This is a genomic window from Novosphingobium sp. ST904, from assembly GCF_001298105.1.
GTDB lineage: Bacteria > Pseudomonadota > Alphaproteobacteria > Sphingomonadales > Sphingomonadaceae > Novosphingobium.
In genome coordinates this window covers 1-55,283 of the sequence record NZ_LGJH01000139.1, presented here as the reverse complement: position 1 = coordinate 55,283, position 55,283 = coordinate 1, and the positions used below count along the sequence as shown (strand labels likewise).

Annotated in this window: 54 protein-coding genes and 3 pseudogenes (1 of these 57 running past the window's edge); 27 read left to right on the top strand and 30 right to left on the bottom strand. The window is 65.7% G+C overall.

Going from position 1 to position 55,283, the window contains the following annotated elements; translation table 11 throughout:
- A protein-coding gene (locus ADT71_RS11175; RefSeq protein ID WP_054436853.1) for a glycine zipper 2TM domain-containing protein crosses the window boundary here: on the bottom strand, window positions 1–87 show its 5' end (the start). 246 nt of this gene lie to the left of the window's left edge; the window shows 87 of its 333 coding nt (coding positions 1–87); the start codon lies at window positions 85–87; the stop codon falls past the left edge of the window.
- A gap of 245 nt (window positions 88–332) precedes the next feature.
- Here ADT71_RS11175 and ADT71_RS11170 point away from each other — a divergent pair, with 245 nt between their 5' ends.
- Both ADT71_RS11170 and map read left to right on the top strand, forming a co-directional pair.
- Window positions 333–569: a ParD-like family protein gene (locus ADT71_RS11170; protein WP_054436852.1), complete on the top strand. Its 237-nt coding sequence runs from the start codon at window positions 333–335 to the stop codon at window positions 567–569.
- Window positions 566–1,339, top strand: coding sequence for a type I methionyl aminopeptidase (gene map / locus ADT71_RS11165; RefSeq protein ID WP_054436850.1), 774 nt, complete (start codon window positions 566–568; stop codon window positions 1,337–1,339). The genes ADT71_RS11170 and map overlap by 4 nt, the downstream gene beginning before the upstream one ends.
- A 4-nt stretch (window positions 1,340–1,343) precedes the next feature.
- On the opposite strand, the gene ADT71_RS11160 is transcribed toward map, so the two are convergent.
- The 3 genes and pseudogenes from ADT71_RS11160 to ADT71_RS33530 all read right to left on the bottom strand — a co-directional run.
- The gene (locus tag ADT71_RS11160; RefSeq protein WP_231635807.1) at window positions 1,344–2,033 is read right to left on the bottom strand and encodes a hypothetical protein; all 690 of its coding nucleotides are present in this window, start codon (window positions 2,031–2,033) and stop codon (window positions 1,344–1,346) included.
- 72 nt (window positions 2,034–2,105) lie between these two features.
- Window positions 2,106–2,696: a methyl-accepting chemotaxis protein gene (locus ADT71_RS35635; RefSeq protein WP_369818232.1), complete on the bottom strand. Its 591-nt coding sequence runs from the start codon at window positions 2,694–2,696 to the stop codon at window positions 2,106–2,108.
- A 465-nt stretch (window positions 2,697–3,161) separates the two neighbouring features.
- Window positions 3,162–3,604, bottom strand: a pseudogene (locus tag ADT71_RS33530) (protoglobin domain-containing protein); the annotation flags it as partial.
- Window positions 3,605–3,836: 232 nt separating this feature from the next.
- Here ADT71_RS33530 and ADT71_RS11150 point away from each other — a divergent pair.
- Window positions 3,837–4,625 (top strand): GGDEF domain-containing protein, encoded by a 789-nt coding sequence (locus ADT71_RS11150; RefSeq protein WP_054436848.1) that lies wholly within the window; start codon window positions 3,837–3,839, stop codon window positions 4,623–4,625.
- A 94-nt stretch (window positions 4,626–4,719) separates the two neighbouring features.
- On the opposite strand, the gene ADT71_RS11145 is transcribed toward ADT71_RS11150, so the two are convergent.
- Window positions 4,720–5,091, bottom strand: a complete 372-nt coding sequence (locus tag ADT71_RS11145; protein WP_054436846.1) for a glycine zipper 2TM domain-containing protein — start codon at window positions 5,089–5,091, stop codon at window positions 4,720–4,722.
- A gap of 175 nt (window positions 5,092–5,266) precedes the next feature.
- On the opposite strand from ADT71_RS11145, the gene ADT71_RS11140 reads away from it, so the two are divergent.
- Window positions 5,267–6,136 carry a PhzF family phenazine biosynthesis protein gene (locus ADT71_RS11140; protein WP_054436885.1) on the top strand — a complete coding sequence of 290 codons (870 nt, stop codon included), beginning with the start codon at window positions 5,267–5,269 and terminating at the stop codon, window positions 6,134–6,136.
- Window positions 6,137–6,183: 47 nt separating this feature from the next.
- On the opposite strand, the gene ADT71_RS11135 is transcribed toward ADT71_RS11140, so the two are convergent.
- The 9 genes from ADT71_RS11135 to ADT71_RS11100 form a co-directional block, all read right to left on the bottom strand.
- Window positions 6,184–7,350, bottom strand: a complete 1,167-nt coding sequence (locus ADT71_RS11135; RefSeq protein WP_054436844.1) for a MaoC family dehydratase N-terminal domain-containing protein — start codon at window positions 7,348–7,350, stop codon at window positions 6,184–6,186.
- Window positions 7,351–7,387: 37 nt separating this feature from the next.
- Window positions 7,388–7,903, bottom strand: a complete 516-nt coding sequence (locus tag ADT71_RS11130; protein ID WP_054436842.1) for a nitroreductase/quinone reductase family protein — start codon at window positions 7,901–7,903, stop codon at window positions 7,388–7,390.
- Between the two features lie 136 nt (window positions 7,904–8,039).
- Window positions 8,040–9,806 (bottom strand): bifunctional diguanylate cyclase/phosphodiesterase, encoded by a 1,767-nt coding sequence (locus ADT71_RS11125; protein WP_054436840.1) that lies wholly within the window; start codon window positions 9,804–9,806, stop codon window positions 8,040–8,042.
- Between the two features lie 68 nt (window positions 9,807–9,874).
- On the bottom strand, window positions 9,875–10,324 hold the full coding sequence (locus tag ADT71_RS11120) for a response regulator (protein ID WP_054436838.1): 450 nt from the start codon (window positions 10,322–10,324) through the stop codon (window positions 9,875–9,877).
- Complete coding sequence (locus ADT71_RS33525) at window positions 10,317–11,168, bottom strand: ATP-binding protein (RefSeq protein WP_255351633.1); 852 nt, start codon at window positions 11,166–11,168, stop codon at window positions 10,317–10,319. The genes ADT71_RS11120 and ADT71_RS33525 overlap by 8 nt, the downstream gene beginning before the upstream one ends.
- Window positions 11,165–11,773, bottom strand: a complete 609-nt coding sequence (locus ADT71_RS33520; protein WP_255351632.1) for a PAS domain-containing protein — start codon at window positions 11,771–11,773, stop codon at window positions 11,165–11,167. Before ADT71_RS33520 ends, ADT71_RS33525 begins: the two co-directional genes overlap by 4 nt.
- A 201-nt stretch (window positions 11,774–11,974) precedes the next feature.
- On the bottom strand, window positions 11,975–12,466 hold the full coding sequence (locus ADT71_RS11110) for an asparaginase domain-containing protein (protein WP_054436837.1): 492 nt from the start codon (window positions 12,464–12,466) through the stop codon (window positions 11,975–11,977).
- 68 nt (window positions 12,467–12,534) lie between these two features.
- The gene (locus ADT71_RS11105) at window positions 12,535–15,930 is read right to left on the bottom strand and encodes an acyl-[ACP]--phospholipid O-acyltransferase (RefSeq protein WP_231635806.1); all 3,396 of its coding nucleotides are present in this window, start codon (window positions 15,928–15,930) and stop codon (window positions 12,535–12,537) included.
- Between the two features lie 156 nt (window positions 15,931–16,086).
- Window positions 16,087–16,707, bottom strand: coding sequence for a TetR/AcrR family transcriptional regulator (locus ADT71_RS11100; RefSeq protein WP_054436833.1), 621 nt, complete (start codon window positions 16,705–16,707; stop codon window positions 16,087–16,089).
- A gap of 66 nt (window positions 16,708–16,773) precedes the next feature.
- Here ADT71_RS11100 and ADT71_RS11095 point away from each other — a divergent pair, with 66 nt between their 5' ends.
- The 4 genes from ADT71_RS11095 to ADT71_RS11085 all read left to right on the top strand — a co-directional run bounded on the left by ADT71_RS11095 (window position 16,774) and on the right by ADT71_RS11085 (window position 20,927).
- Complete coding sequence (locus tag ADT71_RS11095) at window positions 16,774–17,940, top strand: efflux transporter outer membrane subunit (protein WP_231635805.1); 1,167 nt, start codon at window positions 16,774–16,776, stop codon at window positions 17,938–17,940.
- Window positions 17,841–18,098 carry a TolC family protein gene (locus ADT71_RS33515; protein WP_369818231.1) on the top strand — a complete coding sequence of 86 codons (258 nt, stop codon included), beginning with the start codon at window positions 17,841–17,843 and terminating at the stop codon, window positions 18,096–18,098. Before ADT71_RS11095 ends, ADT71_RS33515 begins: the two co-directional genes overlap by 100 nt.
- 136 nt (window positions 18,099–18,234) lie before the next feature.
- A complete protein-coding gene (locus tag ADT71_RS11090) occupies window positions 18,235–19,374 on the top strand; it encodes an HlyD family efflux transporter periplasmic adaptor subunit (protein ID WP_054436831.1) in 1,140 nt (379 codons plus the stop codon).
- The gene (locus ADT71_RS11085; RefSeq protein ID WP_054436828.1) at window positions 19,374–20,927 is read left to right on the top strand and encodes a DHA2 family efflux MFS transporter permease subunit; all 1,554 of its coding nucleotides are present in this window, start codon (window positions 19,374–19,376) and stop codon (window positions 20,925–20,927) included. The genes ADT71_RS11090 and ADT71_RS11085 overlap by 1 nt, the downstream gene beginning before the upstream one ends.
- A 69-nt stretch (window positions 20,928–20,996) precedes the next feature.
- Here ADT71_RS11085 and ADT71_RS11080 read toward each other — a convergent pair whose 3' ends face one another.
- Window positions 20,997–22,031 (bottom strand): chemotaxis protein CheB, encoded by a 1,035-nt coding sequence (locus ADT71_RS11080; protein WP_054436827.1) that lies wholly within the window; start codon window positions 22,029–22,031, stop codon window positions 20,997–20,999.
- Window positions 22,032–22,276: 245 nt separating this feature from the next.
- Here ADT71_RS11080 and ADT71_RS31320 point away from each other — a divergent pair, with 245 nt between their 5' ends.
- Genes ADT71_RS31320 through ADT71_RS11040 form a run of 11 tightly spaced genes read left to right on the top strand, consistent with a single transcriptional unit; the run spans window position 22,277 to window position 28,868 of the window.
- Entirely contained in the window at window positions 22,277–22,462 is a 186-nt protein-coding gene (locus tag ADT71_RS31320) for an STAS domain-containing protein (RefSeq protein ID WP_156336563.1), read from the top strand.
- Entirely contained in the window at window positions 22,459–23,802 is a 1,344-nt protein-coding gene (locus tag ADT71_RS35630) for an Hpt domain-containing protein (protein ID WP_369818227.1), read from the top strand. The genes ADT71_RS31320 and ADT71_RS35630 overlap by 4 nt, the downstream gene beginning before the upstream one ends.
- Window positions 23,799–24,590 carry a chemotaxis protein CheA gene (locus tag ADT71_RS35625; RefSeq protein ID WP_369818230.1) on the top strand — a complete coding sequence of 264 codons (792 nt, stop codon included), beginning with the start codon at window positions 23,799–23,801 and terminating at the stop codon, window positions 24,588–24,590. Before ADT71_RS35630 ends, ADT71_RS35625 begins: the two co-directional genes overlap by 4 nt.
- Window positions 24,590–25,456, top strand: coding sequence for a protein-glutamate O-methyltransferase CheR (locus ADT71_RS11070; RefSeq protein WP_231635811.1), 867 nt, complete (start codon window positions 24,590–24,592; stop codon window positions 25,454–25,456). Before ADT71_RS35625 ends, ADT71_RS11070 begins: the two co-directional genes overlap by 1 nt.
- Window positions 25,453–25,917, top strand: a complete 465-nt coding sequence (locus ADT71_RS33510) for a response regulator (protein WP_231635804.1) — start codon at window positions 25,453–25,455, stop codon at window positions 25,915–25,917. Before ADT71_RS11070 ends, ADT71_RS33510 begins: the two co-directional genes overlap by 4 nt.
- Window positions 25,872–26,489 (top strand): CheB methylesterase domain-containing protein, encoded by a 618-nt coding sequence (locus ADT71_RS33505; protein WP_231635803.1) that lies wholly within the window; start codon window positions 25,872–25,874, stop codon window positions 26,487–26,489. The genes ADT71_RS33510 and ADT71_RS33505 overlap by 46 nt, the downstream gene beginning before the upstream one ends.
- Window positions 26,490–26,493: 4 nt before the next feature.
- Entirely contained in the window at window positions 26,494–27,042 is a 549-nt protein-coding gene (locus tag ADT71_RS11060; protein ID WP_054436822.1) for a chemotaxis protein CheD, read from the top strand.
- 16 nt (window positions 27,043–27,058) lie between these two features.
- Window positions 27,059–27,430 carry a response regulator gene (locus tag ADT71_RS11055; RefSeq protein WP_082370293.1) on the top strand — a complete coding sequence of 124 codons (372 nt, stop codon included), beginning with the start codon at window positions 27,059–27,061 and terminating at the stop codon, window positions 27,428–27,430.
- Window positions 27,431–27,443: 13 nt separating this feature from the next.
- Complete coding sequence (locus ADT71_RS11050) at window positions 27,444–27,896, top strand: chemotaxis protein CheW (protein WP_054436821.1); 453 nt, start codon at window positions 27,444–27,446, stop codon at window positions 27,894–27,896.
- A gap of 4 nt (window positions 27,897–27,900) precedes the next feature.
- Window positions 27,901–28,242, top strand: coding sequence for a hypothetical protein (locus ADT71_RS11045; RefSeq protein WP_054436819.1), 342 nt, complete (start codon window positions 27,901–27,903; stop codon window positions 28,240–28,242).
- Between the two features lie 23 nt (window positions 28,243–28,265).
- Entirely contained in the window at window positions 28,266–28,868 is a 603-nt protein-coding gene (locus ADT71_RS11040) for a DUF938 domain-containing protein (protein ID WP_054436818.1), read from the top strand.
- Here ADT71_RS11040 and ADT71_RS11035 read toward each other — a convergent pair.
- The 3 genes from ADT71_RS11035 to ADT71_RS11020 all read right to left on the bottom strand — a co-directional run bounded on the left by ADT71_RS11035 (window position 28,855) and on the right by ADT71_RS11020 (window position 33,504).
- Window positions 28,855–30,207: an MATE family efflux transporter gene (locus tag ADT71_RS11035; RefSeq protein WP_231635802.1), complete on the bottom strand. Its 1,353-nt coding sequence runs from the start codon at window positions 30,205–30,207 to the stop codon at window positions 28,855–28,857. The two genes, ADT71_RS11040 and ADT71_RS11035, sit on opposite strands and share 14 nt — an antisense overlap.
- 1,688 nt (window positions 30,208–31,895) lie before the next feature.
- Entirely contained in the window at window positions 31,896–33,155 is a 1,260-nt protein-coding gene (locus tag ADT71_RS11025) for a cytochrome P450 (protein ID WP_054436811.1), read from the bottom strand.
- A 22-nt stretch (window positions 33,156–33,177) separates the two neighbouring features.
- Window positions 33,178–33,504 carry a 2Fe-2S iron-sulfur cluster-binding protein gene (locus ADT71_RS11020; RefSeq protein WP_054436809.1) on the bottom strand — a complete coding sequence of 109 codons (327 nt, stop codon included), beginning with the start codon at window positions 33,502–33,504 and terminating at the stop codon, window positions 33,178–33,180.
- Between the two features lie 152 nt (window positions 33,505–33,656).
- On the opposite strand from ADT71_RS11020, the gene ADT71_RS11015 reads away from it, so the two are divergent.
- Window positions 33,657–34,310 (top strand): TetR/AcrR family transcriptional regulator, encoded by a 654-nt coding sequence (locus tag ADT71_RS11015; protein ID WP_054436807.1) that lies wholly within the window; start codon window positions 33,657–33,659, stop codon window positions 34,308–34,310.
- Here the strand turns inward: ADT71_RS11015 and ADT71_RS11010 are convergent.
- The 4 genes from ADT71_RS11010 to ADT71_RS11000 form a co-directional block, all read right to left on the bottom strand.
- A complete protein-coding gene (locus ADT71_RS11010; protein WP_054436805.1) occupies window positions 34,307–35,236 on the bottom strand; it encodes a 1-phosphofructokinase family hexose kinase in 930 nt (309 codons plus the stop codon). The genes ADT71_RS11015 and ADT71_RS11010 overlap by 4 nt on opposite strands.
- Before the next feature lie 103 nt (window positions 35,237–35,339).
- Window positions 35,340–37,412: a bifunctional diguanylate cyclase/phosphodiesterase gene (locus tag ADT71_RS11005; protein ID WP_054436803.1), complete on the bottom strand. Its 2,073-nt coding sequence runs from the start codon at window positions 37,410–37,412 to the stop codon at window positions 35,340–35,342.
- Window positions 37,413–37,707: 295 nt separating this feature from the next.
- On the bottom strand, window positions 37,708–37,878 hold the full coding sequence (locus tag ADT71_RS32070) for a hypothetical protein (RefSeq protein WP_165913302.1): 171 nt from the start codon (window positions 37,876–37,878) through the stop codon (window positions 37,708–37,710).
- A 44-nt stretch (window positions 37,879–37,922) separates the two neighbouring features.
- Window positions 37,923–39,515, bottom strand: coding sequence for an isocitrate lyase (locus ADT71_RS11000; RefSeq protein ID WP_054436801.1), 1,593 nt, complete (start codon window positions 39,513–39,515; stop codon window positions 37,923–37,925).
- Between the two features lie 144 nt (window positions 39,516–39,659).
- Here ADT71_RS11000 and ADT71_RS10995 point away from each other — a divergent pair.
- The 4 genes and pseudogenes from ADT71_RS10995 (at window position 39,660) to ADT71_RS10980 (ending at window position 44,832) form a co-directional block, all read left to right on the top strand.
- Window positions 39,660–41,056: pseudogene (locus ADT71_RS10995) on the top strand (short-chain fatty acyl-CoA regulator family protein).
- Between the two features lie 141 nt (window positions 41,057–41,197).
- Window positions 41,198–42,751: a class I adenylate-forming enzyme family protein gene (locus ADT71_RS10990; protein WP_054436799.1), complete on the top strand. Its 1,554-nt coding sequence runs from the start codon at window positions 41,198–41,200 to the stop codon at window positions 42,749–42,751.
- A 62-nt stretch (window positions 42,752–42,813) separates the two neighbouring features.
- A complete protein-coding gene (locus ADT71_RS10985) occupies window positions 42,814–43,650 on the top strand; it encodes an IclR family transcriptional regulator (protein ID WP_054436797.1) in 837 nt (278 codons plus the stop codon).
- A gap of 132 nt (window positions 43,651–43,782) precedes the next feature.
- Window positions 43,783–44,832, top strand: a complete 1,050-nt coding sequence (locus tag ADT71_RS10980) for a phosphotransferase family protein (protein WP_054436795.1) — start codon at window positions 43,783–43,785, stop codon at window positions 44,830–44,832.
- Between the two features lie 51 nt (window positions 44,833–44,883).
- Here ADT71_RS10980 and ADT71_RS10975 read toward each other — a convergent pair whose 3' ends face one another.
- The 4 genes from ADT71_RS10975 to ADT71_RS10960 all read right to left on the bottom strand — a co-directional run bounded on the left by ADT71_RS10975 (window position 44,884) and on the right by ADT71_RS10960 (window position 48,979).
- Window positions 44,884–46,095 carry an amidohydrolase family protein gene (locus ADT71_RS10975; protein WP_054436793.1) on the bottom strand — a complete coding sequence of 404 codons (1,212 nt, stop codon included), beginning with the start codon at window positions 46,093–46,095 and terminating at the stop codon, window positions 44,884–44,886.
- 90 nt (window positions 46,096–46,185) lie between these two features.
- Window positions 46,186–47,370 (bottom strand): thiolase family protein, encoded by a 1,185-nt coding sequence (locus tag ADT71_RS10970; protein WP_054436792.1) that lies wholly within the window; start codon window positions 47,368–47,370, stop codon window positions 46,186–46,188.
- Window positions 47,367–47,768 carry a Zn-ribbon domain-containing OB-fold protein gene (locus tag ADT71_RS10965; RefSeq protein ID WP_054436790.1) on the bottom strand — a complete coding sequence of 134 codons (402 nt, stop codon included), beginning with the start codon at window positions 47,766–47,768 and terminating at the stop codon, window positions 47,367–47,369. Before ADT71_RS10965 ends, ADT71_RS10970 begins: the two co-directional genes overlap by 4 nt.
- Window positions 47,768–48,979: a CaiB/BaiF CoA-transferase family protein gene (locus ADT71_RS10960; protein ID WP_054436788.1), complete on the bottom strand. Its 1,212-nt coding sequence runs from the start codon at window positions 48,977–48,979 to the stop codon at window positions 47,768–47,770. Before ADT71_RS10960 ends, ADT71_RS10965 begins: the two co-directional genes overlap by 1 nt.
- 231 nt (window positions 48,980–49,210) lie before the next feature.
- On the opposite strand from ADT71_RS10960, the gene ADT71_RS10955 reads away from it, so the two are divergent.
- Window positions 49,211–50,194 (top strand): phosphotransferase, encoded by a 984-nt coding sequence (locus tag ADT71_RS10955; protein WP_231635801.1) that lies wholly within the window; start codon window positions 49,211–49,213, stop codon window positions 50,192–50,194.
- 52 nt (window positions 50,195–50,246) lie between these two features.
- Here ADT71_RS10955 and ADT71_RS34975 read toward each other — a convergent pair whose 3' ends face one another.
- From ADT71_RS34975 to ADT71_RS10940, 4 genes and pseudogenes are all read right to left on the bottom strand, one after another.
- On the bottom strand, window positions 50,247–51,023 hold the full coding sequence (locus ADT71_RS34975; RefSeq protein ID WP_255351631.1) for a TonB-dependent receptor domain-containing protein: 777 nt from the start codon (window positions 51,021–51,023) through the stop codon (window positions 50,247–50,249).
- Between the two features lie 86 nt (window positions 51,024–51,109).
- Window positions 51,110–52,264, bottom strand: a pseudogene (locus ADT71_RS34970) (TonB-dependent receptor domain-containing protein); the annotation flags it as partial.
- Between the two features lie 47 nt (window positions 52,265–52,311).
- Window positions 52,312–52,896, bottom strand: coding sequence for a TonB-dependent receptor plug domain-containing protein (locus ADT71_RS33500; protein WP_231635800.1), 585 nt, complete (start codon window positions 52,894–52,896; stop codon window positions 52,312–52,314).
- A gap of 361 nt (window positions 52,897–53,257) precedes the next feature.
- A complete protein-coding gene (locus tag ADT71_RS10940; RefSeq protein ID WP_054436781.1) occupies window positions 53,258–54,025 on the bottom strand; it encodes a dienelactone hydrolase family protein in 768 nt (255 codons plus the stop codon).
- 705 nt (window positions 54,026–54,730) lie between these two features.
- Between ADT71_RS10940 and ADT71_RS33495 the strand changes: the two genes are divergently transcribed.
- Together ADT71_RS33495 and ADT71_RS34965 are read left to right on the top strand one after the other, a co-directional pair.
- On the top strand, window positions 54,731–54,931 hold the full coding sequence (locus tag ADT71_RS33495; protein ID WP_231635799.1) for an energy transducer TonB: 201 nt from the start codon (window positions 54,731–54,733) through the stop codon (window positions 54,929–54,931).
- A gap of 266 nt (window positions 54,932–55,197) precedes the next feature.
- On the top strand, window positions 55,198–55,283 hold an 86-nt coding region (locus ADT71_RS34965), incomplete at its 3' end, for a sugar phosphate nucleotidyltransferase (protein WP_156336551.1).

Below are 55,283 nucleotides of genomic sequence, written 5' to 3'. Positions count from 1 at the left end.
GTTGCGCGCTTCGGCAACTTCGGTGACGGCGAAAGTCGCGGGGATGGTAAGGGCGGCCATGGTCGCCGCCACGATGGCTTTGCGCATCGGAAAATTCCTTCTCGGTTTAATGTCTTGTTACGACCGACCCCGGCCTTTCCATTGCGCGGCAAAACGAGGGATGAACATTGGCGTCAATTTGACGATACACGGCGAAGTGGCCGAGGGCGGCGACGAACGGCGCCGTCGCAACCCTCCATCCAGCTTCTGCCGCCATGGGTGCGATGACGCCTTGCCGAAAGTGCACAGCCTGCATATGGATCATATATGATTCGTATATTCGGAACGGTTTGATGGGTATCGTCAACATCGAGGATGAGCTGCACGAGCAGCTCCGCAAGGCGAGCAAGGCGTCCTATCGCTCGATCAATGCGCAGGCTGCCTTCTGGATCAGGATCGGAATGCTTTGCGAACTCAATCCGCAGCTCACGTTCCAGCAGATCGTCATCCGCGAACTGCGGGAAGCGGGCGTCGATCCGGGGGATCTCGCGCCGGGCGATGCGGCGCGCAGCGGCGAGCGCGTTCCATGATAAAGTCTTCCGACGAAGTCGAGATCATGGCCGAATCCGGCCGCCTGCTCGCCAGCGTCTTCACGTATCTCGACGGGCTGGCGCTGGCCGGACAGACGACGATGCAGATCAACGACCTTGTCGAGCGCTTCATCGTCGATGAACTGCACGCACGCCCCGCCAGCAAGGGGCAGTACGGCTACGGCTTCGTGCTGAACTGCTCGCGAAACGAGGTCGTCTGCCACGGCGTTCCCTCGACGCAGGATGTGCTTTCAAACGGCGATATCGTGAACTTCGACATCACGCTGGAGAAGAACGGCTACATCGCCGATTCCAGCAAGACCTACTTCGTCGGCGAGGTTTCGCCCGTCGCCCGGCGGCTGGTGGAGACGACCTACGAGGCCATGTGGAAGGGCATCCGTGCGGTCCGCCCCGGCGCCCGGCTCGGCGATATCGGCCATGCCATCGAGAAACATGCCAAGCGCGCCGGCTACTCGATCGTGCGCGACTATTGCGGGCACGGTATCGGGCGGGAAATGCATGAAAAACCGGAGGTCCTCCATTTCGGCAAACCCGGCACCGGCCTGACCTTGCGGGAGGGCATGGTCTTCACCATCGAACCGATGCTCAACCAGGGGCGCCGGATGGTGCGGACGGAAGACGATGGATGGACCGTCGTCACCGTCGACGGGAAACTCTCCGCCCAGTTCGAACATACCGTTGCGGTAACGCGCGACGGTGTCCGGGTGCTGACGCTGCGCCCGGAAGAGCGATCTGCCCCGAAGTTCTAATCCGTCAGCTTCCCGAACGGCAGCAGCTTGCGCGCGGTTGCGGCGGCCGACTTGCCATGCCCTTGCGCAAGGCCGGCAGGATGGCGAGGGCGGCGCGTTTCATCAGCGTGTCGAGCGGGGTGGGGGTCGGCGCGGTGGCAGCGTCCTCGGCCCAGCGGCGGGCCTGCGCAACCTGGCCGTGGTCCTTGCGGATCTGCATCAGCGCCGCCAGCCCGGGATAGAAGGCGCGGTCTCCGCCAAGGGCGACGGCGCGGGAGAGAGCCGTCTCGCCGGCCTGCGTCTTCGCGCCGAGCGCGGTGCGGGCCACCAGGCCGCCCAACTGGTCGATCGCGTCGAGGTGCCAGCCGGCGATGACCATCTGGGCTTCGGCGTCGCGCGGGTTCTGTGCGGCGAGACGCTCGAAGATGCCGAGCGAGGTTCGCGCGTCCGACCGGCTCCGGGTCAGCTTCGCGCGGTAACCGATGGCGACGCCGCGCTGGAGAGTGGCCTCATGATCGCCGGGCCGCGCGGCCAGTATCTTGTCGGACGCGGTGATGGCCTGCCCGATCAGGGCGAGCGCCCTGGCCTTGTCCGGTGCCTGGAAGGCGGCGGCGGTCAGCAGTTCGCGCGGCGTATCGGCCATCACGGCAGCCGGGGCCGCAAGCGCGGACAGACCGGTCATGGCACTCACGGCGATCAACGTCGGACGGTACACGCGCACTCCTGACAGGACGGATGCGCGGCACGATGACCGAGGAATCACCCGGTGGGAAGCACTTATTCGGACCTAGAACCCCACGGCCTTGCGCACCGCCATCGGCTTGCCGCCGCGGCGCGGGCGCTCGGCTTCGACCGGGCGCTGGTCCGTGCCCCGCTCGAAGCGGAACTTGCCCACCGTCGTCGCCATGGCATGGGCCTGTTCGGTAAGCGCGCGGGCGGCGGCGTTGGATTCCTCCACCATGGCGGCGTTCTGCTGGGTATTGGTGTCGAGCTGCTGGATCTCGGTGGAAAGCTCGCGCATGGTCTGGGCCTGGGTGGTGGAATAGCGCGAGATTTCGTCCGCCATATGCGTGGTTTCGGCAAGACGGGCGATGATCTCGTCCAGCGCCGAACGGGTTTGCGCCACGAGATCCACGCCCTGGTGAACGTCCTGGGTCGACTTGGTGATCAGGTTCTTGATGTTGTTCGCCGATTCGGTGGTGCGATGGGCCAGCGCGCGCACTTCGGTGGCGACGACCGCGAAGCCCTTGCCCGCTTCCCCGGCCCGCGCCGCCTCTACCCCGGCGTTAAGCGCCAGCAGGTTGGTCTGGAAGGCAATGGCTTCGATCACGTCGATGATCTGGGCGATCTCCGTGGAGGAATTCTTGATCTTGTCCATGGCGACGACTGCCGATTCCATCACCTCGCCGCCGCGCCGGGCATGGCCGGCCACTTCGGAAACGCTGGAATCGACGCTCTTGGCGCTGCTGGCGGTCGTGCCGATGGCGCCGGTGACTTCGCGCACGCCTTCTGAAATGCGGGCGATCGTCGCGGCCTGGCTCTCGGTGCGGAAGGCGAGGTCATTGGCGGCGGCGCTGATTTCCTGCGCGCTGACTTTCACGCTGTCGGCGGAATCGGTGATCTCCACCACCAGCGAACCCACGTGGTGGCGCATGTTGTGGAAGTCCTCTCCCAGCTTCTCGTAAGCTTCGGGAAGGTCTCCAAGCTGGGCCTGGAGGTTGCCGGTGGCCATTTCTGACAAGGCGTCGCTCATGGAATCCAGCACGCGGTTGCGGGCTTCGGCTTCGGCGTCGAAATAGGCGCCGAGTGCGATCTGCATGTCGTGGAGCGCGGCCTTGACCAGCGTGCCGATCATCTTGCCCGTGGCGCGGCTGTTCAATGGCGAGATGAAGCGCCTCGCCATCATCGCCTCGATCATGTCCTCCAGCACCAGCGCATAGCTGGTGATGTAATAGTCCGGCGTCAGCCCTACGCGGGCATGGATGTTGCCGATCTTCTCGCTGCGCTTGGCGGCGTCGCTGTCAAACGGCCGGAGAACATCTTGATCCAGTGCTCGTATTGCGCATCGGAGGCGCGGCGGCGGATTTCGGCATCGGGCAGGAGCTGGCTGAGCGCGGGGGACGATTCGATCCGCCGGTACAGGCTTTTGAGCGCCACCGGAGCATGCTTGCGGATCGCTGCGAGAATGCGCGGGAAGGTCCGGTAGTTGGCTTCGTCGAGCGGCGCGATATTGGCTCTGGCGGCCTGGCCGCTGCCGTGACCCGTGCTGTGCGAGGTAGCGCTCATGTGCTGTCTTCTTCCCCTGCGTTGCATGACGGTGCCTTCCCGGCACCGAGGAGCCGGGAGCATGGGAAGGGCTTTTAGAGCCGATAGACTAAGATGGTTTTCCGCACCGTTTAGGGGGTGACCCTAGGCTGCTGCATGGCGCGGTTAGTTCGCGACGGCCTGAAATGACAAATAATTAACTATCATGCATTACATGCACGCGAGGGTATCAACGGGGTAGGGTTCCATCCGCATGAAGAGTCACGGCTTGCGCAATGTCGCTGCCGGCACCGGATTATCGGTGCTGACCACCGTGCTGCTGTTGCAACTGGCGCACGTCGTGCCGGGGCTGGCCATGGCTGACCGTGCGGCGAGCGGGAACGCAGGCGGGCTGCTGGTGCTGGGCGTGGTGATCGCACTTGCCGTGTCGGCACCGGTCTGCCTCGTGCTGATGCGACAGCAGGTGCGGATCGCGGCGCTGCACGGGGAACTGGCGCAGGCCTTCAAGCGGCTGGAGCGTATGGCCCGGGTGGATGGGATGACCGGGCTCACCAATCGCGACGTCTTCATCGAGATGACCCGCGAGGCGATGGAGGAGCGTGCGGGTTGGTTGATCGTGGCCGATGTCGATCATTTCAAGCAGATCAACGACGGTTTCGGCCATAGCGTGGGTGACCGGGTGCTGGTGGCCATCGGCGATGCGATCCAGGCCAATCTGCGCGCGGGGGACTTGTGCGGAAGGCTGGGCGGCGAGGAGTTCGGCCTGTTCCTCCATGCCCGCAGCGGCCGTGAAGCCCATGCCGCCGCCGAGCGCCTGCGCGGCACGGTTGCCGATCTCGCGGTTTCGACGTTCTCTGGCGGCAAGGTCGTGCCCACGCTCAGCCTCGGCGTCTCGGCAACGCACGGACTATCGCTGGCGGAAGCCATGCGCCGCGCGGACGAGGCGCTGTACGAAGCCAAGCGACAAGGCCGCAACCGCACGGTTTCCGCAGCGGAACCTTCTCCGGAGCATTATCTCCGGCTCGTCTCGGGTCACCTCTGACGGCAACCCTGACGTTTACGACCTGACAAAAAACGCGCCGTCCACGGGGACGACGCGCTTTTTCGTTTCGGTCCAGAGGCCCGGAATCAACCGATCAACGGCACTTCACGTCGCCCTTGTCGATCTCGCGGCCGAGCAGGCCACCGGCGACACCGCCGAGGATCGTGCCAAGGGTCTGGTCGCCGCTGCCGGCGATCTCGTGGCCGGCCAGTGCGCCCGCGCCCGCGCCGATGATGAGGCCGGTCGTACCGTTGTCGCGCTTGCAGTAGTAGCGGCCGTCACGGCCGCGCCATGCGTGATCGTTGCGGGACATGCGGCGCGGCTCCTTGTAACGGCCGCGCGAATCGTAATCGCGGCGATCGTAACGGTCATGGCCGCGGCGATCGTGGTGCGGCGCGGCGGCCACGGGGGCGGCCATCGGCAGCACGAGCGCGGCCATGGTGAGCGCCAGCAGGGTCTTTTTCATCGAAGTTTCCTTCCTGGAATGGATCTTGTTGCTGTAACGGTCCGCCTGCGATCTTGCTCCTCAACCTTGAATGAACCGCAGAAAAAATCGCGAAGGGCCAAAGACAGGGCGAGGCTGTCCTGCGATGAAACGAGGCTATGCCCGAATGTCGGGATACGAAAGGCTACTCGAAAAAATGCAACTCGATCTGGTGGATGTGTTCGGCTCGGCGCCGCTCAGCGGGAATCCGCTGGCAGTCGTGCGCGGCGGGGAGGATCTCGACAGCGAAACGATGCAGCGGATCACCCGCTGGCTCGGCTATTCGGAAACGACCTTCCTGCTGCCGCCCACCGATCCGGCCGCGGATTACCGGGTGAGGATCTTCTATCCGGCGGGCGAACTGCCTTTCGCGGGGCACCCGACGCTTGGAAGCGCCCATGCCTGGCTGGCGGCAGGCGGCGTGCCCCGGACAGCGGGAACGATCGTGCAGGAGTGCGGCATCGGCCTCGTCGAAGTGCGGCAGGAAAGGGAAATGCTAGCCTTCCGCGCGCCGGCCCTGGTGCGGTCGGGGGCGTTGGACGCGGAGGATCTCGCCGAGACGATCAGGCTTTGCGGTGTTGACGAAGGCGATGTCCTTGCCGGGGTCCATGCCGCCAACGGGCCGGGGTGGAAGGTTCTCCACCTTACGTCGGCCGAAGCGGTGCTGGCGGCCGAGCCGGCGGCACGCGCGCCGCTGCATACCGATGTCGCGCTGCTTGGCCCCATAACGACGACCAGTGCGGCTGGCAGCGCGGCTGGCAGCGCGGCCCAGTGGGAGCTGCGGGCCTTCTTCGCCGATGCGAGCGGGCGCCTTTGCGAGGACCCGGTGACCGGCAGCCTCAATGCGGCGGTCGCGCAGTACCTCTTCGCCAGCGGGCAGGCGCAAGGGCCCTATGTCGCGGCGCAAGGGCGGAAGGTCGGCGCGGACGGGCTGGTCCATTGCCGCCGGGATGCGGATGGCGCGGTCTGGATTGCAGGCAAGGCTACCACGGTTTCGGAAGGCGGGGCACTGCCGGGGCCGTTCTGAGGAAATCTCGTCCCGGAGTGCGCCGGGAGAGTTTCACGATACCGTCGTCAGCCCGCCTTCTTCGGCAGTGCGATCTCCGCCGTGCCGGTGCACATGGTCTTGCCGTTCTGGTTGGTCATGAGGTGCTTGACGTGGACGAGATGGCGGCCTTCCGCGTCGACTGACTTCTCGGTCACTTCGGCGGTCTGGATCGTCACGTCGCCGGTGAGCGCCGGGCCGCGATAATTGGCGATGGAATGGACGACCATGCCATGCTCGCCCGCCCATCCAGCGAGGAAATCCGTGACCCACGAACCCATTGAGGCACCATAGCCGTAGCCGCGCGGCATGCCGATGCGGCGGGCGTATTTCGGGAACAGGTGTCCGCGCGAGGGGCCGTAATAGGCGCCGTCGGTGAGAGAGGGGTTGACCAGCATCATGTCCGGGTCATTCTCGTACCCGGCCATCTCGCGCGTGAAGCCCAGCGCTTCGAGATCGTTCTTGCGCAGGTTCATCGTTCCCCAGGTGTTGACGATATAGGCGCGCCACTCGGTCGCGAAGCTGGCGATCGAGTGCGGGCCGAAGACGCGTTCGGGAAGCTGGTCTCCCACCGCCACGTCATCCCACCAGCGCTCCTTGTGGCAAAGGTCGTGAAGCATCTTCACCCAGGCGAACTTGCGGTCTTCGAGTGCGGCGATCGCCTCGTCGGTCCATTCCGGCTCTTCGAATTCGTCGGCCTTCACGGAATCGCCGCCGGCATGGGCGAGGTAGCGGATCGCGGTGGAGCGCTGCGTGGCGATCTGCTCGCCTTTCTGGTTCGAATAGTTGTTGTCCCCGCGCTGGAAGCAGGTGGGGCCGAACCCGGTTTCCTTGACCTTGTAGTCGAAGGGGATGCGGGTGTTCGTCACCACGTCTCCGGCCTCGATGCGGGGGCCGTGGAACCACCATTCGTCACCGCCGAACAGCAGGTGCGAGTTCGGGATGCAGCCCACGCAGGCCGGTGCGGCGCCGTGGCCGTCGTCCGTGGCGATGGCGAAGCTCTGCGGCGCGACCAGGCGGCCCCAGCGGCTGGCCTCGAAAGTGGCCGGATCGAAGTGCAGCAGGTTGGCGTAATGCATGGCATGGACCCAGCGCCGGATGTCGTTGTTGGCGACAGGTTCGCGCATGGGCGAAAAGTCCATGGTCTTGCCGAGGTACTGGTCGATATCCGAAAAGTCGATCGTGGTGGTGCTCATGGCGAATGGATGTCCTGAAAATGCGGTGCGAAAACGGTCAGGCGGTGCGGATGCCGGTGGCCTCTTCGGGCCGGAACACGGGGATTTCGGTTTCCGCCTTCATCAGCACCAGCGGCAGGACCCGTTCGGTCGAGGTCTGGTAGGCGGCGTAGAAGGGGTGGCAGTCCACGAAGAAGTCCCAGACCTTCTCGCGCTCGGCGCCTTCGGGTTCGCGCCATGTGCCCCGGAAGGCCTGCGTGGCGATCTGGAATTCGACTTCGGGGCGGGCAACGAGGTTGAGATACCATTGCGGATGCGTGTCCGCTCCACCCTTGGAGCCGCAGATCACCACTTCGCCGCCGATATCCGCATAACACAGGGGGGTGATGAAGACCTTCCCGCTCTTGCGGCCGGCGTACTTGACCAGACAATGCGTGGCGAAGGCCCGGCCGCCGACGGGGGTGATGTCCATGATGTGCCCCTGCGCGCCGCCGGAGCCCAGATACATGTCGCGGTGTTCGGTAACCCAGTCGCGCCGCACGGCGCTGATCGCCGCTGCCGATTCGTCGCTCATGACGCGTTCCTCTCCTGATTTCGGCGGGAGGATCGCGAATGGCGCAGGCAGGGTCCAGCAGCGATGGACCGATGCCGCGCAGGTATCACCGGGGCGTAGTCCGCGCCCCGGTGATCAGGTCATGACCCATGACCTTTCAGGCGTTGACCTGCCGGATCATTGGGGTCTGGTTGCGCCAGGAGTCCATCCAGTCGAGCACGTCATCATAAGGCATCGGCTTGCAGATGCCGTAGCCTTGCCCGGCGTTGCAGCCGAGCGAGACGAGCAGTTCCTGCGTCTCGGGATTCTCCACGCCCTCGGCCACCAGCGGGATACCGAGGCTTTCGCAGAGCACCACGAGGCTGTTGACCAGGGACTGGTCGAAGCGGTTCTCGGTGAAGCGCGAGATGAACGAGCGGTCGATCTTGATCTCGCTGATCGCGAATTCGCGCAAATAACCGAACGAGGTGAAGCCCGCCCCGAAATCGTCGATGGAGAGCGGGATCTTGTGCTCGTGCAGGCTTTCGATCACCCGCTTGGCTTGCGAGGGGTTGGTGATGAGCGCGGTTTCGGTCAGCTCCAGCGTCACCCGCTCGGGGGCGATGCGGTGGCATTCGATCAGTTCGACCACGCTGTCCACGAAAGTCGGCCGTTCGAGCATCCGGGCCGAGACGTTGATGGCGATGGACGCGCCGTCCACCTTGTCCTGGATGCGGGCGAACTGGGCCAGCACGGTATCGAGGCACTGGTTGGTGAAGGTTTCCAGCAGGGGCGACTGTTCGACCGTGCGGATGAGCTGGTCGGCGGGGATGTTGCCGCTGCGCGGATGGCGCCAGCGGACCAGTGCCTCGAAGCCGAGCACGCGCCCGTCCCGAAGGTCGACCTTGGGCTGCCAGTGCCATTCCAGGGCATCGTGGGAGATGGCCTGGTCGATCTCCTCCAGCATGTCCTTGGGATCGAAGGCAGGTGCGGCGGGCAGATTCTCGCGGCTGGTCACGAGCTTGTCGAGCCCGCGCTTGGCCGCATACATCGCATCGTCGGCGGCGGAGAGCAGGCCGGTGGGGGCATAGCCGCGCTGCGGGCACATGGCGATGCCGATCGAGGCGCCGACATGGAGGATGCGGTTCTCGTGGACGATCGGCTGTTCGATTACCCGTGCCAGCTTCCCGGCAAGGCCGGTTGCGGTGTCGTAGTCGGGCACGTCCTGAAGCAGCAGCGCGAATTCGTCGCCGCCGAGCCTTGCCACCGTATCCACTTCGCGCAAGTGGCCGCGCAGCCGCCGGCCGATGGTGGTGAGCACGACATCGCCGGCGGCATGGCCGAAGCTGTCGTTGATCTCCTTGAAGCGGTCGAGGTCGATCATCATCACCGCGAAGGAACTGCCGTTGCGGCGCGCGCGGGCACAGGCCTGTCCCAGCCGGTCGAACAGCAGGGTGCGGTTGGGCAGGTCGGTGAGCGGGTCGTGCAGGCTGCGGTGAGTGAGTTCCTCCTCGGTACGGCGCAAGTCATGCCGATACTTGCGCCAGGCGATCCCTTCCTCGACCGATGCGGCCACCCGTTCGGGGGAAAGCGCGCGCTTGGTGAGATACTCGGTCATGCCCGCCTTGATCGAATCCGCGGCGATCTGCTCGTCGGCATTGCCGGTGACGGCGACGATCGGGCAGTCCTGATCGACTTCGGCGCGGATGGTGGGAACGAGATCGCGCCCGTCCCCGTCGGACAGCCCGAAGTCGAGGAACACGATGTCGAGCGCGGGCTCGGCATGGCGGATGATCTGGAGCGCTTCGGCCTGCGAACTGGCCTCGATCACGTTGATCGATCTTGGCCCGCGCTGGAGCATGCGGATCAGCCGCTCCCGGTCGACGTCGTCGTCGTCCACCACGAGGGCGTGGATTTCGGTCTTGCCGTTGTGAGAATATTCCATCGTATTCGAGTCCTCCGGGGTTGGGCGACCGTGAGGCAAGCTCATGGGATCGTGTCGATCGGCCTGTTTCAGGGCAGGTTCTGGGTCGTTGCGTACTTGGTGATGAACTGGGCGAGCTGGGCGAACTGCGGGCCGACGGCGGACTTCACCATGTATCCGGCGACATGTTCGTCGTAGGCGCGTGAACGGTCCTGCTCGCGCGCGCTGGTGCTGAGGATGAAGACCACGGTGCGCTTCAGCTCGGGATCGGCGCGCAGGGCCTCCAGGAACTGGAAACCGTCCATGTTCGGCATGTTGAGATCGAGCAGGACGATCACCGGGGTGGCGAGCTGCTTGGCGGGATGGCGGCCGCGCAGCACGTCCAGCGCCTCGCATCCGTCTCCGGCGGTCTGGCTGCGGCACGGCACGCCGTGGCGGCGGAAGCTGCGCAGCACGCCTTCGAGCGCCACGTCATCGTCGTCCACGACCAGCACGGTGTAGTCGCAGGTGGTTTCGGGTGCGGGGCGGGTCTCATTCATCCTCGTGTTCCTTCAGGAGAATGCGCGGCCAGTGGATCTCGAACGAGGCGCCGCCGAGCGCGCCGGGCGAACGCACCGTCACCATGCCGCCGTGCGCGTTGATCATGCGCCGGGTGAAGGCGAGGCCGACGCCGTCTCCATTGGTGCCGGGCGAGGCGCGGTGGAACAGCTTGAAGATGCGCTCCTCGTTGCCGGGGGTGACGCCCTGACCGTCATCGTCGACCGTGAAGACCGAGAAGCGGCCTTCCTCGCGCATCGTGATGCGCACGCGGCCGGACGCGCCGCCGTGGTGCTTTACGGCGTTGCCGATGAGATTGCGCAGCGAGGTGGAGAGCGGCGCGCGCGGGGCGACGATATCGCCGCCCTGCAGGTCCACCTCGATCGTGAAGCTGTCCGGCACCAGGGCGAGGGCGAGCGCCTCTTCCACCAGTTCGGCGGGGGAGATCGTCTCCATGTCGGTGTCGCGCACGCCGGCGCGGGCATAGCGGAGGAGATCGTCGATCATCTGTTCGGCCCGGTCGATCCGCAGGGAAATCCGGTCGAAGTTGTACTGCACGTCGTCCGGCAGTTCGAAACCGCTCAGGTCCTCGCGAATCCAGGTGACGAGGTCGCCGATCCCGCGCAGCGGAGAGCGCAGGTCATGGCTGGCGACGTAAGTGAACTCCTCAAGCTGGGCATTGGTCTGCTGGAGCGCCGTCTCGCTGCGCTTGCGCGAGGAAATGTCGCTGACGATCGCCATGAACATCGGCTGCGCCGCGTTTTCCAGCCGGGTGAGGGCGATCTCGACCGGGATTTCCTGGCCCGAGCGGTGGAGCCCGGTGAGATCGCGGCCGGTGCCCATCATCCGCGATGCCGGCGCGCGACATAGCCTTCGACATGTTCACGGTGCGCCGGACGGCAGCGGGCGGGCAGCAGCGTTTCGAGCGGCTGGCCGACCAGTTCCTCGCGCGGGTAGCCGAACTCGCTGGCGAGCGCGGAATTGACCTGGACGATGCGCTGGCGGGTATCGACCACCAGCGCGCCGAGCGGCAGGTTCTCGAAGACCTGGGAGAAGCGCTTTTCGGCGATGGTCTGGCGGGTCAGGCTCTGGAAATAGAGCAATGCGCGCTTGTCGAAGTCCCCCGGCGCGCAAGTCAGCGTCAGTTCCGCGGTTTGCCGGATGCCTTCCATCGTCTGGATCGGGACCACGCGGGACCAGGTGGGCCGGGCATCCACCGGGGCGGCGAAGAACATGTCCAGCATCTGGCGCAGGACCTCGGCATCGTCTTCGGGCAGCCAGACGAAGGCCAGCGTCAGGCGCAGCGCCGCAGGGTCCGGTTCGCCGAGCAGGGCCGCGACCGCCTGGTTCGCCCAGGAGATGACGCCGGCTTCGTCGATTATCATGGCGCCGATCGGCGCATGAGCCAGCGCGGCGTGAACCTCGGCCTGATTCTGAAGCGCTATCGACACAGTCACTCCCTATTGCAGCGAATGGCCCGCTCCCCGCGAAGGGAGCCGGCGTAACGGTGCGACCGGGAGGTCGTGTTGCGTTCTTGAAACGACGCAGGATCGGCCTCCTGCGGTAATGATTAGGGGCAGCCCCTTTGCACCTGACGAAAGGTGCTTTCCGGGGATCTCCCTAGTTAACGATCATTAGCAACGATTGCGGTGTCAAATTGCCACGAATTTTCCGGCTTCGCGGTCCTTGCGGACCTTGAGCCCGTTAAACACCGAACCGTTCATCGTGATCCATACGCCTTCGGGTGCGGACTGGGTGCAGGCGAAGGCCATGCCGAGGTTGAAGGTGGCGTCGCTCTCGGCGAAACGTGCCGGGGCCAGCGCGCCGGTCAGCACCATGGTCTTGCCGGGGATGTCGGCAAGCACCTTGGCGGTGTCGGTCATGGTGTCGGTGCCGTGAGTGATGACGACATGGGTTTCCGGCGCGGCGGCGATGGTCGCCGCGATCAGCGCGCGGTCCTCTCCGGTGAGTTCGAGACTGTCCTTGCGCAGCAGCTCGACCACGCGGAACGGGTGGGCGACGCGCGCGACCTTGAGCAGCTTCTCGATCACGCTCTCGACGATCTGATATTCGCTGAGCGCGTCGAAGTACTGCTTGTCGAAGGTGCCGCCGGTGGTGATGACGAGAATGGGTGCCTGGGTCATCCCGCGCCTTTAAACCGGAAGGCGGGTGCGGAGCAACGTCCGAACACCGCCCGCCACCGGCCTTGCACTCAGCCTTTCGCCATTTCGCCCAGGGTCACATAGTCGATCTTGCCGGTTCCCAGCACCGGCAAGGCATCGAGCACCCGGATATCGCGCGGGATCATGAGCTCGGCAACGCCGTTGGCGCGGCCCCATTCCTGAAGCGCCTTGTGATCCGCGCCCCCGGCCGTGGTGTAGAGCACCAGTTGCTCGCCCTTTCTCGGGTCGGGCCGGGTGACGACCGCGTTCTCCGCATCGGGCCAGACTTTGGCGGCATAACCCTCTACCGCGGGAACGGAGACCATTTCGCCCGCGATCTTGGCGAAGCGCTTGGCGCGGCCGCGAATGGTGACGAAGCCGACCTCGTCGATGGTGACGATATCGCCGGTGTCGTGCCAGCCCTCGGCGGGCGGCTGGAGCACGCCAGGCTCGCTCGCCAGCAGGTAGCCCGCCATGACGTTCGGCCCGCGCACGTAAAGGCGTCCGCCCTCGGTGATGCCGGGCACTTCCTCGAGCCGCGCTTCCATCGCCGGCAGCATCCGGCCGACGGTGCCCGCCCTGAAGTGCATCGGCGTGTTTACCGCGATCACCGGCGCGCACTCGGTGGCGCCGTAGCCTTCGAGGATGCGCAGGCCGAACTTGTCGGCATAAGTACGCCGGGTTTCCTCGCGCACCTTCTCCGCGCCCGCGAAGATGTAGCGCAGCGAGTAGAAGTCGTAGCTATGCGCCATGCGGGCATAGCCGGAGAGGAAAGTGTCGGTGCCGAACAGGATCGTGGCATTGGCGTCGTAGGCGAGCGCGGGTACGATGCGGTAGTGCAGGGGGCTCGGGTAGAACACCGTGCGGATGCCGTTCAGCAGCGGCAGCAGGGTGCCTCCGGTCAGCCCGAACGAGTGGAACACCGGCAGCGCGTTCAGCACCACGTCTGCGGGGTTGAAGTCGATCCGCGCGGCAAGCTGCGCGCAGTTGGACAGCAGGTTGCGGTGGGTCAGCACCACGCCCTTGGGGGCGCCTTCTGAGCCGGAGGTGAACAGGATCACCGCCGGCGCATCGGGAGAGACCTTGCGGCGGGCGTGGCGGCCATCGGCGGCGCGGGCGGAAACCATGTGCCAGAGCTTGGCGAAAGTGCCGATCTCGGCGGCAAGGTCCTCGAGGTAGAGTACCTTGCGCCCGTCCGCCTTCAGCGCGGCGATCGTGGCTTCCAGCTTGCCCTGCTCGATGAAGGCGCGCGCGGTGACCACCGTTTCGATCTTCGCGGTGGCGCAGGCGGAAACCAGGCTGGCCTGGCCGACGGTGAAGTTCAGCATGGCCGGAACCCGGCCTTCCGCCTGAAGCGCGAAGAAGGCCAGTGCCACGCCGCTGACGTTGGGCAGCAGCAGGCCTACCGCCTCGCCGGGGCGGGTGCGGAAGGCGAGGCGCTCGCCCAGCAGTTCGGCGCCGAGGATCAGGCGGTCGTAGCTGAGCGGGGTGCGCTTGATGTCCTCCACCACCCTGGTCTTGCCGCCATGCACTTCGCGCGCATCGCAGAGCGCGGCGAACAGGGTGCGGTCCGTGTGGCTGGTGTCGAAGATCATCCGGCTCATCTCGTCATAGAGACGGCGCCCGGCGATGGCGCGGCGCTGGCGGGCGGTCATCTCGCCCTCGATCGAGAAGCGGCGCGCGGGCAGCACGTCGATCGAGACCTTGGGGAACCAGCGCTGGCGGACCTTGCCCTTGAGGTGGGAGAAGGGCGTGTACTGCGGCCCGTCAAGACGGACGGGCACGATCGGCGCGTCGGCCTTGTCGGCCACCATGCCGGGGCCGTCGAACACTTTCATCAGTGCGCCGGTCACGGTGATGCGGCCTTCGGGGAAGATCACCAGCGTCCGGCCTTCCTTTACGGCGCGGACCATCGCCTTGGCCGCCATCGGGTTGGTGGGATCGACCGGGAAAGCACGGAACAGCTTGAGGAACGGCTGGATCCACCAGCTTTTGGCGATGGCGGTGTGGACCGCGAAAGTCGGCTTGCCGGGAAGGAACGCCCCCAGCAGCAGGCCGTCGAGATAGGAAAGGTGATTGACCACAACGACCGCCGGTTGGCCGGGCTTCGGCATGTTTTCCATGCCCGTTACCTCGACCCGGTAGAGCGCCTTGAGCACGGCCCGGATCACCGCCTTGAACAGGGTTTCGGGCAGCAGCCAGATCGAGACCACCGCCACCGCCAGCGTGGCGAAGCCGAGAACGCCGATGACGCCCGGCACGCTCATGCCGCTGCCCAGCAGCACCGCGACAACGGCGATGGCGGCCACGGTCATGCCTGCGTTGAGGATGTTGTTGGCGGCAATGACCTGCGAACGTTCCTCCGGCGCGGAATGGATCTGGAGGATCGCGTAGAGCGGCACGATGAACATGCCGCCGGAGAAGGCGATTACCACCAGGTCCGCGAAGATCTTCCACGATTGCGGATCGGCGGCGAACTGGCGCACGGTGGCGTCGATCGCAGTGGGCACGAACCCGCGCGTGGAGAGCCACAGGTCGATCAGGCCGATCGACAGCATCAACGCGCTGACGGGAACGTAGCGGGCGGAAACCTCGCCCTTGAGCAGGCGGTTCACCGTCATCGAGCCGAGCGCGATCGTTACCGAGAAGATCACCAGGAACAGCGTCGCCACTTCCTTGCGCGCCTGCAGCGTGTCGGAGACGAGGGGAACGAACTCGGTCAGCAGCACCGCGCCTGCCGTGAAGAACCAGCTTATGCCGAGCACCGCCAGCCAGATGCCCCGGCCCTTGTGCGCGGCGACCAGCACGGCCCAGGTCCCGCGCGCGATGTTCCAGTCGATCGGATGGCCGTCACGGCTGGGCGGCGCGGGCGGAACGGCCAGCGCGGCCAGCCAGCCCACCACCGCAAGGCCCATGGCGACCAGCCCGGCTTCCCACGGCACCACTTGCCCGGCCAGCAATTGCCCGCCGAGGATCGCCAGGAAAGTGCCGGCCTCGATCAGGCCGGTGCCGCCCATGACTTCACGCTCGGACAGGTGCTGGGGCAGGATCGAGTATTTCACCGGCCCGAAGATCGTCGAATGAAGACCCATCAGGAACAGGCTGGCGAGCAGCAGCGCGATCGATTCCAGCGCGAAGCCGAGGAGCGCGATGCCCATGATCCCCACTTCCGCCGCCTTGATCCAGCGCACGAGGCGGGCCTTGTCGATCCGGTCGGCAATCTGCCCGGCCAGCGCCGAGAACAGGAAATAGGGCAGCGTGAACAGCCCGGTCGCCACGACCGAGAGCATCCCCGCCTTGTCCGGCGCATCGCGCAGCAGGCCGTAATTGGCCAGCAGCAGCATCGCGTATTTCAGCAGGTTGTCATTGAAGGCGCCCAGGAACTGGACGCAGAACATCGGCGCGAAACGCCGCCTCGAAAGCAATGAAAAATCAGGTGCCGACACGCCTATCCCCCTCGGTTGCCGTGGACGTTTCCATGGGCTCGGGAAAATTCACAAGCGGTAAATGCCCGAAGGCACTCCCGCCGTGACGATCGTGTGACACAAAAATATACGGCGCTCAATTTAATTCTGAGCGCCGATCAATTTCCTTGTGCAGTGTCAGTCCGCAGCTTGCGGGCAGGGGCGGCGGGGCCAGTCGATCAGGCCGATGAGATCGTCCACGAAGCCTTCGCGTTCCTTGAGGGTGGGGCGCGCGGGCCGCATCAGAATGTCGGAGCGAAAGCCCACCAGCGCCGAAACCGTAAGCTGGGTCAGCCGCTCGGCCTCCTCGCGGGTGAACTGGGTTTCGTAGAACGAGGTCACGCAAGCCCGGAATTTCGACGGGCCGCGTTCGTAGAACATTTCGTTGATCTCGGGGAACCGTTCGCCCTCGCTGACGACGAGCCGGAAGAGCTGCACCGAATTCTCGCGCAGCAGGCAGTCGAGGAAGCGCAGGCAGGCGCGCCGCAGCGCGGCGAACGAGAAGGTCTGCCCGGTGAGCACCTCGTTCACGTCCTGCGAGAAGCTGTCGACCTTGTTGTCCACCACGGCGGCGAAAAGCTCTTCCTTCGAGCTGAAGTGCGCCCAGAGCGTGGCTTTCGAGCCGCCCAGTTCATCGGCGATCGAAGACATCGTGGTGGCGGCATAGCCCCGCTCGAAGAAGGACTTCGTTGCAACTTCCACGATGGCGGCGCGCTTTTTCGCCTTGTTGAGTTCTCTCTTGCCCGGATTTTCTGTCATAGTGGTACTGGTCAGTACACTTTTCCGTTGACAGGCGCAAGCCGGGCTCCGATAAAAACTGTACTGATGAGTACGATCAATCTTCCCCGAGTCGCGGCAGCTTCGATGCTCGCCGTAGGCCTTTCGCTGTCCGCCTGCGCCGTGCCCGACCTCGGGCCGAAGCCGCAGATGCGGGCTCCCGCAACCCTGGACAGCGCCCGGTCGCTGGCGTCGCCGCCGGGCGCGGCGTCCGACGGGGCATGGCCGCAGCAGCAGTGGTGGACCGCCTATGGCGATGCCCAGCTCGATGCCCTGGTGGCCGAGGCACTGGCCAACTCGCCCGACGTGGCCGAGGCGCAGGCCCGCATCATGCAGGCGCGCGGCGCAACCCTGGTGGCCGGGGCTTCCACCCTGCCGACCGTCAACGGGCAGGGTTCAGCGGGCGGCACCAAGCAGAGCTACAACAACGGCATCCCGGCCGACTTCGTGCCCAAGGGCTGGAAGAGCACCGGCGATCTGGCGCTCTCGGGCGATTTCGACCTCGATCTCTGGGGCAAGTACCGCAAGGCGCTCGCCGCCGCGACTTCCGAGGAGAAAGCCGCCGAGGCCGATGCCCGCCAGGCCGAGCTGATGCTCTCCTCGAACGTGGTCTCCTCCTACTTCGACCTCGCCCGCCTCGTGGCGCGCGGAGAGGCGCTGAAGGAAGCGGTGAAGGCGCGCGAGGCGATGGTCACGCTCAGCGATCAGCGCAACCGTCAGGGCCTCGACAGCGAACTGCCGCTGCGCCAGTCGCAGTCGCTGTCGGCTTCCGCGCGGGCCGCGCTTTCCGCCAATGACGAACAGATCCTGCTGCGCCGCCACGCGCTTGCCGCGCTGCTTGGCGCCGGGCCGGATCGCGGCCTCGCCATCGTGCCGACCGCGATCACCAGCCTGCCGGTCACGCCGGTTCCGGCCGATGCCGGCATCGGCCTGGTCGGTCGCCGTCCCGACATCGTTGCGGCGCGTCTGCGCGCCGAAGGCGCGGGCAAGCGGATCGATGCCGCCAAGGCCGCCTTCCTGCCCGATATCTCGATCAGCGGCCTGTTCGGCCTCCAGTCGCTCGGCCTCTCGAACCTGTTCAAGAGCGGTCCACTTATGGAAACGCCGGCGGCGCGATCAGCCTGCCGATCTTCCAGGGCGGCCGGCTCAAGGGCGAATACACCAAGGTTCGCGGCGCCTACGATCTTGCGGTGGCGGACTATAACGGCGCCGTGATCGGCGCGCTGCAGGACGTGGCCGATGCGCTCGCCACGCGCAATGCGGCGGCCGAGCAGGAACAGGCCTCGGCGGACGCGCGGGACCAGTCGGCCCGCGCCTACGACATCGCCATGAAGCGCTACAAGGGCGCCTTGGCAACTACCTCGACGCGCTGAGCGCCGAGACCACCGCGCTCGATGCGCGGCAGGCCGCCGTCGATGCCCATTTCCGGACCCTTGCCAGCGAAGTCGCGCTCAAGCGCGCGCTGGGCGGCGGTTACGAAGACAATTCAAGCAAGAAGGCTCCCGAGTAATGAGTGACGAACAAACCAATGAGCAGGGCTCCGGGAGCGTTCTCAACAAAAACAAGCGCAAGCCGCTCCTGATCGGCCTTGCCGTTGGCGTGGCGGCGGTGGGCCTGATCTATTTCGCTTATGATGTCTTCATCGGCAGCCGCTCGGTTTCGACCGACAATGCCTATGTCGGCGGCGACAATGCGCAAGTGACCCCGCTGACTTCGGGCCGCGTGGTCGAAGTGCTCGTGACGGATACCCAGCCCGTCCGCAAGGGGCAGCTGCTGTTCCGCATCGAGGATGCCGACCAGCGCATCGCGCTGGCGCAGGCCGAAGCCGAACTCGCCGCGGCGCAGCGTCGCTACGGGCAGTCGCTGGCGCAGAACCGCGCGCTCGGCGCTTCGGCGGACGCCAGTGACGCGCAGATCAATTCGGCCAAGGCCAGCGTGGCTTCGGCGGAGGCCACCCTGACCAAGGCGAAGACCGACTTCGCCCGCCGTCAGGCCCTTGTCGGCAGCGGCGCGGTTTCGGGTGACGAACTGACCACCGCCCGCCAGCAGCTGTCCTCGGCGCAGGCCGCCGCCAGCGAAGCGCGCGCCATGCTCGCCCAGATGCAGGCCGCCGCCGTCAGCGCCCGCCGTCAGGAAGAAGCCTCGGTCGCTCTCACCAAGGGCACCACGGACACCACCGCACCCGAAATCCGCCAGGCCCAGGCCAAGCTCGATCAGGCGAAGCTCGACCTCGAACGCACCGTCGTGCGCGCGCCGATCGACGGCGTGATCGCCAAGCGCGCCATCCAGGTCGGCCAGAAGGTCCAGACCGGCGGCGTGGCGATGACCGTGGTTCCGGTGGGCCACCTCTATGTCGATGCGAACTTCAAGGAGACGCAGCTCGGCAAGGTCCGCCCCGGCCAGAAGGCGACGCTCAAGTCGGACTTCTACGGCAGCGGCGTGGTCTACCACGGCAAGGTGATCGGCTTTGCGGGCGGCACCGGTTCGGCCTTCTCGCTGATCCCGGCCCAGAACGCGACCGGCAACTGGATCAAGGTGGTGCAGCGCCTGCCGGTTCGCATCGAGCTCGATCCCAAGGAGCTTGAGGCGCATCCGCTGCGCATCGGTCTCTCGATGGATGCCGAGATCGAACTGGCGGACGCCGACTGATGGCCAGCGCACCTGCTGCCGGAGCCGGAGCAGGCGAGGAAGGCACTCTGACGGGCGGGAAGCTGCTGATCGCGGGCTTCCTGCTGGCCATGGCGAACTTCGTCGTCGTGCTCGACATGACGATCGCCAACGTCTCGATCCCGCACATCGCGGGCGGGCTTGGCGTTTCGGTGTCCAACGGCACCTGGGCGATCACGTCCTACGCGGTGGCCGAGGCGATCTGCGTTCCGCTGACGGGGTGGCTTTCCGGCCGCTTCGGCACCTTGCGCGTGTTCCTCATGTCGCTGGTGGGCTTCGGCGTGTTTTCCGCGCTTTGTGGCATCGCGCATACTTTCCCGCTGCTGGTGGTGTTCCGCCTCGGGCAGGGGTTCTGCGGCGGTCCGCTGATGCCGCTTACGCAGACCCTGCTGCTGCGGATCTTCCCCAAGCACATGCACCCGCGCGCCATGGCGATGTGGGCGATGACCGTGGTGACGGCCCCGATCGCGGGCCCGATCCTGGGCGGCTACATCGCCGACAACTGGTCGTGGGAGTGGATCTTCTTCATCAACGTGCCGATCGTGATCCTGGTGTTCTTCGCGCTCGCCACGATCCTCAAGGGCATGGAGACGCCGACGCGCTCGCTGCCGATCGACATGGTGGGGCTGTTCCTGCTGATCTGCTGGGTCGGCGCATTCCAGATGATGCTCGATCTCGGCCGTGAGCACGACTGGTTCGGTTCGCCCTTCATCGTGGCGCTGGCCTGCATCGCGGTGATCTTCTTCATCGCCTTCGTGGTGTGGGAACTGACCGAGGAGCATCCCGTGGTGGACCTGAAGGTGTTCCGGCACCGGGGGTTCAGCGCGGCGACCTTCTCGCTGACCATCGCCTTCGGCACCTACTTCTCGTCCGTGGTGGTGATCCCGCAATGGCTCCAGACCTCGATGGGCTACACCGCCACGCAGGCGGGCGAGGCGATGGCCTTCTCCGGCGTGCTGGCGGTGATCGCATCGCCCTTCGTGCCCAAGCTGATGCAGCGTTTCGATCCCAGGCTGCTGGTGTTCATCGGCATCTCGTGGATCGCGATGTGCGCGGTGTTCCGCACCGGCTGGTCCAGCGATTCCACGTTCTGGGCGATTTCCTGGCCGCAGCTGGTGCAGGGTGTCGGGGTGTCGCTGTTCATGGTGCCGCTCACCACGATCAGCCTCAGTTCGGTGCGGCCCGACGAAACCGCATCGGCTGCGGGCATCGCCAACTTCGGCCGCACACTGGCGGGCGCCATCGCCACCGCGCTGGTCACGACGACCTGGGACGACATGTCCCGCCACAACAAGGCCGAACTGTCGGGAATGCTCAACGGTTCGGAGCAGACCGTGAACCAGCTTCAGCAGGCAGGCATGTCCATGGAGCAGGCGCGCGGCACGATCGACAACCTCGTTACCGCGCAGGGGACGGCGCTGGGCACCGTCCACGTCTTCGCCCTCTGCGCCATCCTGCTGCTGATCGCAGCCATGACCATCTGGATCGCCCCGCGTCCCCCGCGCGGTGCGAAGCCGGCTTCGGGCGGGCACTGATCCCTCGTCCCGCCTGAGGCCAGGAGAGCCGTCGATGCCATCCCCCCCGGCGTCGGCGGCTTTTCTCTGTCAGCCTGCGCCGCAGCTGGCCAGCACGTCGGCCGCGAGATCCTCCAGCTTGAGTTCCGCATCCACCGCGCCCGCTTCGACCGCGGCGGCGGGGGCCTGCGGCACCGTGGCGCTCGCCCGGTCCTGCGCAAGGGTGCGGCAGCCCGCCGCCTGAAGCAGCTTGAGCCCCTTGGCGCCGTCCTCGCCCATGCCGGTCAGCACTGCGCCGATGGCGGGCATGCCGCCCCGGCCGATGGAGCCGAACAGCAGCGTGGCGGATGGACGGAAGCCCTCGACCGGATCGCGTTCGACCAGGCGAATGCGCGCCGGGGCGCCGGGTTCCACGATGACGTGGCGGCCGGGATCGAAAGCGATGTGGACCACGCCCGGCACCAGCTCGGCCCCGTCGGCAGCGGCCTTGACGGCGCAGGCGCTGTCCTTGTCGGCGCGGGCGATGAACATCTCGGCGAGCGCCGGTTCGGTCTGGAGCACGATCACCGTCGGCGGGCACGACTTCGGATAGTGGGAGAGCACTTCGGTCAGGGCGTCGACACCGCCCATCGACGTGCTGAAGGCGGCAAGGCGGCCATTGGCGACATAGCCGCCGTTATCCTCGGCGGGCTTGGCGGCGCGGTGGCGGGGACGGTCCCTGACGTTGGAATTGGCGGCGGCAAGGACGATCTTGCCGAGCTTGCCCACGGTCTTGGCGAATTGTTCGGGCGTCGCCTTGAGCGGCTTGGGGAAACATTCCACCGCCCCCAGCTCAAAGGCTTTCAGTGACGTTTCAGTGCCGCTCTGTGTCAGGGCGGACAGCATGACCACGGGCATCGGATTGGTGCTCATGATCTCCTCCAGGAACTCGATTCCGCTCATTCCCGGCATCTCGACGTCGAGCGTGACGACATTGGGCAAAAGCTCGGCGATCTGGTCGCGGGCTTCGGCGGCGCTGGCGGCAGTGCCGACGACGCGCACGTTCTTGGACTGCTCCAGCACGTCGCAGAAAAGCGCGCGCATGGCGGCTGAATCGTCGACTACCAGCACGCGGGCGTCATGCATGAGGGGGCCTTCTCGTTTGCGAAAAACCGCATTGGGGCGCCCGCGATAGCGCCAAGGATGGAACGAAATCCCTCCATCCCGATACGGGACTCGCCTGAGCCCGGGGAAAACCCGCTGTTGGCATCGCGGCGGATAGGTGGATCGGACCGATCTTCTTTTGCGGGGCCCGACATGACCAGCATCATCCTTCCTGCCCGCTGCGACCGGGCCGCCGCCGAGGCGCTCTGGCCGGAACTGGCGGCGGCATGGGCACCGAGCCCATGGGGATCGACGGTTCGGGGGTGGAGCATATGGGGCAGGCCATGTTGCAACTGCTGGTTTCGGCACGTCGCAGCGGCGGCGGGGCGGTGATCGCGCCGTCTCCTGTCCTGCGCGATGTGGCGGCGCTGACCGGGCTGACCGCGGAACTCTTCGAGGATGCCGCGGCATGAGCCCCGAGGAAATCCAGCAGATCTTCTTTGCCGAGTGCGAGGAATCGCTCGCCGCCGCCGAAGCCGGTCTCGCCGCCTGCAAGGCGGGCACCCAGGACGCCGATACGGTCAACGCGGTTTTCCGCGGTGTCCATTCGATCAAGGGCGGGGCAGGCGCTTTCGGCTATGCCGCGCTCCAGGCCTATACCCATGTCTTCGAGACGCTGCTCTCCGACGTGCGGGAGGGATTGGTGCCGATCGAACGCAAGCTGGTCGACCTGCTGCTGCGCGCGCTGGACACGCTTTCCGACCATGTCGAGGCCGCGCGGGAGGACGGTGCGCCGCCGGCCGATGCGGCGTTGATTGCCGAGATGGAAGCGGCGATGGCCAATCCGCAGCACGCCCACGCCCATGCGCCGGAGCCGGAACCCGCCGCCACGCCCGCGCCGGAAGCCCCGGCCGCCGAGGATTTCGCGCTCGACCTCGATGCATTGCTTGACGATCTCACCGGCGGGTTCGACCTGCCGCCGCGCGAACAGCCGCGCTGGCAGGTCCACATTCGCCCCCGCGCAGGTGCCATGCGCAACGGCAGCGAGCCGCTGCTGATGCTGCGCGACGTGGCGGCGCTCGGCGGCGAATGCCTGCACTGCGACATTTCGCATGTGCCGCCGCTGGACCAGCTTGACGTTTCGCAGGGCTATCTCGGCTGGAGCTATGCGATGCCGGCCGACGTCGCCGAGGACATGGTACGCGAGATATTCGACTTCATCGGCGAGGACTGCGTGCTGGCGATCGGGGAGGGCGAGGCGATCCCGCCTGTCGAACCCGCCGAAATCGCCATGCCCCCGGCCGAGGCGGCGGCGAAAACGGTCCCGTCCGAAGCGCCTGCCGGCAGGGCCGAGCCGCTGTCGGGGAAGGGCGAGCCCGCCGCCGCGTCTGCCGCCGGGCAGTCGATCCGCATCGATCTTTTCAAGCTGGACCGCCTGATCGACCTGGTGGGCGAACTGGTGATCGCGCAGGCCATGCTCGTGCAGCGGCTGGAGGGGGCGGGCGTCACCGCGAGCGAGGAACTCTCGCTGCTCGAAGGCCTCACGCGGGACATGCAGGAAAGCGCCATGTCGATCCGGGCCCAGCCAATCGCCAGCGTGTTCAGCCGGGTCCCCCGCATCCTGCGCGATCTGGCCGCGACTACCGGCAAGCATGTGCGGCTGGAAGTGCTGGGGGAAACCACCGAGCTCGACAAGACCGTGATCGAACGCCTCGGCGAGCCGCTGACGCACCTGATCCGCAACGCGGTGGACCACGGCATAGAAAGCGCGGAAGAACGGATCGCGCCGGAAAGCGTCCCGAAGGCACGCTGACCCTTGCTGCAGAGCATCGCTCCGGCCGCATCCTCATCTCCATCGCCGACGACGGCGCGGGCATCAACCGGGAGCGCGTGCTGGCCAAGGCCATCGACAAGGGCATCGTCGGCAGCGACACGCAGCTTTCCGCCGAGGAGATCGACAACCTGATCTTCGCGCCGGGCTTCTCCACCGCGGAAGTCGTCTCGAACATTTCGGGGCGCGGGGTCGGCATGGACGTGGTGCGGCAGAACGTGAAGGATCTGGGCGGACGGATCACGATCGAGAGCACGCCGGGGCAGGGCACGAAATTCATCCTCACGCTCCCGCTAACCCTCGCCATTTCCGACGGCATGATCGTCAACGTCGGCGATCAGACCCTGGTGGTGCCGCTTTCCCATGTCGTGGAGAGCCTGCGCCCCGGCGAGAACGAGGTGCAGGGCATCGGCACGAGCCGTCAGGTGCTCAACGTGCGTGGACGCTTCATCCCGGTCATCGCCATGCACGAGGCGCTGGGCGCGTGCGGCGGCGCGCCTTCGGCGGGGGCAGGCGTGCTGGTCGTCGTCGATACCGAGAGCGCCGGGCAGGCTGCGCTGCTGGTGGACGACATCCAGGACCAGCGCCAGTTCGTCATCAAGAGCCTGGCGACCAACTTCCGCTCGGTGGAAGGCGTGGCCGGGGCGACCATCCTGGGTGACGGGCGGGTGGCCCTGATCGTCGACGTGGACGGTCTGGTTGCCTGCGTCCTGTCGTCTCCGGCGATGCCGGGGCCCGAGGCGTCCGGCCCGGAAAGGCAGGCGGCGTGATGGCCACGAGCGCGATGACCGACCCGGTTCCCGGCGTCAGCCCGGAAATCTACAGCACCGCCGATTTCACGGCGGTCTCGCGGATCGTCCACGAGGCGGTCGGCATCGTCCTGCCGCAGGGCAAGGCGATGCTGGTCTATTCCCGCCTCGCCCCGCTGGTACGCGCGGCGGGGGCGGTCACGTTCTCGCGCTACATCGAGATGATGCGCGCGAACGGTGAGGAAATGGGCAGGGCGGTGGCGGCGCTCACCACCAACCACACCTTTTTCTACCGCGAGGCGCACCACTTCGAGCATCTGCAGGGCGAGGTCCGCCCGCGCCTCGTGGAAAAGCTCCACCAGCGCGATCCTGTGCGGCTGTGGTCGGCGGGATGTTCAAGCGGCGAGGAAACATGGTCGATCGTCATGACCCTGCTGGGCCCGGACCGGGCGGCGGGAATAGATCTCGCGCGCCGGGACCTGCGCGTGCTTGCCAGCGACATCGCCCCGCACGCGCTGCAGAAGGCGGCGGGCGCGACTTACGCGGCCAAGGATCTCAAGCCGGTGCCGCAGGACTTGCGCAGGCTCTGGACGGCCGAGCAGCACGGACACGTGACGCTGGCCGAGCCGCCGCGCTCCATCGTTCGGTTCCGCGCGCTCAACCTGCTTGGCGAATGGCCGATCCGGGGCCGGTTCGACGTGATCTTCTGCCGCAACGTCATGATCTATTTCGACGCCGCGACCAACGAGCGGCTCGTGCGCCGCTTCGCCGAGGCGCTGCTTCCGGGCGGCCACCTCTACATCGGCCATTCCGAGCGGGTGACCGGATCGGCGGCGGACCTGCTCGAACTGGTCGGCCCGACGATCTACCGCCGGAGGGGCGCATGAGCATCCGCGTCCTCATCGTCGACGATTCCCCCACCATGCGTGCGATCCTGATGTCCCGGCTGCGAGAGCAGGGCGACATCGAGGTGGTTGCCGCCGCATCCAACGCCGCCGAGGGGCGCGAGATGATCAAGCGGCTCGATCCCGATGTGGTCACGCTCGACATCGAGATGCCGGGTATGAACGGGCTCGATTTCCTCGAGAAGATCATGACCCTGCGGCCAACTCCGGTGATCGTCGTCTCCGGCGCGACGCAGGAGGGCAGCGAGGTTACCGCGCGCGCCCTCGGCCTCGGCGCGGTGGACTGCTATGCCAAGTACGATCGCTCGGGCCGCCTGACGCTTCAGGATGGCGGCGAACTGGCGGCGATGATCCGGCAGGCTGCGCAAGTCCGCTTTCACCGCCCGGCGACCCGGGCGTGGCAGAGGAGGGCCGCCGTTCGATCCGGCGCGACACGCGGCTGATCGCGGTCGGCTCCTCGACCGGCGGGGTCGAGGCGCTGCAGGTTCTGCTGCGCGATTTCGCGGAAGACTGCCCGCCGACGCTGATCGTCCAGCACGTCAACCCGCGCTTCGCCCCGGCCATAGCGCGCACGCTCGACCAGGTGTGCCCGGCGCGGGTGCAGGTTGCGGCGCAGGATATGCCGCTGCGCCATGGCAACGTCTATCTCGCCGCCGAAGCGGACTGCCACCTCACCGTGAAGGCGGCGATGAGCGGTGGGGGAGGCGGCGCGCTGCACGCAAGGCTGCGCCGGGGGGAGCCGGTTTCCGGGCACATCCCGAGCGTGGACGCGCTGTTCGCTTCGGTTGCGGCGGAAGTGGGAAGCGGGGCCGTAGGAATCCTCCTTACCGGCATGGGGCAGGACGGCGCGCGCGGGCTGCTGGCGATGAGCCGCGCCGGAGCACACACCATCGCGCAGGATGAAAGCACCTGCACGGTTTTCGGAATGCCGCGCGCGGCGATTTCGCTCGGCGCTGCCAGCGTCGTCGCGCCGATCGACCGCATTGCGCGTCATGCATTGCATCAGGCGGCCTGAGGCGATGCTCGACAATCGGCTGGACGGCATGAGCCATGTCACCGTGCTCCAGGGCCAGTTCCGCGTGAGCGCCTCGCCGGCGGACGAGTTCGGCACCGTGCTGGGCAGCTGCGTCGCCACCTGCCTCCACGATCCCGCCGCGGGACTGGGCGGAATGAACCATTTTCTCCTGCCCAAGCCGCTGTCCGGCACCGAACGGGGCGAGGTCGACGTGCATTACGGCGTCTACCTCATGGAAATGCTCATCAACGAGATGCTGCAGCAGGGCGGGCGCAAGGACAGGATGCGCGCGCACCTGTACGGCGGCGCCAACCTCCACCGGGGGATGCAGCGGATCGGGAGCGCCAATGCCGAATTCGCGCGCAGCTTCCTCCTGCGCGAGGGAATCGATCTGGTGCGCGAGGATCTTGGCGGTCTTGCCGCACGTCGCCTCGATTTCCGCCCGGCTTCCGGTCTCGTGCGCTGCCGCATGGTGGCGGCGGCCGATGCGCCCGAGCCGGTCGTCCAGCCCCCCGTTCGCCCGGCCGCGCGCGGCGAAGTCGAACTGTTCTGAAGAAACGAGGCTCCCTATGTCCCGTAGCACCCGCATCCTGACCGTAGACGACAGCGCCTCGATGCGCGCGCTGCTCAACCATGCGCTTTCCACCAATGGCTTCGACGTGGCGCAGGCGGATGACGGCCTTTCGGCGCTGGAATGGCTTGCGGTGAACGAGGTGGACGTGGTCATCACCGACATCAACATGCCCCGGCTCGACGGGTTCGGCCTGATCGAGAAAGTGCGTGGTGGAACCCGCCATCGCGACCGGCCGATTCTCGTCCTCACCACCGAAAGCTCGGACGAGAAGAAAGCCCGTGCCCGGGCCGCCGGCGCTACCGGATGGATCGTAAAACCTTTCGACACCGACAAGCTTGTCGCGGCAGTTCGCCGCGTCGCACATTGAGGACAGGCTCGCCATGCACCGCGAACTCATCACTTTCGAAGTCGCCGGACAGATCTTCGCGCTCGACATCATGGCCATCCGCGAAATACGCGCCTGGACCCCGGTGACACCCATGCCGCGCGTGCCGCGCTATGTCGCCGGCGTGGTCAACCTGCGCGGAACCGTCCTGCCGGTGATCGACCTCGCGGCGCGGCTCGGCTGGCCCGCCACCGAGGCCACTGCGCGCCACGCCATCATCGTCTGCCAGGTGGGTGGGCAGGCGCAGGGGCTGATCGTGGATTCGGTTTCTGACATCGTCGCGCTCCAGTCGGAGACCCTGCAGCCTCCGCCCAATGCGGGGCAGGACGAGGTGACGCCGTTCCTCGAAGGGCTCGTCGCCATCGACGAGCGGATGGTCATGGTGCTCGACCTGCGGGCGCTGAGCGAAACCGGCGGTACGCCGGGCGACGTGGCGGCGGCGGCCTGAGCGGATGATCCACCAACCGATTTTCGAGCCGCGCTTCATCGCCATGGCCGAAGTCCTGGGCGAACTCGGCGCCGAGATCGAAGCCCTGGGCGAAGTGTTCTGCCGTGACGAGACTTTCGTTGCGCGGCACTTGCGCGAGCTTCAGGCGATAGACCTTATCGCCCAGAAGCAGCGTGCGCTCGCCGCGATCCTTGCGGCCGGGTTCAGCGAAGTGGAGATGCGGCGCATCAACCTTGAAACCCTGCATGAACGCTTCTGCGGGTTCATGGACGGAACCGCCGAGACCTGCTGCGAAGTCCCGATCGAAGACACCGCCGGGTGCGATCCGCTGGGCTTGTGGGAGTGATGCGGCGGGACTAGTCCCGCCGCATGAACGACGCTCGCCGCCATGCTCCCGCCGTCGCCCGCAACCGCGATCCTATCCTCGCCGTACTGCGCGGTGCGTTGCCATCGAGCGGCCTTGTGCTGGAGATCGGCTCGGGCACCGGCGAACATGCGGTACACTTCGCACGGGCCATGACCGGGCGCGACTGGCAGCCGACAGATCCGGATGCTGCCGCCCGCGCCTCCATCGAGGGCTGGCGGGAGACGGAGCGCCTTCCCAACCTGCTGGCGCCCCTCGAACTCGACGCTGCCGCGCAGGACTGGCCTGTCGAAAGCGCCGATGCGATCGTGTGCATCAACATGGTCCACATCAGCCCCTGGCAATCGGCGCTGGGGCTCGTGGCGGGGGCGGGACGTTTGCTGCCCGCGGGGGCGCCGCTCGTGCTTTATGGTCCCTACCGCCGCGCGGGGCATGCGATCGAACCGGGTAACGCGGCTTTCGACGAGGACCTCAAGCGGCGCAATCCCGAATGGGGCCTGCGCCTGCTCGAAGATGTCGCGGATATCGCCGCCGTCAGGGGGCTCGATCTGGAACGCGTGATCTCCATGCCTGCCGACAACCTGAGCGTGGTGTTCAGGAAACGCTGAAGCTGCGCCTGGCGAGGCGGGGCAGCACCGCAGCCTGCCCCAGCCCGCGAATGACGAAGAACATCGTGAAAGCCGCCCAGAGGCCGTGGTTGCCCAGCGGATGGAGCAGCCAAAGCAGCAGCGCGTAACCTGCCATTGCGGCCAGCATCGTCCCCATCATCGCCCGCGTCCACCCGGCGCCAACGAACACCCCGTCAAGAACATAGGCCGAGACCCCGAGCAGTGGCAGCAGGGTGAGCCATGGCGCGTAAACCGCAGTGGCCGCGATCACGCCCGGATCGGTGTTGAATGCGGCCGCCAGCGCCTTGCCTCCCACCGCGTAAGCGAGCGTGAGGGCAAGGCCCATCACCCCGCCCCATAGCAGTGCCGAGCGAACCGTTGCCGCGAAGCCAGCCCGGTTTCGCGCGCCGAGCGCCTCGCCGCAGAGCACTTGTGCGGCGCTTTCGAAGCCGTCGAGCAGGAGGGTGGCGAGCATGAAGAGCTGGAACAGGATGCCGTTCGCCGCCAGCGTCAGCGGCCCGGCCTGCGCACCGGCACGGGCGAATGCGAGCAGCACGGCGGTGAGCAACAGGGCTCGCAGGAACAGGTCGCGGTTGAGTGCGAAAAGGCGGGCCAGTTCGCCGCGCCGCCACGTTGTCCGCTGCCGTGCCAGGGCGAAGGCCGTGCGGGCTTCGGGGCGGCGCAAGACGATGGCGGCGAGAACCAGAAACTTGAACAGTTCCGACGTCAGCGTCGCGGTTGCCACGCCGGCAACGCCCCACTTCGCGACGAGGACGAGCAACAGGTCGAGCGCGATGTGCAGGATATTGGCGCCGATTTCCACCACGAGGACATGGCGCACCAGTCGCTGTCCGATCAGCCATCCCACCAGCACGCAGTTGCCGAGCCAAAGCGGCCCTGCCCAATAGCGGATGGCGATATAGTCCCCGGCGCTTTCGCGCAGCGGCCCCCTCGCTTCGAGCAGGTCGAGCCCGAACGGGATCGCCACGGGCATCAGGCAGACCAGCAGCACACCGATGCCCATCGCCACGGCCATGGCGCGGGTTAGTGTTTCCGCCTGCGCCTGCCGGTCGGCGCGACCGGTCCCCTGAGCCGTCAGCGCGACGGTGCTGGTGCGCAGGAAGTTGAACACGTTAAGCAGGCCCATCATGTACTTCGCGCCGAGTTCCACCGCGCCTTGCGCCGGTGCATCGCCGAGGCGGCCTATGGCCCACATGTCGGCCAGCCCGAACAGGGCGGTGGCAACGTTGGTGAGCATCGCGGGAAGCGCGATGGACCAGAGCAGCCGGGCCTGTCCCTTGCGCGGCGGAGTGGGGTGGGGGGTGGTTGGCTGGGTCAAGAAGGGGCTCGCTGCTGATGTACCCGGCGGCTAGCCCAGGCGTTCCATGCCCGCAATCGCGATGCGGCCGGGCGGCGCGGCGAATCACTTCCTCCTGCGTCGCCACGCGATGATGCCGCAGCATGGCATGCTGCTTCCGCTAACAAGCGGTGCTTCATGCAGCATGGCATCGATAACCCTGCCCCGCAATTTTGCGGAACAGGGTTGTCAAAACCGAATATTTGGATGATGTTGCACCTGCGAAGTATCGGCGCGCCGGAAAGGAAGTAGACCTCCCTCCCGGCGCGCTCTCTCCCAACGCCGGTAAAGCCGCTAGCGGCCTTTCGCCAAGCACTCTGCAACAATTTCTCGCGATCTCAAAGCGGAATTGCATGATCCGCGCTCGTTTGTGCATGGCTTTTGCGTGCGCAACGATTGCATCCTCGGTGCTGCAAGGCCGGGCACGAGGCCTTGCCCGGCTGCGGCGGCGCTCGCGGCCCTGGACTCCGGGTTGACTCAAGTGCGCCCGTTTCCGTTCGATTAACCACAGGCACTGGGCGGTGTCCCGCGCGCGCAGCGGGCTGTCGAACGAAAACGGAGTTAACTGACCTTCAATCCCGGCCGCTCGCGTGACAGCCATGGGGAAAGCTTCAGAACTTGGGAGAAAGCCCATGGACGAAGAGGCCCCGGGTGAAGAGCTGCCCGGAAGCAAGGGGAAAGGATCAGGCCCCCGGAGCAACCGGTCGTTGCAGGACTCGGGGTCGCGAAAAGCTGCCGGGGACAGATCGAAACCGGAAACGCGGCGCGGGAAAGGCATAGCCGCACGGCATCTGCAGACTGACCCTCGGGGCGCATCGGGGCAGCACGCGACGAAGCGTGTGCGGAAACTGGCGTTGGAGCGGCGTGGGCCTTCGATGGTTCCGGCTGCCAATGATGACGGGAACGCCAGTGGGGGCGCTGAAAGCGGAGCGGCGCTGTGTCATGATCGCGGATGGATCTGGACCGCCCCCAGGCTGTGCACTTGCGGCCTGCGCGCCGGGTACGGTGCCTCGCAGGATCCGCTGTTCACCCTGCTCCGATCCTTGATGCAGCCGGTAGTAAAGGGGCGCCGGGAGGCCGCAAGGGCCAAGCCCGTACTGGCCGGAAACGAGCCGGTTTCCTGTGCGAAGGGCCACGGGCGGGGGACGGGTTCACTTCGGCAGGCGCGGCCAGGCCGTGACGGTCATCATGGGAGTTCAGGACGCGCCGCCGGACTGTGGGCGGCGAAGTCCGGGGAGCAGGCGCCAAGGGTCGTCCCGCGCGCTGCTCGTGCGGCGCAGGCCTGTCAGGAGGCCTGCGCCGCTTTATCCGTGGACGAAGCTTTCGCGATGCCAATGTCCTCTGGGCCGGAACCCCTCACAAGCGATCGTGCGCCGGCCATCTTGCGCGATGGCGCGCTTGTCCTGATGGAGGCGTGGGTTCGTGCCTCGGCCAATCGGATTGCGGCCATGTTGCGGGGTGCCGCCCCGAATGCCGGCCCGCCGAAACGTAGGCCCGAACCGTCTCGGGTGGCTGCGCCGGCCATCGTCCGCGCCCACCGCGAGATCACCGCGCTGCGCGCAGAAAACGAAGGCCTGAGGCTGCAACTCGCAGCGATGGAGATCGCGCGGGATGCAATGACATGAAAAGGGAGCCGCACCGATCGGCGCGGCTCCCTTGGTTCGGTGCCCTTACCAGACCAGCGGCACGGCTTCGGGGCCGATCACGCCGCCGGGGCGGTACTCGATCCGGGTGCCGGGCTTGAGCGTGAAGTCAGGCACGCGCTTCAGCCATTCCTGCAATGCGATCTTCACTTCGAGCCGTGCAAGGTGCCCGCCCATGCAGCTATGAACGCCGACCGTGAAGGCGAGGATCGTCTTGCGGGGGCGGTCGAAGTTCACCGTCATCGGGTCGGGGAACACCTCAGGGTCGAAGTTGCAGGCAGGCAGGATGAAGGTGACGCGATCGCCCTTCTTCATCTGCACGCCGCGCATTTCATGATCCTGGTCAAGCACCCGGCCGGAGAAGGTCACTGACCAGCGGCGGAGAAGTTCCTCGACGATCCTGTCGATGTCCTGCGGACGGTCGATGATTTCCTGACGCTTCTCGGGGTTTTCCGCCAGCCAGGCCCAGATATTGTTGAGCGTGGCGAAAACGGTGTCGAGACCGGCGATGAACAGGAAGCAGACGAAGCCGAATATTTCCTTGTCGGAAAGCGGCACGCCGTCTGGTTCCGCATGGGCGATCAGGCTGACGACACCGTCGTCCGGGTTGGCCTTCTTCTCGGCGATGGCTTGCTTGAGATAGGCGGTGATCTTGGCCATCGACTGGCCCATGATCGCGCGGTCGTTCGAATGGAGCAGTTCCATTGCCCATTCCACGAACGTATCGCGCATGTCCTGCGGCAGGCCCATGATGTCGAGGAACACCGCAACCGGCAGTGGCCGCCCGAAGTCCTCGGTGAACTCACACTCGCCGCCTGCCGCGACCTTGGCCTCGATCTCGTCGATCAGGTCGTTCGCGCGCTGGTGGATCAGCCGTTCGAGCTTGAGCACGCCCTGCGGGCTGAACACCGGGTCAACGATGTTGCGGTACTTGCGGTGATGCGGGGGATCGATCTCGATCGGGATGAAGTAGAAATAGTCGTTCGGATCGCGCGGGAAGGGGGTGGCGCCTTCGTTCGAGAAGATCTGCGGATGGCGCAGGCCGAACAGCGCGTCCTCATGCTTGGTGAGGTGCCACATGTTGCCCATCGGGCTGACGTCGTAATAGATCGGCGGCTGCTTTTCGTGCAGCGCGGCCATGAAGTCATGCGGGTTGGCCAGGAAATCGGGGCCGAAGGTGAGGCCGGACTGGCGGATCAGTTCGGGGGGGACGTGATCGGGCACCTGGTCCATGCCGACATGGCGCGGAAAACTGGGCGGAACCGGGTTGGCGGCGTCGATAGGCATCGTTCTCTCCCTGTGTCCGGCTTCAGAACTGATGCTCGGGCATGTGCACCACGAGCCCGTCGAGGCTCTCGGTCATGTCGATCTGGCAGGAGAGGCGGCTGCTCGGCTTCACTTCGGCAGCAGCCGATTCCAGCAGTTCCTCCTCCGCCTGGGAGGAAGGCCCGCCCACCGCCTCGGTCCAGTTCTCGTCTACGTAGCAATGGCAGGTGGCGCAGGAGAGGCCGCCGCCGCATTCGCCGGTGATGCCCTCTATTCCGTTATAGACCGCACCGCGCATGACGTTTTCGCCGATCGCCACGTCCACGTCGGTCGTGTGACCTTCGTGATCGACATAAGTGACCTTGGGCATCGAACTCTCCTGTCCTTCATCCGTTGAGCGCGTTTCTGAGAACGCTGTTCTCCATTTTCTAGCCGCTCCCCCCCGGTGAAGTCAATCACCGGCGAGAACTTCGCAATTGCGGGCACTGGACCGGCGCGGACGGAGGGCCTAATCCATCGCCCATGGCCACTGTTCGACCGTCTCCCACCCAACTTGCCGAATTCGATGACGGCGAACGCGATCGGACGCGCCTGCTGATAGAGGCGGCGCATGACCTGCTTGACGAGGGCGGGCTCGAAGGCCTGACGATCCGGGCGGTGCTGTCACGCACGGGCCTGGCGCGGCGTGCCTTCTACGAGCGGTTCCAGAGCAAGGACGACCTCGTGCTGGCGGTATTCGATGCTTCGCTGCGGGCGGCGGCGTTGCAGTTCCGGGATATCTCGTCGCGCGCAGACAATCCTGTGGAGGCGTTGCAGGTTATCGTTTCCGGCATCGTCGTGGGCCAGTTGGGGCAGACGCGGAGCAGCGGCGCGCACTTGCGCAGCGCCGCGCTCAGCCGCGAACACCTCCGGCTTGCGCAGTCTCGCCCGGCCGAATTGCAGGCGGCGCTGCAACCGCTACTGGACCTGATTGCCGGCCATGTCGCCGAAGGCATCGAACAGGGGTTGCTCCTGCAGGCCGATCCCAGCCTGCAGGCACGGCTGATCTACAACCTCGTCTCGACCACGGTTCACACCGTGCTGCTTCAGGAGGAAGGCGGCGCCCCCGATCTTGCCGAGCGTGAAACGCTTGGGGTGGCAATCTGGGAGTTCTGCCGCCGGGCGATCGTAGTCTAGAGCGGTTCCACCCGTTCCAGCAGCCGGTCGATGTCTTCGGCGCGGGCGAGATCGGTGCCGGCGCGCAGCACGGCGGCGGAGCCGCCGGCCATGCCGCGGCGGAATGCCTCGAGTTCGCCGTCGCCCCGGCACAGGGCATGAACCATCGCCGCGACGAAGCTGTCGCCCGCGCCCACGGCGCTTGCCGCGTCGACCTTGAGGGCAGGCAGGAACAACGGCCCCTCGGCGCGCGCCAGGACCGCGCCTTCATGGCCCATGGTCACGGTGACGAACCTGGCCTTCTCCGCCTCGACGATTTCCATGGCCGCAGCCCCGATCGCGCCGACCGAGTCGAGCGTGCGTCCGGCATAATGCTGCAATTCGCTCTGGCTCGGTTTGACCAGCAGCAGCCCTCCGGCATCGATTCCCGCGACCAGCGCAGCGCCCGAGGTGTCGAGAACGACTTCGATACCGCGCGGGCGCAACAGGCGGGTGGCACGGGCGTAGAAGTCCTCCGGGACGCCCGGGGGGAGCGATCCGCTCATGACCATCACGTCGCAATCGGCTTCGGCGACGCGATCGAGGCATTCCTGCCATTCCGCTTCGCTGATTTCGGGTCCGGCGGGGGTGAACCGATATTCCTTGCCTGTTTCGTGTTCGAGGATGTCGGCAGCGATACGCGTGGACCCCGCGATGGGAATGCGGGTTCGGACCAGTTGGTGAAGGTCGATCAGGCCGTCGAGGGCAGGGCCGGTGGCGCCGCCGGAAAGATAGTAGCAGCGCGCATTGCCGCCGAGCCGGACGAAGACACGCGCCACGTTGATGCCGCCGCCGCCGGGAGCGTAATGCTCGTTGTCGGTACGCATCTTGTTGGTGTGGCGAACCTTGCCGACGTCATAGGATGCGTCGATCGTCGGGTTCATCGTCAGGGTGGCGATGTTCTTCATCCAGCGGCTCCTTGGACGGCTCTGGCGTGGGTCACGGCTTCATGCCCTGCCTCGCGCCGGATCGCAAAGTATTCGCCGTATTCAGTGACAGTTGCGGGAAGGATCAGGCGGCGTCGAGCGCGCTCGATGGCTGCGACGAAAAGCGCAGCATCGTGCCTGGCTGAGGGCGGCCGAACAGGAAGCCCTGGCCTTGCGTGCAGCCTTCGGCCCGAAGGTATTCGCGCTCCACCTCGCTTTCGATCCCTTCCGCCGCCACGGTGAGGCCGAGGCTGCGGCCCAGACCGATCACTGCCCTGATCACCGCGCGCGAATTGGCCTCTTCGTGGAGGTTGAGGATGAAGGACTTGTCGATCTTGATCTTGGTGAAGGGGTAATTGAGCAGGTAGCTCAGCGATGAATAGCCGGTCCCGAAATCGTCGAGCGAAATGCCGATACCGAAGGAGCGCAAGTTGCGGATGATCGCGGCAGGACGGGGGCCGCGCTCCATCAGCACGGCCTCGGTGATTTCCAGTTCAAGCCGGTCTGCGGCGAGGCCGGAACTGGACAGGGCGTTGATGACGGTGCCCAGGAGGTTTCCGTTGCGGAACTGGACCGGCGAGACATTGACCGAGAGGCGCACATCGTCAGGCCATTTCATGGCTTCGTGGCAGGCAGTCTGGAGCACGAAGCGTCCCAGCTTGTCGATCAGCCCGAGTTCCTCGGCAAGCGGGATGAACACTTCGGGCGAGACCTGGCCGCGCTCGGCGTGGTTCCAGCGAAGCAGCGCTTCGCAGCATTCGATGGTGTTCGTTTCGAGATTGAGCAGCGGCTGGTAATGGACTTCGAGTTCGCCGTCGCGGACGGCCTGGCGCAAGTCCTTTTCCAGCCGGCTCTTGGCCTGTGCGGCTTCGTCCAGCGCCATTTCGAAGGCGCGGCAACTGCCCCTGCGCTCGGCCTTGGCGGCATAGAGCGCAAGGTCCGCGAAGCGCATGAGCGTTTCGTGGTCGGTGCTGTCGAAGGGCGCGCTGGCAAAGCCGACGGTGGCGCCGATGTGCAGGGTGTTGCCGTGGACGTGGAAGGGTTCGGAAAGCGTCGCGATGATCGCCTTGCTCACGAGTTCGGCTTGCGTAAGGCTCGACCGGCGGAAGATGATCGCGAATTCGTCTCCGCCGATCCGGCAGAGCAAGGCGCCTGGCGGCACGAGTTCGCGCATTCTGCGCGCCGCGTCGGTCAGCAGGGCATCGCCGAAATGATGGCCGTAAGTATCGTTCACCGTCTTGAAGTGATCGAGGTCGATCAGCGCGAGCGTGACGGTTTCGGCGGGCGAGGCACTGCCGAGCATGTTACGCAAGGTATCGCGGCAGTGCGAGCGGTTGGCGAGGCCGGTCAGTTCGTCATGGCGGGCCATGTGTTCCATGCGCTGCTCGATTCGGCGGCGCTCGGTCACGTCGAAGATCGAGACGATCGTCACTTCCACGCCATCGAGGAGCAGGCGGCGGGTGGAGACAACCGCTTCCACCACTTCGCCGTCGCGCCGCAGCATCTGCCATCCGGCATCGCGGGTGGGGTTCCTGGCGGCCAGCATTCTGGCGGCAGCAGCCCAGTTATCCTCGCCGAACAGCTTTCGGGCGTTGAGGCCCGACATTTCGGCGGCGGAATAGCCGAACAGGCGGCAGGCGGATTCGTTGGCGGTATTGATCCGGCCGGTGCCGGAATCGTGAACCAGCATGGCCAGCGGGTTCTGTTCGAACAGCAGCCGGAAGCTTTCTTCCTTCTGCTTGAGGTCGGTAATGTCGACGCGAAGGCCGATCGAGCCGCCGTCCTCCGTCTTGCGTTCCTCGATCAGGATGCAGCGGCCATTGGACAGGCGCTGTTCGTGACGGCTGGTGGGCTGCTGGATAAGCGCAAGGCGGTCGTTCAGCCATTCTTCCTCGCGGCCCATGGCTTCGGGATAGTCGCCGCGCTGGACGCCCACTCGCAGCGTATCGGCCAGCCTGGCGCCCGGTTCCAGCAGGTCGGCCGAGCGGCAGTAGATTTCCTCGTACTTGCGGTTCCACAGGATGTATCGGCCTTCCTCGTCGAGGAACACCACGCCTTGCGGCAGCACGTCGATCGCTTCGCGCAGTCGCTGATCCGCCCGCGAAGCAGCAGCCAGTGCGGCTTCGAGCGTTCCGGTCGGCAGGTCGCCGTCCGGCATCACGTATTCTTTCTCAGCATTTCCCAGAACCAACGACCAAGCCCCTGTGCTGAAATCACCTTATGCCACAAGACGTTAATTTTTCTGCCAACGCAGGGCGGAGCATTTGGTTGCCGATGGGGAAGCGCATTCGAAGATAAAGTTAACTGACACGAGAAGCCCGCCGCACCGGAGTGCGACGGGCCTTGGCTTTCCTCCCCAGGAAAACGCTTGAGTGGTTATCCGGTCCCGAGGGGCCGGTCGCGCGGGTCGCTGGCGTTATCGATGCCGGCGTTCCCTTGCGGATTTCACTGGCTCAGCGCCGACCCGCGGTTCCGAGGCGGTGGTAGAGGTTCGAATAAGTCGACGAGACCGGATCGTCCTCGTGTGCACGCATGTAGAACAGCACGGCTTCCTGAAGCAGCTTGAAGTCCTGGTTCGAAAGCACCGCGCGGGCGCGGGCCGGTTCGGTGGTCATGGTGGTCATAGTACCTTCCTTTCCTTGCTATGCGGGGATCTTCCCCCGCTGCCTCAGGCAGCGAACTGGTTCATCGTGTTGTGCGTGCCGCCGGCCTTGAGGGCGGCCTCGCCGGCGAAGTATTCCTTGTGGTCGTCGCCGATGTCGGAGCCGGCCATGTTCTGGTGCTTCACACAGGCGATGCCCTGGCGGATCTCCTGACGCTGCACGCCCTTGACGTAGCCGAGCATGCCCGCCTCGCCGAAGTACTCCTTCGCCAGATTGTCGGTCGACAGGGCGGCGGTGTGGTAGGTCGGCAGGGTGATGAGGTGGTGGAAGATCCCCGCCTCACGCGCCGCGTCCTTCTGGAAGGTGCGGATGCGCTCGTCGGCTTCTTGGCCCAGTTCGGTGCCGTCGTAGTCCACGCTCATCAGCCTGGCCCGGTCATAGGCGCCGGTGTCACGCCCTTCCGCTTCCCAGGCATCGTAGACCTGCTGGCGGAAGTTGAGGGTCCAGTTGAAGCTGGGCGAATTGTTGTAGACCAGCTTGGCATTCGGGATCACCTCGCGGATGCGGCTGACCATTCCGCCGATCTGCCCGATGTGCGGCTTTTCGGTTTCGATCCACAGCAGATCCGCGCCGTTCCTGAGGGATTCGATGCAGTCGAGCACGCAGCGGTCTTCGCCGGTCCCGGGGCGGAACTGGTAGAGATTGCTGGGCAGGCGCCGGGGCTTCATCAACTTGCCGTCGCGGCTGATGAGGACTTCGCCGTGGCCAAGCGTATCAGGCGAAACCTCCTCGCAATCGAGGAAGCTGTTGTACCGGTCGCCGATGTCGCCTGCCTCGCGGGTAAAGGCGATCTGCTTGGTCAGTCCTGCACCAAGCGAGTCGGTGCGCGCCACGATAAGGCCTTCGTCCACGCCCAGTTCCATGAAGGCGTAACGAACCGCGCGGATCTTCGCGATGAAGTCCTCATGCGGAACGGTGACCTTGCCGTCCTGATGGCCGCACTGCTTCTCGTCCGAGACCTGGTTTTCGATCTGGATGCAGCAGGCGCCCGCCTCGATGAACTTCCTGGCGAGCAGGTAGGTCGCCTCGGCATTGCCGAAGCCCGCATCGATATCGGCGACGATCGGCACGACGTGGGTTTCGTGGCTGTCGATCGCATGTTCGATCCGCTTGGCCTCGACTTCGTCTCCGGCGTCTCGCGCCTTGTCGAGATCACGGAACATCATGCCAAGCTCGCGGGCATCGGCTTGGCGCAGGAAGGTGTAGAGTTCCTCGACCAGCGCCGGAACCGATGTCTTCTCGTGCATCGACTGGTCGGGCAGGGGGCCGAACTCGCTGCGCAGCGCCGCGACCATCCAGCCCGACAGGTAGAGGTAGCGGCCCTTGGTCGTGCCGAAGTGCTTCTTGATGGAGATCATCTTCTGCTGGCCGATGAATCCGTGCCAGCAACCCAGCGACTGGGTGTAGCGGGCAGGATCGGCGTCATAGGCGGCCATGTCCTCGCGCATGATGCGCGCGGTGTAGCGGGCGATGTCGAGGCCGGTCTGGAAGCGGTTCTGCAGGCGCATGCGGGCGACCGATTCCGGTTCGATGCCGTTCCAGGTGGGCTCGGTGCCGATGGTCTGGCCGGCTTCGCTGATCTTGCTCTGGTAGGTCACTGCCAAAAGTCCCCGTCGAAAGTGTTTGGGCGATGACCTTGAGCTAGGCGGCATTTGTGCAGTGCGAAACGCGCGGCGAAGTCCGGTTGTCAAACTTTACAGATATTCCTTGTAAAGATGTGTGGTCATGACAAGATTGCCGTCATGGCTGAATCGCGCCCTCTTTATCTCGGTCCCCGACTGCGCCGCCTGCGCCGCGAACTGGGGCTGACGCAGCAGGCCATGGCCGACGATCTGGAGATTTCGCCCAGCTACGTCGCACTGCTGGAACGCAACCAGCGGCCCGTTACGGCGGACATGCTGCTGCGCCTTGCGCGGACCTACCGGCTCGACATGGCCGACATCGCCGGAGACGACGGTGAGGACTACGCCCGCCGCGTGGGCGAGGTACTGCGCGATCCCTTGTTCGCGGATATTGACCTGCCGCCGCTGGAGATCGCCGACCTTGCGATGAGTTTTCCCGGCATTTCCGAAGCGCTGCTGCGCCTGCACGGCGCCTATTCCCGCGAAAGCCAGGCGCTGGCGGAGCAGCGTGCATCCGGCCCGGCGGCGGAGGAAAGCGAGCCCGTTCGCGAAGCGCAGCGCTTCCTTGGCCAGTCTCGCAACTATTTTCATGCGCTGGATGTTCGCGCCGAAGAGTTGGCTGCCGAGATCGAGCAGGCGGGAGGGGCTGCGGCATGGCTGGGCGCAAAAGGCGTGCGGGTGCGCTTCCTGCCGCCGGATGTCATGGTCGATTCCCTGCGGCGGTTCGACGTCATAACCAGCAACTCCTGATCGACGACACGCTTGGCCCTTCCAGCCGGGCATTCCAGATCGCCACGCATATCGCTCATACCGCCATGCGCAGCGATATCGTGTCGGTCGTTCGCGCTGCGGCTTTTGCGCAGACCACGACGGCCACGCTCGTGCGGCGTGCGCTGGCCGGTTACGCGGCGGCGGCGATCCTCATGCCTTACGGCCGGTTCGCCCGTGCCGCAGAGGCGCGCGGTTACGATATCGATGCGCTCGGCGCCCTGTTCGGTGCCAGTTTCGAGCAGGTCGCGCACCGACTGACCACACTCCATCGGCCGGGAGAGGAACGGGTGCCGTTCTTCTTCCTTCGCGTGGATGAGGCCGGCAATGTCTCAAAGCGGCTGGACGGCGCAGGCTTCCCTTTCGCGGCGCATGGCGGCGGCTGCCCCCTGTGGTCGGTACATCAGGTATTCCGCTGGCCGGGAGAGATACGCACCCAGTGGCTCGAATTGCCGGACGGCCAGCGCTTCTTCTCGATCGCGCGCACGGTGACATCTGGCGAGGGGCGATATGGCCGCTCCAGGGTGACACGCGCCGTGGCGCTTGCCTGTGCGGCGGACGAGGCGGACAAGCTCGTCTATGCGGCAGGTGTGAAGGGTGGGACCGTCGCGGGAACGCCTATCGGGGTGACTTGCCGCCTCTGCCAGCGCGCGGAATGCGCCGCGCGTTCGGTGCCGCCGATCGGGCGGGACGTACTGGCCGACGACTACCGCCGCGCAGCGCAGCCCTATACTTTTGCCGAAAGCTGACAATTCCCTATAGTGAACGTATGTTCTCATATAGGGAATGACGCAGGGGCGATGCCCTGTGCCGGAAACTTGCCCAGCCCTGCCGCAAGCCGCAGGATCGCTTTCGACAGGGCATGACCCCAGCGAGAGGATGATCGGGCAGTGACCAGCGAAGCGTGCGCGGAAGATGCGCCGGGCAAGGCCCGCACTTTCCCGGAACTGATCCGGTCGGCTGCGCGCGTCCATGGCGGGACATGCGCCATCACCCTCGAAACCGAGTCCGGTGTCGAGAGCGCCACGTTCACCGGTCTTGACCGCGATTCTGCGGCCCTTGCGAGGGGTTTGCTCGCCCGCGGGGTGGGCAAGGGTACGCGCGTCGGTTTCATATTCGGCAATGGACCGGGATTTGCCGTTACCTTGGCCGCGATAGCGCGGATTGGCGCCATCGCCGTGCCTATCAGCACCATGATCCGCGCCAATGAACTGGTCCGCGTGCTGCGCCAGTCCGACGTGCAGGGCCTGGTGGTCCAGCGCGAGATGCTGGGCAAGGATATGGCGGCGCGGTTGGCCGAGGCGGTTCCCGAACTGGATGGGCAGGTGGCAGGGGCGCTGCTCATCCCCCGCATTCCCTATTTGCGCTGGATCGTTTCCGATGGAGAGGGGCTTCACGAGGCTATCGCGCCGACGGCCTGGCTGATCGAGGCCGGGACCGGCGTGAGCGAAGACCTGCTCAGGGCGGTCGAGAGCGAAGTCCATCCGACCGACCAGATGATCGAGATCTACACGTCCGGATCGATGGCCCTGCCCAAGGGCGTGCGCCACCTCCATGGAGCGGTCATGGCGCGTGGCCATTGGCTGGCGGGAATGCTGGGAATCAAGGCGGGCGAGCAACGCGCCGCGCAATTGCCGATGTTCTGGGTTGGCGGGCTGATGCTCTCGCTGGTGCCGAACTGGGAAGTGGGTGCGGTAACGGTCTGTACCGAACGCACGCTGAGCAACAGCCGCTTCGCCATGGGGAGCGTACTGGCCGAGGAGGATCTGGAACGCATCCGGGGGCCGCAACCCTGGTGGGGCCTCGGCATGAGCGAGACGCTGGGGCCATACGGCTGGGGGGATGAATTCCGCGTGCCCGGCCGCCCCGTCTGCGCGCCGATGGACCATTTCGCCCCCGGCTACGACATCCGCATAGCCGATGAGGAGGGCAATTCCGTAGGTGACGGCGAAGTGGGCGAGATGCAGGTGCGCGGGCTCGCGGTTGCACCAGCCCTGCACAAGATAGAGCGCGCCGATCACTATACCGCCGACGGTTACCTGCGCACGGGGGACATGTGCCTGGTCGAGGATCATGCCGACGGGCGCCGCATTCATTTCGTCGGGCGGGGCGGGGACATGATAAAGGTGTCCGGCTCCAATGTTTCTCCCGCCGAAGTCGAGATGGAGCTTCAGGCGCTTGGCGGAGTGCACAGCGCCTATGTCGTCGGCCTGCCGGACCGGGAGCGCGGCACGCTGCTGGCGGCGGCGGTGGTCCCGCGCGAGGGGGCGGTGCTGGACTTTGCCGCCATCGAGGCAAGGATGCGCGCCAGCCTTTCCGGCTACAAGGTGCCCCGTGCTTGGGTGGAAATGGCGCGTGAGGACGTGCCGCTGCTCCATTCCAACAAGGTGGCCCGGCGGGAGATCGCGCGGGTCGTGGCGGAGCGGCTGCGGCGGCAGGGGTAGGGCGCTATTGACGAAGATCGGTGCAGGGCATACCCGACGAATTCGAAATAGCGAAAGTGCCCATGTCGCGTTCCTCTCCCGGCGTCGCCCGCATGGCCGCCATCCTGAATTTCATCGCCGACCATCCGGGGCAGGCCTTCGCGCTGACCGATCTCGTCCGCGCGCTCAAGCTCAGCCGCGCGACCTGTCACGCCTTGCTGACCGGCCTTGTCGACGTGGGCTACCTCTATCGTACCAGCGACAAGACTTACGTGCTGGGCCCGGCGCTGGCGGCGATCGGCCGTACCGCCGCCGAGCATTTCTCGCCGCTACAGGTCGCCCAGCCGGAGATGCGCAAGCTGGCGGACGATTTCGATGTCGTCTGCGGCGCCTATTTCCTCGAAGGCGATGTGATCCACTTGCGCGAGCGTGCTGCATCGGTGAGCCATGTGGGATATCCGGTTCCGCTGGGTACGCGGATGCCGCTGCGCTGGGTGCAGGCAACGGCGTTCTACGCGCGCAGCCCGCGTGATGCGGACGCCGCCCAGGCACGGATAAACCCGTCCCCCACGGCCGAGCAGATCGAGCAACTGGCCGGCGGCATGGCCTTCGTGCGCGAGCACGGCTTCATCGCGCTGACCCGCCGGCCGGACAGTATCCCGGGCGAAAACGCGATCGTCACCAACCTGGAAGATCCGCCAGTCCTGCCTGAAACCGCTTTGGACGATGCGCGCAATTATCCGTTGATGGCGATCATGGCGCCGATCTACGAAGCGAGGGACAAGGTCTCGATCTCGCTGGTGCTGGCCGGATTCAACGGCCCCATGACCGGTGTGGAAATCCGCAGGGCGGGCGATGCGCTCGCCGAAGCCTGCACCCGCATTTCGCGCTTCCTGGTCGGACATCCCGAAACCGACTGACACCCCGCTTCACGCGGCTTTCCTTTCAGGCGAGGCTCGCCTCGCTTGACCGCATCCGTGCGGCATCTTACAAATACCGAAAATAAATTCGCGATATCGAACAATCGTGAATGCAGGTGGGAGTAGGACTGGATGTCGGACGTGATCGTCGCGCCGGAGACCCGGAATCTCGAACAACTGGCGGTGACGCTCGCGCGCTGGCTCGGTGCGCGCATGCCGCAGGCGGCAGATGTCGAAATCCGCGATGTCGCCTATCCGCGCGGGGCCGGGCAAAGCCATGAGACGGTCCTGTTCGATGCCTGCTGGCGCGAACAGGGTGCCGAACGCCGGCAGGGCTGCGTGGTCCGTATCAAGCCGCGCGCTTTCACGGTCTTTCCCGACGACCTGTTCGACGAGCAGTACCGGGTCATGCAAGTCCTGGCCGATGACGGACAGGTTCGCGTCGCCCGGCCGCTCTGGTTCGAGCCCGACGCGGCGCTGCTCGGCAATCCGTTCTTCGTGATGGAGAGGAAGGTCGGGCGGGTGCCGGTTTCGGTCCCGCCCTATGCCCGTGAAGGGTGGCTGCGGGATGCGAGCCCCGCGCAGCGCCGCGTGCTCTGGCGCAATGCAGTGGGGCAGCTCGCTGCGGTGCAGGCGGTTCCGCTCGGCTCTCTCGATTTCCTTGCCGGGCAGCCGGACGCGCCGCGCGGGCTCGATCAGGAATGGGCCAAGTACAATCGCTTCGCGCGCTGGTTGCAACAGGTCGAGCCGCTGCCCGTGCTCGACGCGGCGCTGGCGCGCCTTCGCTCGCTCTGGCCGGATAATCAGCCCGAGGGGCTCGTCTGGGGCGATGCGCGGATCGGCAACATGATGTTCGATACGGATTTCGACGTGGTGGCGGTGATGGACTGGGAACAGCCCTCGCTTGGCGGGGCTCTTCATGACCTCGCGTGGTTCTGCGTCCTGGCGGAAACGATGCATGGTCCGCGCTCGGTCCACGGGGCTCCGCTGGAAGGCATGGGCAGCCGTGAGGAAACAGTTGCGCTGTGGGAGGAACTGACCGGAAAGTCTGCCGCCGACCTTGAATGGTATGAGGACTTTGCGAAGTTCAAGATGACGTGCACGGGTATCCGGCTTGGCCATCTGCGCGGTTCGCCGATGATGGATGCTGCGGCGATGGCGGCGAGATTGAAAGTGGGGTGAGGGCGCTGGCGAAGGGGGAGCGCCCGCTGCGCTCCCCGCCCCTGCATTTCGTTACGTCAGCCCCAACATCCGCCGGCAATTGTCATGGATGATCGCCCGTACATCCGCCTCCGGCACGCCCTCGAAGTCACGCAGGATAACCTCGCGCGAGCGGGGGAAGGTGGTTTCCGAGTGCGGATAGTCCGATGACCACATGATGTTGCGGCCACCCGGCAGGTCCCGGTTCAGAATACCGGCGCGGTCCTGGATGAAGGAACCGTAGACGTTGCGGTCCATGTACCAGCTCGGCGGGTTCTTGAGCGGGGACTCCGTCCAGAAACGCTGCTTTTCCCAGGTGCGGTCGTTGTATTCGGCGTACCATGCGAACCAGCCGACACCGCTTTCCATCGAGCCTATGCGTAGGGATGGGAAACGGTCGAACACGCCGTTGTAGATCAGGATGCCGAGCGGTTCGGCCATGGCCAGCTTGCTCATCGGCATGTCGGGCAGGAAGAACTGCTTCTCACCGAAGCGCGGCACCCGGGCACCCAGGTGAAACGTGACGACGAGATCGTGATCGCAGATCGCTGACCAGAGGCGATCGAACTCCGGCTGGTAATATTGCAGGCTTCCCTTCGGATCGCCGGTAAGCGCGGAGACCTGCCCCGGTTTGAGCGCGGCGACGCCGGAACTGGTGTTCCAGGCTTCGGGGTTCTGGGGGAAGGCAGGCAGGTTGATGGCGCGAAAGCCCTTGGCCGCAAGGCGGCGAACGTGGGCAACGGTTTCGCCGACATCGCGCATCGGCACGTAGCCCACCGGATAGAGCCGGTCCGGTGCGGCGGAGCAGAAGTCCAGAACCCAGTTCTGATAGGCTTCGTAGCTGGCGACGTAGAGTTCGTTGTCGAACGAGCCGAGCGGCCCGCCGCCGAACAGCAGGGCGGCGCCCATGCCGTCCGCGTCCATGTCGGCCAGCCGCGTTGTGGGTTCCCAGACCTTGCGCTGATCGGCGAGGCGGCCCTTCATCTTGAAGTTCCTGCCTTCCCGCCCGGCCTGGTTGTTTATCATCATGAAGGGACGGCGGTTGCCTTCGAAGCAGATGTAGTCGCCGTCGTCGGCGTGCTCGATGAAGGGCGCACGGTCCTTGAGTCGCGCGGGAAGGTAGTCCTTCCACATGTCGTGGGGGGGATCGATATGCGCGTCGGCATCGAAGATGGGACCATAGGGCCAGGATGCGGCTTGGGCGCCTTCCGGAGCCGGTTTCAGTGCCAGATCGGCTTCGCTCATCTCCCGATTCCTTTTTATTCGCAATACCGAACAAATGATCGCAATTAAGAACTATCTAGTCAATCGCGCGACTCGGTGTAGTCGATACGATCAGTCGCGCCGCAGGATCATCGCGCCGTATCCATAGCCCCCGTTCGAGACGATTGCGGTTCTGGCTCCGGGCACCTGCCTGCCGCCGCCGCGTCCCCAGAGCTGGACGGTTGCCTCATGAATGTGGCCATATCCGTGAAGCCGCCCGGCGGAGAGTTGGCCCCCGCCGGTGTTCAGCGGCAGTTCCCCTCCGATCGCGATACGCTCGCCGCCCCGTGTGAAGCGGCATGCCTCGCCGCGTGGAACGAGGCCGAGCGCTTCCATCCAGAGCCAGGCGAAGATGGAAAACCCGTCGTAAATCTGCGCGCAGTCCATCTCGCGGGGCTTCAGGTCGGTACGGGACCACAGCATGTCTCCGGCGCGGCGGGCGGCGGGCAACTGGGTGAAGTCGCCTTCGTGCTGTCCGGTCCAGAGGCCGCCCACGGCCATGCCCATGGCTTCGATATGGAGGGGCGGGTTCAGCAGGTCTTTTGCGGCATCCCGGTGGGACAGCACCAGCGCGGTGGCGCCGTCGACGTGCGCGTCGCAGTCGAACAGCCGCAGCGGCGAGGATATCACGCGGGCGGCCATGTACTGGTCCAGAGTGATGGGTTCGCGGTAGATCGCGGAAGGATTGTGCGCGGCGTTCGCGCGGGCGTTGACGGCGATGGCGCCGAGTTCCTCTGCCGCCGCGCCGTAGCGTTCGAAGTAGGCCTGGGCGTAAAGCGCGAAAGTGTTGACCGGCGAGAGGGCGTTGAAGGGTACCGTCCAGGCATTGTTGCCATCGACGCGCTCCCGGCTGGCCGCCATCAGCGTGGAGCCGCGGGCGTGCTGCCGCGCGCTCGCCTGAGCCACGGTGCGGAAAATGACGACATGGCGCGCAAGGCCGCAGGCGATGGCGGTGATCGCGTTGAAGATCGGCGCCATGTGGCTGAAGCCTTCCGAGGAAGCGAGAATCCAGCGTGGAGCGATCCCCAGTACGGCAGCGGCCTCGGATGGGCTGACCGGCGCGATCCCGCCGCCTTCGGATGACTTGCCGGGATAGGTGGCGATGCCGTCGATCTCGCGCGGGGAAAGGCCGGCGTCGGCGATGGCGGCGAGACAGGCGTCGGCGGTCAGTTGCAGCGCGGTTCGCCCGGATGGACGTGCGATCTCCGATAGGGCGGCGCCGGTCACGCAGACGTGTTTTTCGGGAAGCAGGGTCATGCGGTCTCGGGTGTGAACAAGGGCAGCCAGATATCCTCGTGTCGTTGGAACACGACCGTGACAGGAAGTCCGATGCGAGCGGTCGCCACGTCGGCAAGAAGGTTGCTGAAAACGTAGAGCCCGCGTTGCTCGGGCAGTTCGATTGCACAGAACACGAAGGGCACTTCGAGGCCGGGCAGCCATGGTTCGTTGTTGATCGTGAAGCTGGCCAGCACGCCTCTGCCTGAAACCGGTTCCGGCGAGACATCCTCGCTGCCGCACTGGGCGCACCGGGGCAGGGGAGGGTGCTGCCATGTCCCGCAGGCGAGGCAGTGCTGTATACGCAGCTTTCCGTCTTGGCCCGATGTCCAGAAGAAGGCGCTTTCCGGTTCCAGCATGGGCAGTTTGCGGGGCAACATCAGAACACCACGCCCTGCACCTTCAGGTCGATGATTTCGTCTTCGCTGTAGCCCAGTGCGGCAAGCACGGTGTCGCTGTCCGCGCCGAGTTCGGGCGAGCGGTCAGAGGGCAAGGCCTCGCCTTCGAACAGCATCGGCACCGAAACCATCGGGATCGTGCTGCCGTCCGCGCAGTGCACCGCCTTGAGATAGCGATTGGCGCGAACCTGTTCGTCCTGCGCCAGTTCGCCGACATCCTGCACCACATCCCATTGGCCGTCCTGCCGGGCGAGGATCTGCTTCCACTCCGCGAGCGTTTTCGAGGCGAACAGGGAGGTCACTTCGGCATGACAGGCGGCAAGATTCCGGCGCCGGGCCTCGGCATCGGTAAAGCGCGGGTCGGCGGCAAGGTCGGGGCGGCCCGAAACCTCGCAGAAGCGGGCCCAGTAGCGATCCGCCTGCAACATGCACAGCGCAAGGAAGCGGCCGTCGCGGGTGCGGTAGTTGGTGACCAGTACATTGTTTGGGCGGGCCGCATCAGGGCGCGGGAACTTCCGCACGCCGTCGGCAGTGGCCTGGCAGATCAGCCGCTGCTGCGACCACATGGCGGCGGCCAGCAGGGAAACATCGACTTCGCCCGCCTCGCCGGTCATCGCGCGGCGGGCTATGGCAGCGCAGATGCCGCCGGCGAGCATGGCAGCGGACAAGGTATCGCCGAAGGCCGGGCCGGGCGGGCCGACCGGATGGAGCGCCTCATCCGCGGTGAGCGAGGATGCGATGCCGCCGCGTGCCCAGAAAGTGATCGCGTCGTAGCCGCCACGGTCGCTTTCAGGGCCGTTGGGGCCGAGTGCGCTGCCGCTGGCGTAGATCAGGTTCGAGAACGTGCGGCGCAGCGTTTCCGCATCGATCCGCATGGCGCGGCGGGCCGGAGGCAGCAGGTTGGTGAGGAATACATCCGCATCGGCGAGCAGGCGATCCAGCACGGCGCGGCCTGCCTCCTGTTTGAGATCCAGGGTGACGGAGCGCTTCCCCCGGTTGTAGCTCTCCCAGGAATAGTCGATCGTGCCTTTGCCCGATAGCGAGCCGATCGTGAGGCCGCGCAAGGGGTCTCCGCTGGGTGGTTCGACCTTGATAACGTCCGCGCCGAGATCGGCCAGCATTCCTCCGCAAGCCGGCACGAATGCCCACATCGCGACCTCCACGACCTTGATGCCTTCCAGCGGCCTGCCCATCGGCGATCCTTCTCCATCTCGCGAATTTCCGCAGCTTTCCCGGTCATTCGGGACTATTTTCGCGGGCACGATAAATTCTCTATTGCGAATTATGTACCGAAATAGAGAATTGTACAAGCCGGACGGAACCGGCCACGGGAGAACAGACATGCCGGAAGCCGCCATTCGGAAGAGGCCGCAGCAGATTAGCGCCCATGTTCCCCGCACACTCACGGAGGCGCTCGATCCTGCATGGTTGACCACGGTGCTCGCCGGGTTCTCGGGCGGGAGGGTGGTATCCGGGGTCGAGACCGTCGAAGTGATTCGCACGGTCGCGACAAGGTACGGTTCACCGTCACTTTCGAGGGCGGGGAGAGCGGCGCGTTCTGTCTCAAGGGCCTGCTCGACGTGGACGAGACGACCGCGCGTGGCGGACCGACCTGTGTTCTGGAGGCCGACTTCTACGGACGGATCGCGCCGACCGTCGATCTCACCGTGCCTGACTGCGTGGCGACGGTGATCGACCGGGAGGGCAGGCAGGCGGTGACGGTGATGCTCGACCTGATCGGACAGGGCGCGACGTTCTGTTCCGCTCTGGATAGTTTCAGTGCCGATGACGCGGTGCTCAGTCTGGGGCAACTCGCACAGCTTCACGCGCGCAGCGACCTGCTGGAAGGGGCAGACTGGATCCGCCCGCGCGTTTCGCAACTGGCGGAGATGACCTACGTTACACCGGAAACGCTCCAGGAGCTGCTGGACGGACCGCGCGGCGACGGTCTTTCCCGGCAAGTCCGCAGCGCACCGCGCCTGATCGCGGGAATCCGGGCGCTGGCGGCCCGCGATGGACAGTGCCCGCAATTCCTCGTCCACGGTGATGCCCATGCCGGAAACGTCTTCCGCCTTGGCGGGGGAATGGGCCTGATCGACTGGCAACTGCTGCAACGGGGCGGCTGGGCGCTGGACGTGGCCTATCACGTCAATGCGGTGCTCTGCGTGGATGTTGCCGAAGCCGAGGAGCGCAGGCTGCTCGGTGAATATCTCTCGATGATGCGTGGCCACGGCCTGGCAATGCCCTGCGACGAGGAGGCATGGCGGCAGTACCGCGAGGCGGCGATCTACGGCTATTATCTCTGGGCGATCACCCGCCGCGTCGATCCGCCGATCATCGCCACTTTCGTCGATCGCCTTGGCAAGGCGGTTACTCGCCATGAAAGCCATGCCCTGCTGGGGATCTGACTGCCGAAAGCGGAAGGGCCACGCCGGCGAAGGCGTGGCCGTTCCGGGTCTCCTACATTCCGAAGTGATACTTGAGGCTCATCCCGTACATGCGCGGTGCGCCGACCGATGCGGTCTCGAAGCCGGTGCCGGATACGAGGCCGGGGTAGAAGTTGTAGTACTTCTCCTTGGTGACATTGGTGGCGAAGAGGGCAAGATCGACCGGGGCTCCCGCGATATTGTTCCAGTTGAAGTTCAGGTTGAGCAGGTCGGTGCTCTGGATGCGGCTGAGGCTCTGGATATAGGCGACCGTGGCAGGGTCGGAGACCGCGCCGGTCTGGCAGTTGGGCATGTAGGTATTGGCCGTGCCGTTGCAGCCGAAGTAGAAGCGGTTGGACGGATTGCCGAACATGCTGTCGGTGTGCGTGAATGTGGCACCGAACGAGACCGCACCCACGGATTCCGGCAGCGGCAGCGTGTAGGTGCCGGTTATCGTGACCTTGTTCCTGGGCGAAAGCGCCAGTGGATCGCCCTTGGTATAGGCCCCGGCCAGCACATAGGGAGACCCGGGTTCCAGCGAGAATGTGTCGATCGAGGTCAGCCTCGTGTTCAGGTAGGTATAGCCCACCTGAAGCAACAGCCCCGCGAACGGATTGAACGAGGCTTCCACTTCGACGCCCCAGATACGCGACTTGCCGGCATTGACCGGCGCAGCCGTGGGCGAGACCGGCGCCGCCACGCAGTTGCCGTTGGCGTCGACCGACTGGCAGGGGTTGGCGTTGAAGCCGAGCTGGAGCTGCTGGTTCTGGAAGTCGTTATAGAAACCGGCGACATTGAACGTGCCCGGCATGGAACCGTGCCAGCCGGTCTTGGCGCGATTTCGTAGGCATCGACTTTCTCGGGCTCGAACACGGCAAAGGCCGAGGTCACGTTCGGTGCGATGCCACCGGTGCGGTAGCCACGGGCATATTTGGCGTAGATCAGAACGTCGGTCGTGGGGATATAGTCGATATCGATCAGCCAGGTCGGCGCCTTGGATTTCTGCTTGATATCGCGGCGGCAGCCGTCGATCGCGCCGGGATCCTGCACGGGCGCATCGGGATAAGTGCAGAACGTGGCGAGGGGGCCTGCCGGGATCGGCTGGAATCCGGGGAAGCTCAGCGGATAGCCGGTAATCGTGGTGGTCTGGACGCTGGTGTTCTTTTCGCGATCCCAGGTGTAGCGGAAGCCGCCGGTGATCTTGAACTGGTCGCTCAGCTTGTAAGTTGCCTGCGCGTAAAGACCGACGTCGTGGAACGAGGTCCGGCCCGCCGTGGTGTTGATCGCGCCTGCGTGAGAGGTGGGGTCGAAGGCGCCGCCGGAAAACACCGGGGTGATCGCGCCCAGATAGCCCAGGATGTCGTAGCATTCGCTGGCTGCCACTTGCTCCGGCCCGGCGCAGGACTGGATGACCGGTGACTTGGACCCGACCACGTCGAGCGGACGCACCGATTCCAGATAGGCGCCGGCCTGCCAGTTCAGCTTGTCGTCCGTGCTGCGGCCCTGGAGCTGGAACTCTTCGGTGAAGGTCGATTCGTCGGCAGTGCGATGGCCGGGAAGCGACTGGCTGCTGGCGAAGCCGAAGCGATAGCTCGGCAGGCCGATCGGAGCGATGGCGGGGCTTTCGAAGGCGGTGCCGAAGATCGGATTGTTGAACAGGTCGCGCAGTTCGCCATAGCTCACGATGTTCTTCACCGTCAGCGTGTCGCTGGCGTGCCAGGTCGTGGTGTTGATGATCTGCCATGTCGTCAGCAGGGAGCGGGCGTTCGGAAGATCCTGCGCGAAGTCGTAGAAGCCGCCGCCCTGATAGTTCGGACTGTCGGGATCGAGCTGTTCGGCTGCGAAATGGCCCAGCGAATAGGCGGCGTCGGCCGCAATGAGCTTCTGCGCGTCACCATGCGTGTCAGACCGGCTGTACGTCGCGATCGTGTAGTTCTCCAGATCTGGCGTCAGCTCGGCAACCACGCTGAGGCGCGCGGACAGGTAGTCGACATCGTTGAAGTCCTTCGGCCCGACGCCGCTGTTGTTCTTCAGGTAGCCGTCGCGCTTCATGCGGTCGACGCCGAGGCGAACCTTGAACGTCTCGGCCAGTGGAACGTTCAAGACGGCCTGGACGCGGCGCATGTCGTAATTGCCGATGGAGCCCTGGACGTAGCCCTCCAGCACATCGGTGGGCTTCTGCGGCACCAGCAGGATCGCGCCGCCCGTGGTGTTCCGACCGAACAACGTGCCTTGCGGGCCTTTGAGGACCTGGACGTTCTGGAGATCGAAGTAGGCGCCGGGACCGGCGCGTCGCCTGACGGAAGGCCGTTCGATGCGCCGCGCGGGGAAACCACGTCGGCGAAGTAGACGCCCACGGCCGGTGCGGTGCCGATTTCCTGCACGAAGCCGCGGATCGCGAAGGACGAGTTCTGGGAGCCGAAATTGTTGTTCGCCGAAAGCGAAGGCGTGCTCGTCGCAAGGTCGCTGGCGCTCACCACGTTACGGTTGTTGAGCTGCTCCTGGTTGAACACGGTGATGGATATGGGAACGTCTTGCAGGCGCTCTTCCGTGCGGCGAGCCGTCACGATGATCTCGCCCGGATTGATGGTCGGCGAACTCTGCGCCAGCGCCGGCATTGCCGCCGTGGTGCCGCCAAGCGCAGCGCCAGCCATCAGCGCTGCCCTGAAATTCCTTGCAACCATGTTCGTCCTCTCCTCCGGAAACTGTGTTCTCAGTTGTCGCCGAATTGAACGCCGGGTAGCCGGTCATTGCCGGTCCGTGAGTTACTGCGGTTGTCCAGGGTTGGATAAAGGTGCGGAATTACGACCCGAACTGGGCGTGATCCCGTAATTCCCCAGGTGCCGTCCCTCCCAAATCCCGAGCCGTATTCGGCTTCACAGGTCTTTGCTTCTCAATCCCAAAAGTCCCGCCCGCGTTGATTTTGCGCAGATGGCCGAGACCTCTCTTATGTTTTCGTTCCCTCGTCCGTGCCGGCTTTCAGACCGGGCACGGGATGGAAAATATGCCTCGAAGAGAACTTGCGCAATTCTCTCCTGTAGCGGGTCAGCGCGCTTTTTCGGGTATTCGTTGCTGTAAGGTAACATTTGATGGCGCATCTTCGCCGACCGTTTCGGCTAGCAGCCCAAGAGTGCCCATCCAGGCAATTCTGTGTGCTATTCGGTCATAGGCGATACCGGGTCCGAAGCCATCATGATCGGGATCGGTGAAGGCGTGCCTGGCTTTCGCAAAGCGCGTGACCTGATAGCGGGCGCGGGCGGCACCGAGTTCTGCTTGCAGGGCCTCGACATCTTCTTGCGGGACATAAGGGTCTTCTCCGCCGGTCCAGATCGAGATTTCGGCCTGGATCGTATCCGGCTGGGCAGGCGCATCGGTGGCCAGCAGGCCGTGGAAGCTGGATATTGCCCTTACCGGCTCTCCGCTGCGTGCCAGTTCGAGCACGCATTTCCCGCCGAAGCAGTAGCCGATCGCGGCGATGCGTTCGGGGTCGACACCGTCGAGCCCGCGAACGTGCCGGAACCAGGCGACAGTACGGTCCCGCAGCAATCCCGGGGCGGCCATGAGGGCTGCGAACTGCGCGCCTGCGGCTTCTCGCGAAGAGAGGTCGGCACCTGCCTCGTACATGTCCGCGCTCACCACCAGATAGCCCATTGCCGCCAGTTCCCGGATCGCGCGGTCGAAGCTGGGGCCGGGTCCTGTAGCGCCTGGAAACATCAGGACGGCGGCGCCGTTCCATCGGCCTTGCGGCCGTGCGAGGCGGCCCGACAATCGCGTGCCGTCATGAATGCATGGCAGTGGTTCGAAGCCGGTCATCGGTTCGCTCTCTCCTCGCGCGTTTCACCCTCGTTTTCGAATCGCGTCGAATTGGTGAATTTATGTTCGCAAATCGAGAATGGCTTCAATCAGTGGTCATGTCAAAGCACAGCCGGACATTGCCAGGGACGGCAGCGGCGTGGCATTCGAAGGCATGACCGGGGCCGACCTGAAACCGGCGCGCAAGGCGCGTCTTGGCGCGATAGCGCTGGTGACGATCCTCCATCTTGCAGCGATCGCGGTGCTGGTCAGGGCCTTTACCCCGGAGCTTGCCGCTTCGATCACGGGTAGAGTGACGCAGGCCTTCGACATCCCGCTCGACCCGCCCCGGCCTTCACCGGAACCTCGCCCTGAACCCACGCCGGCGGTGACGCCGGTGGCTCCGGCCACGGAAGGCGGCGCAGGGAGCCCGGGAAAGCGGGCCGCGCCGCGCGCCGTCGCCGTGCCCAGGGCGTCATTGCCATCAGGCCCACGCAAGCGCCACAAGTCGTGGGGAAAGGGACGGAAAATGCGTCCGGCGCGCGGGATCAGGGAGACGGAACCGGGGCGTCCGGTCAAGGAACAGGCACGGGGGCCGGCACGGGCGGCTCCGGGCGAGGGGGAGGCGGAGCAGCCTCGGGGCCGGTCAAGATCGGCGGCGATATCAATTCGGCGCGCGATTATCCCCGCCGGAGCCGTGATTTGCGATTGGGCTCGGAAGTCATCGTGTCCTTGAAGGTGGGGGTGGATGGACGTGTGAAGGGCTGCCGCGTCATCAGGGCCAGCCTGGATGACGAAGCCGATCGCATCACGTGCCTGCTTGCTGCCGAGCGGTTTCGTTTCCGTCCGGCCCGCGATGCTGCCGGCAAGCCGGTGGAAGCGGAATTCGGATGGCGCCAGCGCTGGTTCCTGAGGGATGCCGGGTGAGGGATCTTCCGGCTGCCTCGCCGCGTTGATCCGATATGGTGGTGTCGATCCTCGCGAGGCAACTCGTCATCCTTTAGCTGATCTGGATCTCCGGAAGCCTCCGGATCGGGCCACCCGAGCGAAGGCAGGGCAGCCTCTGCCCGAAAGAGATGTTGCCCCGGCAGGAGCTTTGGATGAAATCGAACCTGATCGACCCCGTTGCATTGATGGAAGGTGCTACCATTAACGCGCCCAATGACGCCGATTTGGCCCCTTCATCGAGCCCCATGTCCCAGATCGTTCCAGTTATTCTGTGCGGAGGCAGCGGCACGCGGCTTTGGCCGCGCAGCCGCGTTGCCAAGCCCAAGCCGTT

Excerpts from the sequence above, each read along its gene's own strand:
- ADT71_RS11170 (WP_054436852.1), top strand. The coding sequence starts at position 333 with ATGGGTATCGTCAACATCGAGGATGAGCTGCACGAGCAGCTCCGCAAG.
- map (WP_054436850.1), top strand. The coding sequence starts at position 566 with ATGATAAAGTCTTCCGACGAAGTCGAGATCATGGCCGAATCCGGCCGC.
- ADT71_RS35635 (WP_369818232.1), bottom strand. The coding sequence starts at position 2,696 with ATGGACAAGATCAAGAATTCCTCCACGGAGATCGCCCAGATCATCGAC.
- ADT71_RS11150 (WP_054436848.1), top strand. The coding sequence starts at position 3,837 with ATGAAGAGTCACGGCTTGCGCAATGTCGCTGCCGGCACCGGATTATCG.
- ADT71_RS11145 (WP_054436846.1), bottom strand. The coding sequence starts at position 5,091 with ATGAAAAAGACCCTGCTGGCGCTCACCATGGCCGCGCTCGTGCTGCCG.
- ADT71_RS11140 (WP_054436885.1), top strand. The coding sequence starts at position 5,267 with ATGCAACTCGATCTGGTGGATGTGTTCGGCTCGGCGCCGCTCAGCGGG.
- ADT71_RS11135 (WP_054436844.1), bottom strand. The coding sequence starts at position 7,350 with ATGAGCACCACCACGATCGACTTTTCGGATATCGACCAGTACCTCGGC.
- ADT71_RS11130 (WP_054436842.1), bottom strand. The coding sequence starts at position 7,903 with ATGAGCGACGAATCGGCAGCGGCGATCAGCGCCGTGCGGCGCGACTGG.
- ADT71_RS11125 (WP_054436840.1), bottom strand. The coding sequence starts at position 9,806 with ATGGAATATTCTCACAACGGCAAGACCGAAATCCACGCCCTCGTGGTG.
- ADT71_RS11120 (WP_054436838.1), bottom strand. The coding sequence starts at position 10,324 with ATGAATGAGACCCGCCCCGCACCCGAAACCACCTGCGACTACACCGTG.
- ADT71_RS33525 (WP_255351633.1), bottom strand. The coding sequence starts at position 11,168 with ATGATGGGCACCGGCCGCGATCTCACCGGGCTCCACCGCTCGGGCCAG.
- ADT71_RS11110 (WP_054436837.1), bottom strand. The coding sequence starts at position 12,466 with ATGACCCAGGCACCCATTCTCGTCATCACCACCGGCGGCACCTTCGAC.
- ADT71_RS11100 (WP_054436833.1), bottom strand. The coding sequence starts at position 16,707 with ATGACAGAAAATCCGGGCAAGAGAGAACTCAACAAGGCGAAAAAGCGC.
- ADT71_RS11095 (WP_231635805.1), top strand. The coding sequence starts at position 16,774 with ATGAGTACGATCAATCTTCCCCGAGTCGCGGCAGCTTCGATGCTCGCC.
- ADT71_RS11090 (WP_054436831.1), top strand. The coding sequence starts at position 18,235 with ATGAGTGACGAACAAACCAATGAGCAGGGCTCCGGGAGCGTTCTCAAC.
- ADT71_RS11085 (WP_054436828.1), top strand. The coding sequence starts at position 19,374 with ATGGCCAGCGCACCTGCTGCCGGAGCCGGAGCAGGCGAGGAAGGCACT.
- ADT71_RS11080 (WP_054436827.1), bottom strand. The coding sequence starts at position 22,031 with ATGCATGACGCCCGCGTGCTGGTAGTCGACGATTCAGCCGCCATGCGC.
- ADT71_RS31320 (WP_156336563.1), top strand. The coding sequence starts at position 22,277 with ATGGGCACCGAGCCCATGGGGATCGACGGTTCGGGGGTGGAGCATATG.
- ADT71_RS35630 (WP_369818227.1), top strand. The coding sequence starts at position 22,459 with ATGAGCCCCGAGGAAATCCAGCAGATCTTCTTTGCCGAGTGCGAGGAA.
- ADT71_RS11070 (WP_231635811.1), top strand. The coding sequence starts at position 24,590 with ATGGCCACGAGCGCGATGACCGACCCGGTTCCCGGCGTCAGCCCGGAA.
- ADT71_RS33510 (WP_231635804.1), top strand. The coding sequence starts at position 25,453 with ATGAGCATCCGCGTCCTCATCGTCGACGATTCCCCCACCATGCGTGCG.
- ADT71_RS11060 (WP_054436822.1), top strand. The coding sequence starts at position 26,494 with ATGCTCGACAATCGGCTGGACGGCATGAGCCATGTCACCGTGCTCCAG.
- ADT71_RS11055 (WP_082370293.1), top strand. The coding sequence starts at position 27,059 with ATGTCCCGTAGCACCCGCATCCTGACCGTAGACGACAGCGCCTCGATG.
- ADT71_RS11050 (WP_054436821.1), top strand. The coding sequence starts at position 27,444 with ATGCACCGCGAACTCATCACTTTCGAAGTCGCCGGACAGATCTTCGCG.
- ADT71_RS11045 (WP_054436819.1), top strand. The coding sequence starts at position 27,901 with ATGATCCACCAACCGATTTTCGAGCCGCGCTTCATCGCCATGGCCGAA.
- ADT71_RS11040 (WP_054436818.1), top strand. The coding sequence starts at position 28,266 with ATGAACGACGCTCGCCGCCATGCTCCCGCCGTCGCCCGCAACCGCGAT.
- ADT71_RS11025 (WP_054436811.1), bottom strand. The coding sequence starts at position 33,155 with ATGCCTATCGACGCCGCCAACCCGGTTCCGCCCAGTTTTCCGCGCCAT.
- ADT71_RS11020 (WP_054436809.1), bottom strand. The coding sequence starts at position 33,504 with ATGCCCAAGGTCACTTATGTCGATCACGAAGGTCACACGACCGACGTG.
- ADT71_RS11015 (WP_054436807.1), top strand. The coding sequence starts at position 33,657 with ATGGCCACTGTTCGACCGTCTCCCACCCAACTTGCCGAATTCGATGAC.
- ADT71_RS11010 (WP_054436805.1), bottom strand. The coding sequence starts at position 35,236 with ATGAAGAACATCGCCACCCTGACGATGAACCCGACGATCGACGCATCC.
- ADT71_RS11005 (WP_054436803.1), bottom strand. The coding sequence starts at position 37,412 with ATGCCGGACGGCGACCTGCCGACCGGAACGCTCGAAGCCGCACTGGCT.
- ADT71_RS32070 (WP_165913302.1), bottom strand. The coding sequence starts at position 37,878 with ATGACCACCATGACCACCGAACCGGCCCGCGCCCGCGCGGTGCTTTCG.
- ADT71_RS10985 (WP_054436797.1), top strand. The coding sequence starts at position 42,814 with ATGTCGCGTTCCTCTCCCGGCGTCGCCCGCATGGCCGCCATCCTGAAT.
- ADT71_RS10980 (WP_054436795.1), top strand. The coding sequence starts at position 43,783 with ATGTCGGACGTGATCGTCGCGCCGGAGACCCGGAATCTCGAACAACTG.
- ADT71_RS10975 (WP_054436793.1), bottom strand. The coding sequence starts at position 46,095 with ATGAGCGAAGCCGATCTGGCACTGAAACCGGCTCCGGAAGGCGCCCAA.
- ADT71_RS10970 (WP_054436792.1), bottom strand. The coding sequence starts at position 47,370 with ATGACCCTGCTTCCCGAAAAACACGTCTGCGTGACCGGCGCCGCCCTA.
- ADT71_RS10965 (WP_054436790.1), bottom strand. The coding sequence starts at position 47,768 with ATGTTGCCCCGCAAACTGCCCATGCTGGAACCGGAAAGCGCCTTCTTC.
- ADT71_RS10960 (WP_054436788.1), bottom strand. The coding sequence starts at position 48,979 with ATGGGCAGGCCGCTGGAAGGCATCAAGGTCGTGGAGGTCGCGATGTGG.
- ADT71_RS10955 (WP_231635801.1), top strand. The coding sequence starts at position 49,211 with ATGGTTGACCACGGTGCTCGCCGGGTTCTCGGGCGGGAGGGTGGTATC.
- ADT71_RS34975 (WP_255351631.1), bottom strand. The coding sequence starts at position 51,023 with ATGCCGGGCACGTTCAATGTCGCCGGTTTCTATAACGACTTCCAGAAC.
- ADT71_RS33500 (WP_231635800.1), bottom strand. The coding sequence starts at position 52,896 with ATGGTTGCAAGGAATTTCAGGGCAGCGCTGATGGCTGGCGCTGCGCTT.
- ADT71_RS10940 (WP_054436781.1), bottom strand. The coding sequence starts at position 54,025 with ATGACCGGCTTCGAACCACTGCCATGCATTCATGACGGCACGCGATTG.